The sequence below is a fragment of the Coprobacter fastidiosus genome, assembly GCF_982245605.1.
This window is the reverse complement of sequence record NZ_CEVCIF010000026.1, coordinates 1-50,589: the sequence shown is the minus strand read 5'-3', so window position 1 is coordinate 50,589 and position 50,589 is coordinate 1. Positions and strand designations below refer to the sequence as shown.

At 39.6% G+C, this 50,589-nt stretch carries 35 protein-coding genes; 5 read left to right on the top strand and 30 right to left on the bottom strand.

Annotated elements, in window-relative coordinates:
• Positions 1-116: 116 nt before the first annotated feature.
• The 3 genes from AC0UMU_RS08230 to AC0UMU_RS08220 are packed head-to-tail and all read right to left on the bottom strand — an operon-like array spanning position 117 to position 5,393.
• Positions 117-617, bottom strand: coding sequence for a flavin reductase family protein (locus AC0UMU_RS08230; RefSeq protein WP_022390173.1), 501 nt, complete (start codon positions 615-617; stop codon positions 117-119).
• An 18-nt stretch (positions 618-635) separates the two neighbouring features.
• Positions 636-2,390 (bottom strand): coiled-coil domain-containing protein, encoded by a 1,755-nt coding sequence (locus tag AC0UMU_RS08225; protein WP_288640164.1) that lies wholly within the window; start codon positions 2,388-2,390, stop codon positions 636-638.
• A gap of 21 nt (positions 2,391-2,411) precedes the next feature.
• On the bottom strand, positions 2,412-5,393 hold the full coding sequence (locus AC0UMU_RS08220) for a PEP/pyruvate-binding domain-containing protein (protein WP_416241635.1): 2,982 nt from the start codon (positions 5,391-5,393) through the stop codon (positions 2,412-2,414).
• A 174-nt stretch (positions 5,394-5,567) separates the two neighbouring features.
• Between AC0UMU_RS08220 and gdhA the strand changes: the two genes are divergently transcribed.
• Positions 5,568-6,902, top strand: a complete 1,335-nt coding sequence (gdhA, locus tag AC0UMU_RS08215; protein ID WP_009318757.1) for an NADP-specific glutamate dehydrogenase — start codon at positions 5,568-5,570, stop codon at positions 6,900-6,902.
• A gap of 260 nt (positions 6,903-7,162) precedes the next feature.
• Positions 7,163-8,416, top strand: a complete 1,254-nt coding sequence (locus AC0UMU_RS08210; RefSeq protein ID WP_278715961.1) for a metal-dependent hydrolase family protein — start codon at positions 7,163-7,165, stop codon at positions 8,414-8,416.
• Between the two features lie 81 nt (positions 8,417-8,497).
• Here the strand turns inward: AC0UMU_RS08210 and AC0UMU_RS08205 are convergent, their stop codons facing one another.
• Positions 8,498-8,893, bottom strand: coding sequence for a hypothetical protein (locus tag AC0UMU_RS08205; RefSeq protein ID WP_022601668.1), 396 nt, complete (start codon positions 8,891-8,893; stop codon positions 8,498-8,500).
• A 146-nt stretch (positions 8,894-9,039) separates the two neighbouring features.
• On the opposite strand from AC0UMU_RS08205, the gene AC0UMU_RS08200 reads away from it, so the two are divergent.
• Positions 9,040-9,327: a helix-turn-helix domain-containing protein gene (locus tag AC0UMU_RS08200; RefSeq protein WP_009318754.1), complete on the top strand. Its 288-nt coding sequence runs from the start codon at positions 9,040-9,042 to the stop codon at positions 9,325-9,327.
• A gap of 30 nt (positions 9,328-9,357) precedes the next feature.
• Here AC0UMU_RS08200 and AC0UMU_RS08195 read toward each other — a convergent pair whose 3' ends face one another.
• The 14 genes from AC0UMU_RS08195 to AC0UMU_RS08130 all read right to left on the bottom strand — a co-directional run bounded on the left by AC0UMU_RS08195 (position 9,358) and on the right by AC0UMU_RS08130 (position 29,263).
• Positions 9,358-10,350, bottom strand: coding sequence for a hypothetical protein (locus AC0UMU_RS08195; RefSeq protein WP_278715957.1), 993 nt, complete (start codon positions 10,348-10,350; stop codon positions 9,358-9,360).
• Between the two features lie 22 nt (positions 10,351-10,372).
• Positions 10,373-11,683 carry an MBOAT family O-acyltransferase gene (locus AC0UMU_RS08190; protein WP_278715955.1) on the bottom strand — a complete coding sequence of 437 codons (1,311 nt, stop codon included), beginning with the start codon at positions 11,681-11,683 and terminating at the stop codon, positions 10,373-10,375.
• A 396-nt stretch (positions 11,684-12,079) separates the two neighbouring features.
• Positions 12,080-12,319: an acyl carrier protein gene (locus tag AC0UMU_RS08185; protein WP_022601674.1), complete on the bottom strand. Its 240-nt coding sequence runs from the start codon at positions 12,317-12,319 to the stop codon at positions 12,080-12,082.
• An 8-nt stretch (positions 12,320-12,327) separates the two neighbouring features.
• Positions 12,328-14,064: an HAD-IIIC family phosphatase gene (locus AC0UMU_RS08180; RefSeq protein ID WP_278715953.1), complete on the bottom strand. Its 1,737-nt coding sequence runs from the start codon at positions 14,062-14,064 to the stop codon at positions 12,328-12,330.
• A 352-nt stretch (positions 14,065-14,416) separates the two neighbouring features.
• Positions 14,417-15,589 (bottom strand): clostripain-related cysteine peptidase, encoded by a 1,173-nt coding sequence (locus AC0UMU_RS08175; protein WP_423767138.1) that lies wholly within the window; start codon positions 15,587-15,589, stop codon positions 14,417-14,419.
• A 125-nt stretch (positions 15,590-15,714) separates the two neighbouring features.
• Positions 15,715-18,189 carry a DUF4906 domain-containing protein gene (locus AC0UMU_RS08170; RefSeq protein ID WP_270738766.1) on the bottom strand — a complete coding sequence of 825 codons (2,475 nt, stop codon included), beginning with the start codon at positions 18,187-18,189 and terminating at the stop codon, positions 15,715-15,717.
• A 24-nt stretch (positions 18,190-18,213) separates the two neighbouring features.
• On the bottom strand, positions 18,214-19,398 hold the full coding sequence (locus AC0UMU_RS08165) for a fimbrillin family protein (RefSeq protein ID WP_270738767.1): 1,185 nt from the start codon (positions 19,396-19,398) through the stop codon (positions 18,214-18,216).
• 22 nt (positions 19,399-19,420) lie between these two features.
• On the bottom strand, positions 19,421-20,446 hold the full coding sequence (locus AC0UMU_RS08160; protein ID WP_122304493.1) for a fimbrillin family protein: 1,026 nt from the start codon (positions 20,444-20,446) through the stop codon (positions 19,421-19,423).
• A 118-nt stretch (positions 20,447-20,564) separates the two neighbouring features.
• Positions 20,565-21,545, bottom strand: coding sequence for a fimbrillin family protein (locus tag AC0UMU_RS08155; RefSeq protein WP_270738770.1), 981 nt, complete (start codon positions 21,543-21,545; stop codon positions 20,565-20,567).
• Positions 21,546-21,592: 47 nt separating this feature from the next.
• Positions 21,593-22,618 (bottom strand): DUF5119 domain-containing protein, encoded by a 1,026-nt coding sequence (locus AC0UMU_RS08150; RefSeq protein WP_009318746.1) that lies wholly within the window; start codon positions 22,616-22,618, stop codon positions 21,593-21,595.
• Positions 22,615-23,787 carry a DUF3575 domain-containing protein gene (locus AC0UMU_RS08145; protein WP_009318745.1) on the bottom strand — a complete coding sequence of 391 codons (1,173 nt, stop codon included), beginning with the start codon at positions 23,785-23,787 and terminating at the stop codon, positions 22,615-22,617. Before AC0UMU_RS08145 ends, AC0UMU_RS08150 begins: the two co-directional genes overlap by 4 nt.
• Before the next feature lie 450 nt (positions 23,788-24,237).
• On the bottom strand, positions 24,238-25,467 hold the full coding sequence (locus tag AC0UMU_RS08140; protein ID WP_009318744.1) for an AraC family transcriptional regulator: 1,230 nt from the start codon (positions 25,465-25,467) through the stop codon (positions 24,238-24,240).
• A 352-nt stretch (positions 25,468-25,819) separates the two neighbouring features.
• Positions 25,820-27,064, bottom strand: coding sequence for an SGNH/GDSL hydrolase family protein (locus tag AC0UMU_RS08135; protein ID WP_288640156.1), 1,245 nt, complete (start codon positions 27,062-27,064; stop codon positions 25,820-25,822).
• A gap of 3 nt (positions 27,065-27,067) precedes the next feature.
• The gene (locus tag AC0UMU_RS08130) at positions 27,068-29,263 is read right to left on the bottom strand and encodes a B12-binding domain-containing radical SAM protein (protein WP_288640155.1); all 2,196 of its coding nucleotides are present in this window, start codon (positions 29,261-29,263) and stop codon (positions 27,068-27,070) included.
• A 676-nt stretch (positions 29,264-29,939) separates the two neighbouring features.
• On the opposite strand from AC0UMU_RS08130, the gene AC0UMU_RS08125 reads away from it, so the two are divergent.
• Together AC0UMU_RS08125 and AC0UMU_RS08120 are read left to right on the top strand one after the other, a co-directional pair.
• Complete coding sequence (locus tag AC0UMU_RS08125; protein WP_278715945.1) at positions 29,940-32,678, top strand: alpha-L-rhamnosidase-related protein; 2,739 nt, start codon at positions 29,940-29,942, stop codon at positions 32,676-32,678.
• 22 nt (positions 32,679-32,700) lie between these two features.
• Positions 32,701-34,551 (top strand): glycoside hydrolase family 13 protein, encoded by a 1,851-nt coding sequence (locus AC0UMU_RS08120; protein WP_278715943.1) that lies wholly within the window; start codon positions 32,701-32,703, stop codon positions 34,549-34,551.
• Between the two features lie 240 nt (positions 34,552-34,791).
• Here AC0UMU_RS08120 and AC0UMU_RS08115 read toward each other — a convergent pair whose 3' ends face one another.
• The 12 genes from AC0UMU_RS08115 to AC0UMU_RS08060 form a co-directional block, all read right to left on the bottom strand.
• Positions 34,792-35,205, bottom strand: coding sequence for a hypothetical protein (locus tag AC0UMU_RS08115; RefSeq protein ID WP_009318739.1), 414 nt, complete (start codon positions 35,203-35,205; stop codon positions 34,792-34,794).
• Positions 35,206-35,222: 17 nt separating this feature from the next.
• A complete protein-coding gene (locus AC0UMU_RS08110) occupies positions 35,223-35,684 on the bottom strand; it encodes a DUF3592 domain-containing protein (RefSeq protein WP_288640152.1) in 462 nt (153 codons plus the stop codon).
• Positions 35,677-36,156, bottom strand: a complete 480-nt coding sequence (locus AC0UMU_RS08105; protein ID WP_278715725.1) for a hypothetical protein — start codon at positions 36,154-36,156, stop codon at positions 35,677-35,679. The genes AC0UMU_RS08110 and AC0UMU_RS08105 overlap by 8 nt, the downstream gene beginning before the upstream one ends.
• Positions 36,153-36,668 (bottom strand): hypothetical protein, encoded by a 516-nt coding sequence (locus tag AC0UMU_RS08100; protein ID WP_278715724.1) that lies wholly within the window; start codon positions 36,666-36,668, stop codon positions 36,153-36,155. The genes AC0UMU_RS08105 and AC0UMU_RS08100 overlap by 4 nt, the downstream gene beginning before the upstream one ends.
• 217 nt (positions 36,669-36,885) lie before the next feature.
• Positions 36,886-37,338: a hypothetical protein gene (locus AC0UMU_RS08095; RefSeq protein WP_278715722.1), complete on the bottom strand. Its 453-nt coding sequence runs from the start codon at positions 37,336-37,338 to the stop codon at positions 36,886-36,888.
• Positions 37,339-37,345: 7 nt separating this feature from the next.
• Positions 37,346-37,861 carry a hypothetical protein gene (locus tag AC0UMU_RS08090; RefSeq protein WP_278715719.1) on the bottom strand — a complete coding sequence of 172 codons (516 nt, stop codon included), beginning with the start codon at positions 37,859-37,861 and terminating at the stop codon, positions 37,346-37,348.
• A 128-nt stretch (positions 37,862-37,989) separates the two neighbouring features.
• Positions 37,990-44,043 carry an RHS repeat-associated core domain-containing protein gene (locus AC0UMU_RS08085; RefSeq protein WP_288640150.1) on the bottom strand — a complete coding sequence of 2,018 codons (6,054 nt, stop codon included), beginning with the start codon at positions 44,041-44,043 and terminating at the stop codon, positions 37,990-37,992.
• A gap of 11 nt (positions 44,044-44,054) precedes the next feature.
• Positions 44,055-44,483 (bottom strand): T9SS type A sorting domain-containing protein, encoded by a 429-nt coding sequence (locus AC0UMU_RS08080; protein ID WP_278715713.1) that lies wholly within the window; start codon positions 44,481-44,483, stop codon positions 44,055-44,057.
• Positions 44,484-44,891: 408 nt separating this feature from the next.
• Positions 44,892-46,925 carry a transketolase family protein gene (locus AC0UMU_RS08075; RefSeq protein ID WP_009318735.1) on the bottom strand — a complete coding sequence of 678 codons (2,034 nt, stop codon included), beginning with the start codon at positions 46,923-46,925 and terminating at the stop codon, positions 44,892-44,894.
• A 270-nt stretch (positions 46,926-47,195) separates the two neighbouring features.
• Positions 47,196-47,786, bottom strand: coding sequence for a hypothetical protein (locus tag AC0UMU_RS08070; RefSeq protein ID WP_278715710.1), 591 nt, complete (start codon positions 47,784-47,786; stop codon positions 47,196-47,198).
• Complete coding sequence (locus tag AC0UMU_RS08065) at positions 47,773-48,267, bottom strand: RNA polymerase sigma factor (protein ID WP_009318733.1); 495 nt, start codon at positions 48,265-48,267, stop codon at positions 47,773-47,775. The genes AC0UMU_RS08070 and AC0UMU_RS08065 overlap by 14 nt, the downstream gene beginning before the upstream one ends.
• 312 nt (positions 48,268-48,579) lie before the next feature.
• On the bottom strand, positions 48,580-50,433 hold the full coding sequence (locus AC0UMU_RS08060) for a hypothetical protein (RefSeq protein ID WP_278715708.1): 1,854 nt from the start codon (positions 50,431-50,433) through the stop codon (positions 48,580-48,582).
• Positions 50,434-50,589: the final 156 nt, after the last annotated feature.

The window sequence follows — 50,589 nt, the reverse complement described above, 5'->3', positions numbered from 1 at the left end:
ACATTTTGTGTATGAATTAGTTGGCTAATTTTATGCTATTTACTGAATCTCCCTATGGTTATTGAAGAAAAAAACGAAGACCCTTCAGCAACTGCACAACAATTAACGAATTAAGATCATTCTTCCCAGACCTCTTCTATTTCTCCAATAAATATTTTATGCAGGTCTCGGGAAGGATACCAAGTTTCCAAAATAGATTTATCAATAAAAGAATTTTCTCGTAATTGATCACAATATAACTTCCGACATTTAAAAATTAATCGTGCTTCTTTAAAAGCAACGCATCCCCGGGAAGGCTCAAAAGGCGTTATACCTGCCGCTTTCGCTTTATCTATTTCCTTTCCCGATTTCGTACCGCACAATTTAAGGGCACTCCGATACTGCTCATTAAAGAAAGAGAGAGTAAAACATTCTTCTTCTTCGACAAATTCAAGCGTATATCTCTGAGGGCGTATAACAACACAAGCAACCGGCTTACCCCATAAGAAACCGATTGTCCCCCAACTGGCCGTCATCATATTATAATGATCTATATTTCCAGCCGTAATCAACATCCATTGTTTTCCGATAAGATCTATAACATTATCTTTCAATACAGAAATATCAATCTTGCGCATATTTTTATTATATTTAAATTACCATAAACTCATTTGTGACGGATCCGGTTTTACCTCCGTCTTTTCTTCCTCTGCCATCAATTCTTTCTCCTGCAGTTTCTTTTCCGCTTTTTTACGAGCTATTTCTTCCGGTGTATCAGGACGTGTAGGAACTAACCAATCAAGTTCTTCAGGTTCATCTAAAAATCGGCTATCCCGACTGTTTTTCTTCAGTTCATCTTTCAAAACATCTATTTCAGCCATCAATGCCCGGATATTTTTTCTGTCGATCTGCTGATCGTTTTCAAATTGCCGAAGCGTCTCTTCAGATATTAACAATTTCTGTTGCAATTCCGTTCGTTCCGACTTCTCTTTTTCTACTTCTGCAAACAAATCCTGCCGTTGCGCTTTCACCGCGGCCAACATATCATTAGCAACCAACAATTGGTGTTTAATATCTATCATATCCCGAAGATTTGCCTCTGTTTCCTCAGTCTGCTTTCGCTGAGCGTCCAATTCAGCAGACTTTTTTTCCAATAATGCCGATACATCTTTTTTTTCTTTTTCCAAAAGATCAATCCGACTTTCCAATAATTTCACAGAAGACTGCAATTCTCCACTCCTACGCTCTTCATTTCCGATATTCTGTTTTAAAGAACGCACTTGATCTTCCGATTCTGAAAGAGCCGCTTCCAAACGAGCTTTTGCATCAAGAGTTTCTGTCAACATCTTATCGGCATTTTTCTGTTTTTCCAACTCTTCAGTTAATATACGCAGTTCATTTCGAGCAGATTCTATTTCATTCTCTTTAGAAACCGACAAGTCGAAAAGTTGTTGTTTCTCCAGCAACAGAGAATCAACTTTACGTTTCAACATTTCTTCTCGCTCTACAGCCTGCCTTACTGCATCATCTTTGGCGTGCAATACTTTCGTCAGAGATTCATGCAATTCCTTATTTTCAGCTATCATCTGATCGAGCTCATCCTGCAATCCGGCATTTTCAGTCTGCAAAGTAACAAAGGCATTATCGGCATCTTGTTGTTTCGCAATAACAGAATCCAGATGTTTCTGCAAATTCTCCGCCTTTTCTGTAGCTTTCTGCAATTTATCAGGAAGAGACAAATCTACTTGTTGCACTTTCGCCAACTCCTGCTCAAGACGAGATTTTTCTTCCTGCAAAGCAGCCAACTCATCCGCCTTATTTTTTTCCTGCACAGCCGCAACTTTAAGCTTATTGTTCAGTGCACTTTTTTCCATATCGCTTTGCTCTTTGTCAGCCTCAAAAGTCACAATGCGCATTTCCAATTCATGAACCCGCTCGCCTAATGCCCTTTTTTGCCGTTCGGCGCTTAAATACTGACTTTGAAACTCCTCTTGTTTCGAAGAAAGCTCATGTATATAGTCATTCAACTCTTTTACCTGCTCTTTCAACCGGATTTCATCTTGTTTCCACTGTGAAGAGCCTTCTGTTTGTATCTTCTCATATATAAACCGTATATAATCGGTAAACGGAGATAACAAATGATTATATATATTCCGTTTCTCAGCTTCTTTATCTATCGACTGACGAACCAACTCGGGAATAGACTCGTTGATAAGATCAGCCATTTTATCCAATAACGGTTGTGGTATCTGTTCTTCGGTAAGAGCCCGGACATATTCTTTTGCCAAAGCCGGGTCAATAGAGCAATCCTGCCGGGCACTCTCTTTCTCTTGAAGCACTTCATCTTCTTCATTTGTAACCGGAGAAGTTTGCCACAGCAATTGCATCGATTTCATAAATTTTGATTTCATTCCCGTTTTATATAAATTATTTTACTTTTCTTTTACATTTCCGGCATCCGGTTTTATAACAATGCCTATGCTCTTTTTCCCGTTTATCTTTACTATCACCGGACGTTCGAACCGTACGACCCGAAGAAAATCGGTTTCCTGTTCCGCATTCAGGCGGTTTAAATACTCTTCATCGAACAAACATCCTTTTGAAGAAGGGTTGATGGTAAAATATCCCACCCCGAAAGAGGTTAGATTCTGAAAAAAATGAGTCCCTTGACTCGGCTCTATATGATAACCGGCCAACGCCGTCTCGACAATCAACTTCGAATTAGAAATATGAGGCCATTTAACAGGTATTCCGAGAGCCGTATCACTCGATCCCCAACGTCCCGGTCCTACCAATATATAATTTTCACCCCGTTCGGTAAACATACGGTTGATCTTCTCTATTTCTCTTGCTATCAAAGAATTGTTCGAAGACCTGAAATTATCGCTTTTTACATATACCACATGACATATATTATCCATAATGCCATGTCCCAATGCCGAGTCGGTCTTTAAAAGCAGGTCCTCATCCCTCACCTCTCCGATTTCGTCATCTCGCATTTCTTTCGTATCTACGATAGGGCGTATCTGCAACCAATACAGCATCCCCTGTTTGTGTTCCTGATTAGGTAAATTCGCTGCAAATTCTATCTCTACAGGACGTCCCATCTCCTGAGACCCGAACTCCAGCATCATTTTTAATAATTCAGCTAAAGGGAATACCCCATGTTGCAAGATATTTGCAAAGGTAACGACTTTTCTTCCTCCTTCATAATATCCGTCACGGATTATCTGATCATACGGATCAAAAGTCGAAACCATCCCTCGTAACGAATTATCTTTTTCTGCATCTCGGATAGATAATTTCAACAAATTAAAACTATCATCGATCGAAAAAGTTTTTCCCATGCTTTTCAAATCAAGAGCATAAAAACGCGTTTGAGTATCGCTAAGCGCCAAATCGAGCGTACTGGTCTGCAATACATTACATGGATGTTTAGGCGAAAAACGTAAACTCCGTCCTCCATCGACAATATATTTCCCTAATCCCACGGCAACATCAACGACTCCGTCTTCCGCTTTCTCATCATTGATCGGATAATAATTCAAAGATCTTCCTACTCCGGCAAAAGATGGATAATAACGATCTCCATATTGTGAGCCCACCACTTCCTGTAAAATAATCGCCATCTTTTCCTGATCGATTACATTAGATGTTGCGGTCATATATGCTTTGCTGTCGGCATAAAAAACAGAAGCATATACCCCTTTAATAGCGTCGCTCAACAGCCGGAGCATTTCATCTTTATCTTCAAGAAACGGAATCATATAAGTCGAATATATTCCTGCGAAAGGCTGGTAATGAGAATCTTCGAGCAGACTGGATGAACGAACAGCAATCGGACGCCCTACTACCTCGAAGAATGCCATAAAATCATCGACCAATTTATCCGGTAATTTAGCTTTCAAAAAATATTCCAAAATATCCTCATCCGGCAGATCGGATAATGCAATCTGATAAAGATTGTTCGTCTCCATAAACTCATCGAAAATATCGGTGCAAAGAACCACCGTTTTAGGAATCGAGACACTCACGCCCTCATAATTCTCAAGTATCGGATGCCGCTTGATCATAGAATCGATAAACGCAAGTCCACGTCCCTTTCCCCCTAAAGATCCCTGTCCTATACGGGCAAAATTAGAATATTTATCAAATCTCTCCCGCTGAAAGATAGCAACGACTCCCCGATTTTTCATTTTACGATACTGTACGATAGCATCAAAAATAAGCTGTCGCATTTCTTGCGATTCGCTAATGTCGGTAAATTGTTTCTGGCGAAGCAATTCGGCTATCGGAAACATCGCCCGGGAATAAAGCCAGCGAGAAATATGATTACGAGAACCATGATAATATAGCGACTCATCGGGAATAGACATTATCGTATTTTGCAAATCCTTCAGATTACGTACCGTTGCAATAACCTCACCCGTATGAGGATTAATAAACTCGAAATCCCCGAAACCAAAATTTCGGAGAATAGTTTTACGCAAATCGACAGGCAACTTTTTAGAGTTCTTATCCAAAAAACAAGCATTCAGAAACATCGCGTCTTTTTGATTCTCCACCTCTGAAGACTCGATTATAATCGGCAGAAATTCATCTTTCTCTCGTATATAAGAACAAAATTTCAAACCGGCTTTCTTATCTTTTTCTCCAGCCCTTTTGAAAGACACGTCAGTAACAATTCCCAACATGTTATTAGGATATTTGTTATAAATCGCTACCGCCTCTTCATAGGTACGGGCAAGTTTTATTTTAGGACGTCCACGCATTCTAAGCATCTGCTCATGCTGATTCAGAGCCTCGGTCGAGAATATTTGCGACTGTTTCAATACAAATTTATAAAGGTGCGGCAAAATAGAAGAATAGAAACGAATCGAATCTTCTACCAACAAAATTACTTGTACCCCTACGGAGTTTATATCCTCCTCAGCATTCATTTTATCTTCTATCAGTTTGATGATAGCCAGCAAAAGGTCGGCATTACCAAGCCAACTGAACACATAATCGACACCACTGAGATCCTCGTTACTGATCCGCCGCGATACTTCTTGAGAGAACGGGGTCAACACTACGATAGGGATATCGGGATAAATGCTTTTTATCTCTTTCGCTTTCTCGAACGTATCACTATTTTCAATTCCCGGCATAGCAATTATCAGGTCATAACGTTTTCCGGATAGTTCCCGAAAAGCTTCGTCAAAACTATTTGCCTGAGTAACTCGAGGAGGCGAACTCAAGTTCAAAGACGTATATTCGAAAAAAATCTGTTCGTCCACGCGCCCGTCCTCTTCAAGAATAAAAGCGTCATAACGACTGGCAATAAGCAACACATTAAAGATTCGTTTTTGCATTAAGTTAGCAAAAGAGGTGTCTTTCAAATATAATTGCTTTATATTTTGAGTTTCCATAATCAATTTCGGTATATTCAGATTACAAAATGCTAAAATTTATTTTAGCTCTTTGATGTTCAAATTTAGCAAAAATAATTTTTTTATCCGCATAAATGATTAAATTTGCAATAAGGGCTAAAGGTACTATCCAAAGCTCTTAAAAATAAATAAGTAACCTTATAAAAACACATCGCTATGAACATAAAAGACATCATGGCATCGCTCGAGGCTAAACACCCGGGCGAACCGGAGTATCTTCAAGCTGTCCACGAGGTACTTCTATCGATCGAGGAAACCTATAATGAACACCCCGAATTTGAAAAAGCTAAAATCATAGAACGACTTGTCGAACCTGACCGGATATTTACATTTAAAGTACCTTGGGTAGACGACAAAGGCAATGTCCAAGTAAATCTCGGATACCGCATACAGTTTAATAATGCGATAGGCCCGTATAAAGGCGGCATAAGATTCCACGCTTCCGTAAACCTGTCTATTCTGAAATTTTTAGGATTCGAACAGACATTTAAGAATGCATTGACAACCCTGCCTATGGGCGGAGCTAAAGGCGGATCGGACTTCAGTCCGCGAGGAAAGTCCGATGGTGAAATAATGCGTTTCTGCCAAGCCTTCATGCTCGAATTATGGCGGCATATAGGTCCTGACACTGATGTCCCTGCCGGCGATATAGGCGTAGGCGGTCGTGAAGTGGGTTATATGTACGGAATGTATAAAAAACTGAAACGAGAAAATACAGGCACATTTACAGGTAAAGGACTGGAATTCGGAGGTTCTTTAATCCGCCCCGAAGCCACAGGATTCGGAGGATTATACTTCGTAAAACAGATGTTATCGACCAAAGGGATAGAAATCAAAGGAAAAACAATTGCCGTAAGCGGTTTTGGAAATGTAGCATGGGGAGCAGTAACCAAAGCGACCGAATTAGGAGCTAAAGTCGTTACCTTGTCAGGACCTGACGGTTACATTTATGATCCAGACGGAGTCTCCGGCGAAAAAATCGATTACATGCTCGAACTCCGCAGCTCGGGCAATGATATCGTTGCCCCGTATGCCGAGAAATTCGGAGTAGAGTTTTTCCCGGGAAAACGACCTTGGGAGCAAAAAGTCGACATAGCCCTTCCTTGCGCTACACAAAACGAACTGGACGAAGACGACGCCAAGCAACTAATCGCTAACGGAGTCATCTGTGTAGGAGAAATTTCGAATATGGGTTGTCGCCCCGAAGCAATAGATTTGTTTATCAAACACCGTATCATGTATGGTCCGGGAAAAGCGGTAAATGCAGGAGGAGTTGCGACATCCGGACTCGAAATGACTCAAAATGCCATGCATATCAGTTGGTCTGCCGAAGAGGTTGATGCCAAACTGCATCAGATCATGAGCGATATTCATCACCAATGTGTAAAATACGGTACTGAAAAAGACGGATATATCAATTATATGAAAGGGGCTAATATAGCCGGATTTATGAAAGTTGCAAAAGCCATGATGGCTCAAGGTATTATCTAAATTCAGACATAAAGACATATTTCTTGAAAATCGGATCTGAAGAGACTCCTAAAAGTCGTTTTTACGTGACTTTTAGGAGTCTCTTTACATTTGAATGATTGCCGGCTCACTCATTTTTTCAATCACCCCTCCCCTTCTCTCTTCGGATATAAAAATTCAAACGACAGTCAGACTGAACAAAGATCGTTATCCAATTATCCGTAAAAAGACAAACTTTTTTCACGTAATTCCGTTTTATCGACAAAATAGCATCTTTCGATATGGAACAAACTATTTTAATAAAAAACGTCCGGATATTCAACGGAACAGACGAAAAAACGGTTATGGGAGATATTCTGATCCTGAACAACCGAATAAATAAAATAGCTGAACCCGGAACGATATCGGCAGAAGGAACGATAATCGACGGAAAAGGTAAATTTCTGATGCCCGGACTCATCGATGCACACTGGCACTCCTACATGTGTTGCAACACAATGATAGACTTGCTTACTGCAGAAACGTACTACACACAATTAAAAGCCGGTGTCGAAGCAGGGAAAACCCTAATGCGCGGTTTCACTACGATACGGGATGCCGGAGGTCCGGTGTTCGGACTAAAACGCGCCATCGATGAAGGAATTATTCCGGGTCCTAGAATTTATCCGAGCGGATCTCTCATTTCTCAAACCGGAGGACATGGTGATTTCAGGGCTGTATATGACGATCCCCGACCTTTCGGCTATTGTTGTCTGACTCACACCGAAAAAATAGGTGCGGCTATTATCGCAGACGGAGTGGATGCCGTTACCGTCGCAGCACGGAATAATCTGAGGTTGGGTGCTAGCCAAATAAAATTGATGACCGGAGGCGGAGTCGCCTCACTTTATGATCGCCTGCAAGATTCCCAATATTTTGAAGAAGAGATTCATGCCGCTGTAAAAGCGGCTGAAAATGCAGGTACTTATGTAATGGTACATGTCTATGTACCGCAAGCAATCACCCGAGCAATACAAGCCGGTGTAAAAAGCATAGAACACGGACACTTGATCGATGAAGCGACAATGGAATTGATCGCTCGAAAAGAAGTATGGCTCTGTATGCAACCTTTTACCCTCGATGACAATCAATATCCCACTCAAGAACAACAGGAAAAACATAAGATGATTGTTCAAAATACAGATAATGCTTACAGATTGGCAAAGAAATATCAGGTAAAACTCGGATGGGGAACAGACCTGTTATTCAATCCTGCCAATACGAAAAACCAAAATAAAGATATAGGGAAACTTAAAAACTGGTTCAATAATTTCGAAATACTGAGAATGGTCACCTATGATAATGCCCGGCTATTGTCTCTTTCGGGATCGAGGAACCCCTATCCCGGAGATTTAGGAGTAATCAAGGAAGGTGCTTTTGCCGACATGTTACTTATAAACGGAAATGTTCTGGAAAATATTCAATTACTGGAAAACCCCGATGACAATATTCTATTGATTATAAAAGACGGGCAAATCTATAAAAACAAATTATAGCAATAAATTATGAGCATATCCATTTATATAAAAAAGGTGCTCTTCAATAAAAGCACCTTCTAATACTTACAACCACAAAAATTATTTTTGAATCAAACCTTTCAGTAATGAAATAAGATCATCGATCTGCTTATCTTTACTTTTTAAACTGTCTGCCTGCTTTTCAATAACATCCCAAACTTTAGCCGGAATAGAAACGATTCCCGAAGACTTAAATACACTACCATAATTACCGATAGATTCGGTCGCTACGGTTTTCCCTTCTGTGGGAACAAGCATCTCCCCCTCTCCTGTCAACAACCAACTTTTGTTCAGATCAGGAAATTGCAGAGATATGCTTTTCAATTTTGCCGGCTGTATAGAAACCCGCATATTGTTTACATACCCATATGATAAGCCACACCGATTCTCAAAACTTCTTATCGAAATTTTTTTATATTCTATAAATGCTTTGAGCCTCTCTTTTACTGAATCCATATCAGGTATTTTTAATTATATAACGAACAAAATTCATTATTTGTTTGGATTTTAACGAACATTGTTATATATTTGCATCGTAATAATATATATTACGAAACAAAAATATAAATATTACAGTGAATAAACAACTTTGATACAGAAAAATGACATTTAAAGATTTTCCTGTCGGCAATGCATCCTTTGTCGAATATTACAAATCTCTTCCCGACCGTCGGGTAGTAAAAGCACCCAAAAGTGCTTTTGTGGAATATATCGCACATAAAACATTGAAATCGGAAAAAACTGTACGAATGTGGATTGCCGGAGTACAAACTCCGGATGCTCTGACTCAAAAAGTCATAGCTGAGGAATTGGGAGTTCCTCAAGATCAGTTATTCCCTGAAAAAAAGTCTGCAAATACAAATAAAACGACCGTTAATCAAAAAATATAAAATTTTCCCCTCAATTTTCTTTTAAAACAGCTAAAAATCAGCGTTCACCGCTGTCGAGATTATAGTCGAAATTTTTTCAGCTCCCTTTTTATTAGGATGTAACGGGTCATAAAAATCATCTGAAGTAAGAGATTTCCGACAATCTATAAATTTCAATTGCGGCAGTTCTTCCCGCAATTTTCCGATAATCTTTTCTTGTTTTTCAGATGACAGACCTTTCACATCCGGAGCATGAGAAATAATTGCTATATACAACTTCACATTCTTTCGTTCTAAATAATCATTTGCTTTAATAAGCAAATCTTTACATTCTTCCGAAATAGAAAAATCATCAGCCCAAGAATAATCTTCCTTCTCCAACATCTGTATTATGGTCTGATAATTCGGAGCTTTATCTATATCGGACGGGAATAAATAAGGGAACTTCAAATCATCGAGAATACCGCTGTCAGGAGCATCCTCATCCAAATGAAGACGTAAAAAACGTATCAACCCCGAACTCACGGTTTGGCGGGACTTGAAATTATAATAAACATCCGGCCTATCTAACTTTTCCCAAAACGTCTTTGGGAGCAATTGCTTTATATCTTCATTCATCGGATATTTCCCCATTTTCAAAGCGATAATCGCGGGTTCATTAAAGACAAGCGGTTGCGTAAACTCCTCTAATTTAAAACATTGTATTACCGCTTTTGTATCATCAGGTAGCATCGGATAGAACAATAAGCTCTCCCCGATCGATTGCCCTACCGATGAGAAGTTATATGTTTCAGGATTTCCGGACAAATGTTCTTGTATCATATTGGCATCTACTCCGCTCATAGCTTTACTATTTCCGAAAACAACGATCTCCGGAGTTACAGTACGAGTTTTCAGAGCATCCAATATAATCCCTATCCGGGAGTAATCATTCGGAAACAATTTATATACATAGGGAGCTGTTACATTAAGTATTATCAACAACACGATAAATACTCCTCCGAATAGCGCCACATTTTCAATTTGCTTTTTTGTAAGTTTCATAATCTCATCACACAAAAATAATTTAGAACTGAAAATATATAAACGAAGAAGTATCTGTTCCGAAGAAATAAATCACCAACAAAAAAAACGAATAAGCTCCTAACCTCTTTACTCGGCTCAAATTATCAATAGACAATCCATACTCCTTGCTTCTTTGTTTCCATTCTATAACAAGCAACATAATAATAAACAGCAACGAGAATAAAAGCGTTCCGTTCGTGTCGCCCTGAACTTTCGGCAAAGACAATATGCCCGTACCAAAACAAGATAACAAGTAGTCAAAAGCTTGCGTCACATCATGCGCCTTAAAAATGACCAATCCTATTGTGACCAGCATAAATGTAAACAACATTTTCAAAACCATGCGAAATGTCGGCAATCCCCAATAAGTGGTTTTCATCTTGTTCTTTTTAAAAAAAGCCCCTGTAAGAATTAACGGAACAAACAACAAACCATGATACAAACCGAATGCGGCAAATGTCCAATTATCTCCATGCCACATACCTACTGCCACAAGATTGATGATAATAGCAACGATCATACCCCAATTGCCCCAATCACGAAACCGTACATTCAATGGCATAAATATATAATCGGTCAACCACGAAGTCAAAGACATGTGCCAACGACGCCAATAATCGGCAATATTCAACGCAAAAAACGGATAATTGAAATTGGGAGTAACCTTAACTCCTAAAATTTTGCCGACTCCGATTGCCATATCGGAATAACCTGAAAAGTCCGTATACATCTGAAATGAATATAAGACGGCAGCCAATATCAACGTACTGCTCGGAAATGCAGTATAACTACTCCAAACTTGATCTACGACAACCGCAATATTATCAGCCAATACCATCTTTTTAAACATTCCCCACAATATTTGACGCAAGCCGTCCGATGCCATATCATAATCAAAATGACGAGTTTGAGACAACTGCGGAATAAACAAATTAGGACGGTCTATCGGTCCTGAAAGAATACACGGGAAAAAAGAGACATAAGCTGCAAAAGAGATAAAATCCCGGTCTGCTTCTATATGACCACGATGTATCTCTATAATATAACTAATTAATTTAAAAGTGAAAAAACTTATGCCCAAAGGCATTATAATATTGAAAGTATGCCAATTAGTCTGTAAACCGAATGATTCAAACAATTCAGAAAAAGAAGTAATAAAAAAATTGAAATACTTAAAATACAATAAAATACCGACTCCCGACCACACACCTAAAGCTGTCAGAATCGATGCTTTTTTAGTATCTCCGCTTTTTTGTATTGCTAAACCCAAATAATAAAAAATGATCGTAACCGCAATAAGCAAAGGCAACATTTTCAGACTTGCATACCCATAAAAGAAATAACTTCCGACAAGTAATAAAAGATTCTGATATCTTGTATTTAAGCGGGGAATATAATATATAACGAAGAAAATTATAAAAAACAGCAAAAATTCAAATGAATTGATAATCATAACTTTATATACCGGTTTATTTTACAAATATTCCCTTCTCTTTCGATATTCTCTCCTGAACACTTCGACAAAATCGTTCAGAACCTGTTTTAATTTTGCACAGTCCTTTTTCGAGAGTTGCGTTTGAGAGTGTTTCTCTGTTTCCGATAAAGGAGCATAACAAGCTATATGACATGCAAAAACAAGAAACAGACCGGAAAAACGCAAAAATGACCTGATATAATTTTCTTACCGAAAAATTCAGACAGGTCACCGCTACAATTTAGCATGAATTGTTTCAACCATTTCTCCGACATTTTTCCAAGATAAAATTTCTTTTGAAGTAAATTTTATCTTAAACGATTTTTCGATTGCCACAACGAGCTGAATATGAGTTAAGGAGTCCCATTCTTCTATATCATTTGCCGTTGTCTGAGATGTCAATGAAATGTTTTCTTCATCCAATACATCCCTAAAAATATTTTGAACTTTACTTAAAATATCTTCTTGAGTCATATCATAAATTATTTAGACAATATATAACAAGTTTTATCTATATAAGAATCTACATCAAGCATATAAAGGTTTTTCTCCATTTCCGGTAACTTTACAAACCCTAATTGTGCATAATGATCCTCCACCATCTTATTTTTAACGGTCGGGATATACTCTCCGATAATCTTCTTAAACCCGTTTTCTCTGGCATATCTCACTAAGACATTCAGAGTAAACCGTTCCATTCCTCGTTTCAATACCCTGCAACTCATAAACCACGTATCGATAAAAAGAGTCTTAGCACGGTTGTCTTTCTCAAGTATAACCACACAAATAAGTCCGTTATCCCCGAACTTATCTGCAAGCGTAAATGTAAAAGGAGCATAACGTTCCGGGTCTTTACCCATGCGCTCGATATCTCCTTCAGTATAACGTACCGTACGCAAATTAAATTGATTAGAACGTTGCGAAAGCTGTGCGACACGGGGAATATTAAAAGGCGTAAACGCTTGTATATCGGAAACCATTTCCAGACTTGCAAGAAATTCATCTTCATTTGCAAAACTCATTCTCTCCGATACTCGCCGGGCTTCTACTTGATACTGTCGGGTACGTTCCGAATCTGCAGCAGAATATGAAACTGTTTCAAAAAGATTCAGTCCATACAAATATTCAAGATATTCACCGGGATCTTCCGGCAATTCAGGAACGACTATATCCGGAATATTCGCACGCACCATATTGCGTTCAAAAGGATTATCATCCAAAAATACCATAGAATCAAATCCTATATTCAGAATTTGCTGTATTCGACGTATATTATCCGCTTTATTTTCCCAATTAGCGACAAACACCGCGATATCATCCAATTTCAATATCATATCGGGATGTTTGACAAACGGCTCTTTCGCTACAGACTCGGTATTCTTACTGCATACTGCAAGAATTACCCCTCTCTCTTTCAGTTTTTTAATCCATAATTGGAACTCTGAAAAAGCTTTGCCGATACCCAAACCATGACCGATCTGAATATTTTCTATACCGTCATCTCCGATAACCCCTCCCCAAAGCGTATTATCGAGATCCAATACAAGACATTTCTTTATCTTTCCTTTCAGCACACAAATAATATCGAGTATTCGGGATGCAACCCAAGGTAAAGCTTCGATAGACAATACCATTTCGGTACTGACATAAATCGACGGCTGAAATACGGCATCCCGCCCCAGTTTATTCTGTATCGTCGCTAGATCGCAGATATAAAGATTAGGACATTCCCGAGCTACCTCCATCAATTTGTAATTAAGTTTACGCAATTGATAAAGGAAAGAAAATTCTACCTGATTGGCAAAATTACCGAAAACGGCATCGTCTATTTCCGGATAATTACAATAAATAATTTTCGCATCGGTAGTCTCACAAATTGTCCTCACAAAATCCAAACGTTCATCAGCCAACCGTAACCGGTCTGCATCCCCACATTTCCCATACCGAGTAAGTAATTTATGCGTTGACTGGAAAACAACGATATAATCTGCATCAAACCGATATAGATCAGATGCTTTATCCAGAAACTGTCGTTCTACCTGATTATATTCTGCTTCAAAAAGCTCTATATCAAAACCTCGCTCCACGCCAGTACCGTAAATTGCCATAGCGAGAAACTGCGTGGCTGTATCACCGACAACTGCAACTTTAATATGCGGTAAATTTTTGATCTCAGCCCGTCTGGAATATATCTTTTTTAAAGCGTTGAAAGAATTCATATCGTCATTTTTGTTTCACAAAGACAGACTGCATCCCAGCAAAATAATCGAATATATTTTTATTTTACATTCGGTTTGCACGGTCTTTCTTTCACAAAGATATATCTTTTAAAGGAAATCATAAAATGTAGGTCGGCTTTTTCCTTCCACAAATAAATCGAAGTCATATTCAAAGCCAGTTTTAATTCTCCGATAAGAAAATGTTATCAGATCATTTTTACGTCTTCTTCCGGTCTTTTTCCCCATTTTCATTTGTCTGGTAGCCCGCCACCATCTCCGTAAAAACCACAAAATACCCTTGAAAGAAACTTTCAAGTTCGACCCGAACAAAATTTAGGCAGGCTCTTAGCAATTAATGCGTAGCCTTATACCACTCCGTATCGGTTTTTGACACGGTAAGGGAATGTTTACTCGGATCTGATGTCGTTATTCCAGAGAAAGTATAAATCGGAACTCTACCTTTGGTCACAGAATAAAAATAGTCCGTATGCACTTTATACGGCACAGCCCGAGACAACTGCTGCTCAAACCGTTCCAACAAAACGGGATCTTTACACAACTTTTCTACATAATCTCCGTAATCGTAAAATATTATCGGAGTATATCCGTCCATCCGTTGCAAAGTATTTTCAGAAGACTCATCGAAAATATATTTCGTATTAATTTTTTTCATAATCATCGCAAGATCTTCCAATTCGGCACAAACCGTCACCGCCAACGTTCCATAAGGCATGCCATAAGTCGAATAAAAGTCATAAAAGCCATCACAGATAGCCTGAAAATCGGGATCATCCAACAAATATTCACCGATCACGGCATAAGGCATCCCGTATGCCATGATCTCACTGGCAGAAGCAATCAAATAATCGGTAACATTTCTCAACTCATAAGCGACCTCGATCGAAGACATATAACAATCGTCAAACAAAATATATTCCATTTTTATACCCGCATCCGCAATACCTTTAGCAAGAGTACTTATATCTGTCTGATATTCGCTTGTCAAACCTCCGAAATAACGGGTCAACGGTTTTCCCTCATAGTCCCAATGCATTTTTACAGAGGAGGCAGACATTGTCTTCATTCGATCTACCGGAAGCCATCCCATACCATGACACCCGATCGTCATGGCATATACAGATGCAGGAGCAAATGTCTTCATATCATTCAATATAGAGGTAATGCCCTCTGCTGTCGTAAATGACGGATTCGTATAATTTTTCAACGTCTTGCGTTCACATTTACCATTTCTATAAACAATTTCGAACATAGAAGCCTCCGTGCTGCTGGAAGACATAAATACGACAACTTTTTCATTTTTTAATCCCCGCTTTTTGATGCACTCTTCCATATCCGAAATATTCGTATAAAAATTCGTTGTCAGATTAGAAGACCAAGGCAAATACATAAATAGCGTTTTCCGACTTGTCGTCACTATATCAGGCTCATCTTCTTCACAAGAAAAAAGAAAAAAAGATAAAATAACCCAACAAAAAATCTTCGCCTTACCGTATCGCATATTCATGTATTATTTTTTAGAATTTCAAATATAAGCATTACAAAGAAATTTGATCATAATATTAAAATTAAAAAATAAGGATACCGCATAAATACGTAGTATCCTTATCTTACATTAAAAATTTACTTCCGTTAATCGTCCATAGGCTCAGTATCTACCCTGAAAGCCCGAATACGTAATGATGTCGTACGTAAAGCATAACCACCGTTACCTAACTCATAAGCATAATGATCTGCTCCTTCTCCATCACCACCTCCACTATTTGCATAACTGCCATCTGGCAATACTTTCGTAGCTCGGGCACGGACACTACTTTGCCCACTTGAACCGTTCTCTCTTTCCCCCGCTGAAGCACTCCAATAATAATTGTCCTGAAACTCTCCAAAAACAGTATAATACTGAGTTAAAGCATCTTCCATCTGACGAATACCGGGCAAGAACCATTTGCTTTTATTCTCTCGTTCATAATAATTTGTTGTAAAAATACCCCATGTACCATAATCAGTCGATATAGAACCATCGACATTGCGTTTATTTCTATTGTAACAATATTGAAATGCCGATTTCGGAATATCCTGCAAAGTCATTCTGCCTTGAGCTAACAAATATACAACAAAAGGCGTATATGGATGCCCATCATTAAAAACTTGCCCCGGTTCTTCATAACCACTCAACAAATTATAACGTTCCTTATATAATCTCGGAATAGTATAATTATCAAGATTCGAGTTTTTATCCGCCCAAGGCAATCCTGTATAAACTTGATCGGTAGAATATTCATCCAACGGGTCATAATGATCCAAGTATTCTTCATATTGCTCCATATATAAAGTACCACCGTCACGCATATTTACCGACAATAAATGAACTTGTTCCAACACTACCGTACGGCGTTTTATTTCCTTTCCGTTCTCCTTATAAATTAAAGTAACTGTCGTACGTCGATTTTCTGTTGTCGACAGATTCTCATCGATATAGAAATAAATTCTATCCCGAGAATTATCGACCGTAACTCTCTTACCCGTCTCACTCAACGTTCTCGTAACCAATCCTTTTGTAAAGAACGCTCGTTTACCGTTACCGGCTGTCCACGCCGTTCCGACAGCCAAATGAGTTCCCGTATTAGACCCCTCATCATAAGCAGTAAAACCCGATTCCGTTACAGTCCCCTTCTCCATATCGGAAGCCTTGATTTTCTCCATCCGAATCCAGTCAGGAACAGTTACCGGAGTTTCACTACCGTCCGGCACTTCTCCCAAAATCACCTCCATAGTCGGATTTTTTGTAGCTTTATCGGCAAACATATAGACATCCATCGGCGTTACACAAAAATGGGCATCATGATTACGTTCACGCAACATCGCAATATAAAATTCATTGTCATCTTCTTCAATATTCACCCGGGCGTCAAGGGTATATTCACCTGTCTCTATATTTTGAGAAGTCAATCCCTTAATCGTAATATTATTTTTATATTGATGATTACGTTTTACCTGAAAATTATCAGTGTGATTCGCTCCCAAATAAAGCGTATAGCGTACCTCATAAATTGCTCCGTTATAGGTAGTATAAAAACCGTGTAACTCCACTGCCGCAGCATTTTTATTAGCGAGATAAGGTTTATAACGTTGTTTCTGGTAATCCTTAATACTATCGGGATAAAGCCCTTTTTCTCCTGCCAAAGAAGGATCTGCCCATTTCTCTCCCTCATCTACTTTCCATTCTGCATTCTGCATATTCTCATACATATAGAAAGTAAAGGCTATCTGCCCGTTCTTATTAAAAATCGTACGTTGCATCGATGTCGTTATACTCTTTGTCCAACCATCTTCCCAATCGACCCCTGTTTCGGTATTTACCGCAGGAGTAGAAAAAGGTACTTTCGTAGAAATATTTTTGGCTGTCCATTCTACAAGAGTAAGAGCAGGCAGATTATTTTCCTCAACCTCACTATCGAGTTGAATATCGACATCTATACGTGCCATCAAAGCCGTCAGATCGATACGCCGTTCATCATCCGACGAAGTTTCTGTTTTAGTAAGATCGATCACTTTAGAACCCACCATCGGCATTCCTCCAGAAGGCAAACCGAGCGAAACACTTTCCGGAGCATAAACAAGATTTTTTAAATCCGACAGTTTCGTAATGCCATCAGGCCGTCCGTCTCCATCCCCGTCTCTTCCGAAAATAACAGGATCAACATTCGCAACAGCATACACAGTAGCTTTACTGGCGAGATCTTTATTCGCAAACGCCTGATTATCTATCTTAAGAAGAGTCACTCCTTGTCCGGGAGCATAATAGCCTCCCTCATCAGGAGCATCTCGATATCCCGAAAGATACCCACCCTTCAGATATTCTCCGTCAGAACCAAAAAAGAATATATAAAGCTGATTTATTTTTTTCTCGTTCTCATCTTTTATGTCGCTCGCTCGAGTCGTTACTTTCAGCATATCCATCGGATCACCAAAAAAACTAAGCGTGGTTATATTTCCCGTCGATACGACCGACGAGTCGAATAATTCTTCTTCTCTACAAGCTGAAAAAACTATTATAAGGAACAGAAAAGCTATACTTAAAATTTTATTGATCTTTACCTTTATCATCTTTGCCTCGCTTTTACAATCGTTTCACTCAAATACCACATCATCATTCGTTTCATCACCATCATCAGCTTCTCCATCTTCCCATTGTCCCTGATTATCAACGACAAACTCCAACACGAAAGCATCACCCACAAAATTGAGTTGAGCCGTATATTTAATGCCGGGGCGAGGAGAGAATGTTCCGGGACGCTGTGTCTCATAAAAAGTCGTTCTCCCGTTGAAAGTATAATCGATCCTGACTTTTACATCTTCTCCGAAACTGGTATTTGTCCCCGATATCAACAACAAATGCTCTCCCCCCAACAAACCAGAAGAGGTAACTGTCTCATTTTTATTCGCATCCGGAGGTGGTAACGGTAAATCACCGTCAAATATCGTATAAGTCCCTACATAACGATCATCTTCAGGGAATGTATAAGATGCCACATCTTTTGTCAGATCTATCTTTATCGTTTTATAGAACGATCCGCTCAAAGTAAGAGAATGCACCGTTAAATCGAATTCACTGAAATTATTCACCTCAAAACCAATACCTGTCAGTATATGGCTGAAATTGAAACGCAAATTACCATCAGATTTTCTACTATTATACAATACAGCGAGCATAGCATCAGGAGTCTCGGAATGGGAAAGCGGATGGGTCAGAGCAGAACCGCTTTGCGGCATAGTAAATGTCAATTTAGGAGCTCCTGCCGTAGTCTCGGTTAAAGGCTGATCGACCGTAAACGCTTCTTCATAAGGATAATAAGCGATAAAAGAATAATGGTATTGATCTGCTCCCGTAATAGCCCCAACCGGATTATTATTTGTATCATAACCGTCGCGATACCAAAATCTCGGATCATTATCCGTACCGCCTTCTCTGTCATAAGTGCATCCGTTAACTCCCACGATCACTTTTTGTTTAAAGAATACATCCGGCGGACATTGGTTTCTTTTTAATGACCAGACACTGGAAGCGGAATGATAATTCGGCTCGGTAGTTCCTACGGTATATGGGACACAATATCCCAATACACCGAATGTTTCACCCGGAGCAAGAGCATTTTTCAATGTACTGCGGGAAACGGTTTCTACCGATAAAGAGGGTGTATCGAACAAAATAAGATCGGACATTTTCGGAACGGAACCGACAAGATTTTCCTCCCTGCAAGCAACACAAGCAACCAAAAACGCACCTCCATATAACAGATGTCTCAAGCTTATCATATCAGACTATCCTTTTATTTTATCACTCGACAATAATAATTCCACCCGTAGCTTCACCCCACGCATTTACAGTAGGCGTATCGAACAATATCCGGTCTTCATCCGAAACAGTAAACGTGTAACGATAATGCTTACCCGCTTCCCATGTCGTCAACGGCAGAGAAACCAACGGAACCGTAGATGTGCAGGGTTCTCTATCCGACGCCGAAGAATAAGTCACTTCAAAATAATATTCGATAGTAAGATCTTGCGGAAACAGTAAAGCATCTATCAAGGTCGTTCCATCTGCATTTACCGAAATCTCCTCGCTTAACACAGCAAAGGGTTCGTTCTTTGTAGTACGGTCGCTCTCATCGGTAGAAATAGTCCATCCTGCAGATATAACTTCTTTATCGATTAAGTCGGCTGCAGAAGCTGAAAAATCGGCCGTCTTATGCATACCGTAAAGCTTAGCGGAATGGATAACCGGATTAAAACCTTCGATACCGTCTGCGGCCGCATTACGTTTTACCACAAACTCCACACGTGCTAATAAATGACCGAACGTGAAAGCCACTTTACCGGTATTACTGCCGGAAATATTCAAGGCAGAAGCTGCCATGAGATCATATCCTTTAGAAGCGTCGAAAGCCGTAACAGAAAGATCTCCGTCTTCATCATAATGGGCAGCAGTCGCTGCATTTGCCATTAGATCGGTTACCGACGGATATAAAGCGTAAAATGAGTATGTCTTGTCTGCTTTCCAATAGCGTAATCCCTCATAGGTCCAAACAGAACCGTCCGGTGTCGATACCGTAGTAGCATTAAAAACTTCATTGGCAGCATCTTCCGGCACATACCACCCCCACACAGAGAAAGAACTGCCCGGAGTAAAACTCTCTATCGCAACCCGAGTCAATGCCGGAGTACGGAAATCAATCGCCATGCCATCGACTCCATCTTCTTCCGCATCATGTACGAGAATGTTTGTACATGATGTCAACAGTAATGCAACCGTTGTCACCGGGAAATAAAAAAACTTTTTCACTATTCTTCCGATTCTTCCCATATATACCTGCTTATTTCTTTGACAAGAACACCAACCGTTGAAGTGCTATCTCGATTTGTGACTATAAGGGGACATTCAACCCCTTATAGCCTATCTATCTTATAACTAAAAGTATATTTTAATTGACACTGACACTCAGATCAGGATTGGTAAATTCTTCCCAATCTGTTACTGTTGTTACATCAAACAATATAGGTTTCAATGTTTCGTCCACTTTATCCGGATTGATCGTAACTGTATAATTATATGCTAATCCGGGTTCCCACTTGTTTGCATCAGCAATAGCCATAGTTCCCGAGAAAGAACCTGTCTTACTATAGTCACCGCCATCAGTTACGGTTACTGTGAAATCAACACGAATCTCATTCGTGCCTTCCTGAGGAATCACATATTTTACTTCTGACTCTGCCTGACCTTCAGCTGTTGCATAATCGTCGATATCGGCAAAAGAATATTCTCCTGTTTTGTCACCTGACCACGTACCGACAACGTTATTTACCATCGTACCGGTTGCGGTCTGAATAGCTTGAGAAATCTTCAATCCCGAAACTTTCATCGTATAGGTTTCGACAGCATCGGTTTTGAATGTAAATTTAACTTTAGAAAGCATATGATTGAAAGAAAGTTGCACCTTTGCAGGATCAGCAGAACCATCCCATGACACATCGCTTGAAGTAGCAGCAATCAAGTCATTTGCTCCGGCAGAATAATCTGAAAACGTCAAAGTCTTAGATGCAGGCTTATACGATATACCTGTAGTCAACTGAGATGTTCCGTCGGCATAAGCTCCGAAATTATAAGTTTTATTTACTTGCCAATAAGCGGTCTCTTCAGGAGTCCAAACAGCACTGCTACCCACAGAAGCACCCGAAACCTTTACATTGTTGAACACATCAACCCATGACGCTCCATTTTGATAACCACCATACACCCAAAACTGCGTAAAATTGGCATTTGTCACATCTGCTCTTGTGGCATTGTTTACAAAAGTATTCGAAAAATTGATCGCACGAGACTGCGGTATATCTACCACTTCATTGTTCGTACAACCGGTTAAGGCTATAACAGCCACTCCAAAAATCCATAAACTTTTTTTCATAACTTCTACAATTAAAAATTAATAAATTACTTGTCACTTTTCTATTTTTAGTTTAACGGAAGTTCTACATCGATATAATCTCCCCAACCGTCCACTGTTACGTCGAAGCTGCCGCTTCCTTCTGTTCCTTCTTCATCCGATATTTCAATATCTTTCACGACAATAACGCCACCGCGAGGCTGCCCTGTAACTTGATCCGTCACATCAAACTCAAAAGTCTTGAATTTTCCGTTCAACATTCGCACCTCCAAATTCAAGGCATAATGCTTTCCCTGTCTACCCATAACATAATGATCTCCAGGATAATCCGGCACTCCGAACGAATAGACAAGAGCTTCTGCACCGAAATCTTCTACCGTGCAATCGAACATTACCGTTACGGCATCCGCACCCGTATGTCCGTCTTCGAGGTAAACGCTTTCTGCCATACCTGCCAATGCCCCCCGCGCTAATGCCACATATTGCGCGCCCTTTTTAAATTCGTAACGTATCAGATAGGTATAAGTCAACGGACGCATAATAACAGGTAACTCTATCGACTCTAACGTACGTTCTGCAAAATGCTCCTTCACATAAGCACCGTAAAGCATATCCGGCGGACTCACCGTACGTTCTCCGGCATGCAACTCTTTAAAACCTCCACGCGTACGAGTACGGGTAGTAGCCGAAGCAGAAGCCGAAGTGGTAAGATCATTGAAAAGAATATATTCGGTATCATTATTATAAAACAGCAATGAATAGACACCCTCTTTCATAGGCAAACGGCCACCCTCTGCCGACAAATTATTTTCGGAAAAACCGCCACCGGCAGAATAGACAAGAGCCCGGATGCCCTCAGCAATGTCCGGACGCAATTCATCATATTCACGTCCCCACAAAACATTCCAATTCTGCTCCCAATCAAAATCATAGACGCGTTCCCACTCCTGTTCCCAATCGGCGGCCACCACCGTTTTTACCGAAGCACTATGTAGCTCATGGTCATAACATAAATCTTTCCGGCATCCGAAAGTCAATAGAAGCAGTATCAGAAACACTCCGTACCTTATCATCGCAGAGAGACAGTGTTTCATCTTCCACCTCCTTTCCTTTCCATCCAACAACCGATATTCCAGACAAAAGCCAACTTCAGTTTTAATGGACCGAAATAATTGGTACGTATCGACTGTTGATACACATAATGTTCGTCAATAGGTAAATAATCTTCAGAATCTGCATGCAGGAAACCCGCACCGATACCGGCCTCTAAAGCAAAATATTTTCCGATAGGAAACATATATCCGTAACTGATACCGGCATACTCGCCTTCACCTTTATAACCTCGATTTCCGTTCTCCAGATCATACCAGCCTCCACCGATGAACAGTCCGAAATAATGTCCTTTACGAGCTCCTTCGGATTTGAACCAATACCGCACTTCAGGACTAATCTGTGCCAACTGGTAGTATTTATGTTTCACATCTTTATGCCACCACGCCATAGTACCTTCCAAGTTGACCGACCAATGTTTGTTGAAACGGTATTCCAATTCTAACGAAGGCATAAGTAATACATCATAAAGGAGATTGGATTTGATAGACAAAGGAATGTTACGATGAGAATATTTCGACTCACGGTTCATTATAGAAACCGACTCTACTTCCGGTATTCCTTCAAGTTCTTTTTTGAAAATCGTGTCGAACTCTATAACCGCTTCAAAAGGAATCGTATCTAATTGTGTCGATATTTTCCTAGTAGAATATACCGTATCAGATCTTTCTTCTACTTCCGGAATAGAATTCTGTGCTACAGAAGGGACATTCAAATACTCAACATCCACTAACGCCACAATATCCCTCATTCCTTTATAGGGTACGGCTTTATTAGATGTACGATAATAAGCCTCTTTCATTCCCAAATGGGTAATAAAATAAGATTTTACCTGATTACTGCGATTTTTAGCCGCCGCCATATTTTCCTTTTCGGTAGGATAAGATTGGCAAAACCCCTGAATGCGAATAACCGCATCACCGCTAACAATCGCTTTACGATGCATCCTGAGCAATTTCATAGCTTGAGAAATTGCTTTTTCATTACCATTATAAGGAGAATAAAACATCAATCGCTTAGGCACAAAGCGAAACAGAATAGCCGTATCCGAACAAAAAGGCTCATTATTTCCTTTCTCCCGATTCTGCCCCTGGCTTACCTGTACAATAATGAACAACGAAATTAATATACAAACGATATTCTTTACACGCATTTTTAGTATGTTGAATATATCTAAAAACTCTCAATACTATTTCGTCAACTTACCCCCCCCCCATGCATTAAATTGTAAAACAACAACTTAATATAACAATTATAAAAAAACAGAACAAAAAAATGTTCGTTTGATTGGACAAAGGAGTTTAATTAAAAATATTATTTTAATAAATAATATAAATGCCTAGAAACCAAATTACTATATAATTATTATTTTATATATGAAAAAAGTTTTATCTTTGTCCAATCAAACGAACATTTTTTTCATCATAGATTTGTTCTCTACATATTGATACGCAATTGTGCAGATATGTTATTTCTCACATCTGGGTAGGAAATTTGTGTGCCAAAATTATGGACAAAGACCTAAAAGAGGATTACCATTTTGTAAAATAAAATTTGCAATACGTAAAAAAGATGCTTTTATAATTGCAATTCGACAGAAAAATTACGGTTTGGCGGATCGTTTACGATAACGGCTCGGAGTCATTCCGTCATGACACTGCACAAAACTACGGTGAAAAACAGCCGGAGAAGAAAAACCGCAACGTTCACCAATCTGTCCCACAGGAATATCAGGATTAGAAACCAACAATATTTCAGCCTCGCGCATACGATAGCTACGTACGACACTGCTAAAGCTATCCCCGAAACCTTCGTTAAATACACGGGAAAGATAAGTACGATTTAACGGCAAAAATTCCGACACATCCATTAATTTAAAATCCTTATTTAAATAAGGCTTTTTATCCGTCATCCAACGAGCTACTTCATCCCGATATGTAGACAATTTTCCAAGAAACGCACTGTCATCTTCGGAAAGATTGAAATTTTCAAAAATATCTCCCGACAGCAATTGCTCCTCTTTACATACAGCTTCTCTACGTGCGGTCATTTCATCCAATGTATGGCTGAAAAAATCTTCTGTATAGGGATTATAATGAAATAGCCCCTTATAAAGGGTATAACAAAAGAAAAGCTGTACCATAAGATTATGCACAACAAAACATCGTGTATTTCCGTCAAACAATAACCAAAAATATGCACAACCTATTAAAAATACTCCAATGATATAATTTCGCAGCCATGAGATCTCCATGTCCTCAGTTGCAGCATAATTAGACTGGCACCACTGTTGATAAACCTCACGATACCGCCAAGTCAAACGCAACAATGACAGAAGATAAAACCCGATAGAAACAAGCAACAATAAACGATACCAAACATTAAACTCTCCAATGTGTTCAAAAAAATCGTCAATATCATGCAACACAAGAATTTTTTGTCCCAACAAAGGTAACACAGCATAATAAAACAGCACGAGCATGATATAAGGAAGTAACAACAATCCTATACGTCTTAAATTAAGCCACCCAGGACGTACTATTTCCAACGGATAAAGCAACAAAACTATCAAGAAAAAATTACCGGCTACAAGCACAAGTACATCTAAAACGCCTGTACTTGTAAAATCAAAATTCAGAATTCCTGTCAACATGCCTATAACACGCGTCATGTAGATAAGCCCCCATGTAAACATTACCAACGATAACAAACGACGCGAACGATTGCCTCCGGAGCGTAGAAAAAGCAAAGTTGCACCACCCACACAAATCACAACAGACATCGTAAGCAATACCTGCAGTATATCGGCATATTCAGGAATCTTCGTATTCATAAATAATATGCAATTAAACCCGCACAAAATTAAAAAATAATGCTAAAATATAAAATCTGTAATTCATTCTATCTCAACAGATAAAACATATAATAAAAACGTTTCCCGAACAATATCATCAAGATTTATCAAATTATCTTCTCAAAATTCACACGATAAGCCATATAAGAGCAGATCTAAATTTTTCAATAAAAAAATAGCATCAGCTCATCTTTGCGTTTTCTTTCAGTTCGTTTTCCTTTTTTTCACTCATTAGATAGCCGCTATCTTCCTCGTAAAAACAGAAAAATCTTTTCGAAAGAAGCTCTCATTTCTCCCAATAAGAAAACATTCTAATAAATGGAAATAACATTCAAATTAATGTCAATGTATATTTCAACCACGCATAAATTTGATATCCCCAAGCATAATGGGCATTGCTATTCGGGTGATAATGAGAAGTATCATAAGCCGGTGTCCTTAATCCGGAGGTCGAGATTTCATAAGGTACTGACTCTGCCGACGGCTGAACATAATAATTAGGAATATAAAAAATCTTTTCGGCAGGATTTTCCAACTGTTGCAAAACAGGATTCCAAGACCAGCATTTATAATGCAGATTATTTTTAAGTAAAGTCATGGCATTGGAAGAAAAATCATAATCCGGATAATATTTCGAAAAAGCCGTACCGAACGCATCGGTCAGTGACAATCCGACAATCATATCGGGAAACTCTTCTTTAATACGGGAAACCAAAGAAGCGATCTGGTCTTTATATTCCTGATTGTAAAGGTCATTTAATCCTAACTGAATAATGACATGTGTGGGAGTACTCACATACGCATCGGTTACAGATTCTGCCGACAAAGGTTCTCCGTCATCGGTATGTGTTCTAAAACGTTTCAAATAGACTGCTAATGAGAATTTATTCTCCCCCGGCCGATCTTCATCATAAAAAGGATTTTCGGACTTTTCTACAACACGAGAATAGAGATAATCCGAAAGTCTCCAACCGCCCCGGCATTCGCCATATCCGGTACAAGTCACAATTCCCTCGTCCGTAAGGACACTAAAGGTATTTTTATTTGTCGTACCGATGGTTATAAAATCCGACACTGTCGGCATTGTACCATCAAAATATCTATCCTGCATAAAAAACTGCCGGGCAATCGACCAAGAAACCGACGCTCTTCCTTCGGGGCAATTCCACTGTCCTCCATATCCGGCACCTACACTATCTCCTATCGGAAGCAAGCGTATCTGCCGACCTTTACCTATCGTTGATTTTGTCGAAACCCGAGTAATCGTAACCGGGACATCGCATTTATTTATCCCGACCGAAATATCAGTCTCTTGGACATCCGAATTTTGAACAGATTGATCGCTCCCGAACGGCAACCTATCGTTACCGGTAGCCTGAAAAAAAAGCGGAGCTCGTTTTTTCAGGTAAAACATGTGATCAAGATACAGTACGGGCAGATCGGGATAAGGTTCTTCGCCCTCATGATAAACTGCATATATTTTCTGGGGATACACAGGAGTATAAATCTCCTCCTCTTTGTCACAAGAAAACAACAAAAGCGACAATAATAGCGATATGAAAACCTTATACTTCATTTATTATAACAGATACAAACCATGTTCCCTTAACGACTGCCAAAGCGGAGTAGTGATAAACTGATCAAAACTTCCGAAATGACAGGCTTTGAATTCAATCTCCAAATCTTTCAAAGTTACCGTTTTCTCATTTTTATCCGATAACCGGATTAACAAATTTTCCAGCCACTTTCCCCAATCGGCTTTTAACTGAAAACGGGCATCTCCATCACGAAAACGGAACAAGAACTCGGCAGTACGGACATTTTTTCCTTTCTTATTCCGGTCATAATAACGCACTTCCGGTAGTAGCGCTAACAAACAATATACTTTCTTATGCCCATCACGCTGCACACAATCTTGTTCATCAACAAGAAAACGAGCGACATAAGTTGGCGGAATTTGTGTCTTGGGAACCGGATCATCAAACCATTTATGCAAAGGCAGCTCAAAACCAGCTCCACGCATATAATTATATAGAGATTTCCGCAATCCCTCTCCGAAAATATCATGATCAGCTCCGGCAGTATCTTCAAAATCAACATCATTTCGTGCAAACCCTCCGAACGGTTTTTCGGTAATTCGCACCGTATATTTCTCGGGATGGCATCCTACCGGACTATGAGCTGTCAAGGCAAACCGATGCCAAAAAGCAGATTGCACCAGTCCGTTCAAAAAAAGTTGCCGTACGACTTCTAACGAATCGATCGTTTCCTGAGCTGTTTCAGAAGGAAACCCATACATCAAATAAGCATGCACCATAATTCCGGCAGCAGTAAAATGATCGGTCACTCGAGAAACCTGCTCCAAAGAGACACCTTTATTGATCAATTTCAACAAACGGTCAGAGGCAACCTCCAAACCTCCTGAGACGGCTATACACCCGGACTGCTTCAACAAACGGCAGAGATCTCGTGTATAACTCTTTTCAAACCGTACGTTTGTCCACCACACGACAGACATACGACGTTTCAATATTTCCAACGCCAACTCTTTCAACAGCATAGGAGGCGCTGCCTCATCTACAAAATGAAAGCCTCTTTCTCCTGTAAGACGTATCATCTCCTCCATTCGATCGGCAATTTCGACTGCCGTCAAAGGCTCGTATCGACCTATATAATCAAGAGACCCATCGCAAAAAGCACATTTCCCCCAGTAACAGCCATGCGCCAGAATCAATTTGTTCCATCGTCCGTTACTCCACAGGGCATGCATCGGATTAGTGACCTCGATAACCGAAAGATATTTATCCAACGGCAGTCCTGCATAATCGGGAACACCCCTTTCCCGCATCGGAACATCCGGAATTTCAGGATTGTTCAAATAACGAACTTCTCCGTCCCGACATAAATAAGTGCGGACATAACTCGCTTCATTCCCGACCAATAGCTGACGTAAAGGCGTTTCACCGTCATCCAACGTAATAAAATCGACATATTCAAATACCCGAACATCGGACAATTGCCGTAATTCGGTAGAGGCAAATCCTCCACCCATCTCCACCCGAATATCAGGATAATTATCTTTTATAAATTTACCGCAACGTAATGCACTGTACAGATTTCCCGGAAAAGGAACGGACAGCATCACCCAATCCGGATTGCAACTTTCTATTTTTTCCCGCAAAACAGAAAACATCAACCGATCTATATAAGTAAGGGGTTTATGCAATTCCTTATACAACTCGTCAAAAGATGAAGCCGAACGGCCCAGTCTCTCGGCATAACGGCTAAAACCGAAATGAGGATCGATAACTCCCGTGATAAAGTCGGCAATATCCTCGAGATAAAGCGTTACAAGATGCCTGGCCTTATCTTGTAATCCCATCGTACCGAATGCCCACTCCATATCTTCTTCCTCAGGTTTTCGATTACCTGCGGGGAGAAAAGATCCTTCGCAAATCGTATGAGCCAAAGTTTGCTCTCTTCCTTGCAAATAAGCTATTGCCCTATCTACTGTCAGAACATATTCTTCCCGGAGGACAAATGTTCTACGAAATTCCGGAGTAATATGCGATGAATAATATAATTCTGCCTCACGAAATATCCGACGAAGCCCATCTTTTGAAAAAATCCGCAAGATTACTTCCAAACCAAGATCCATCTGATCGGATTTTATTCCTAATGTATTAAGATACCCTTTCAAACAAGCGGTTGCCGGATAAGGTGTATTTAACTGCGTAAAAGGCGGCGTAATCAATAATACAATATGATCGGACATAGTATTTCGTTTAACAATGAAACAAAAGTATCAAATTCCTGCCATATTCCCAATATTATCCGTCCCGATAAACGATAAGATATCCGTTCTACCGAGAATTACAAGATATCCCACCAATTAAAAAAGGTATAAAACCATGAATCGAACCGAGCCAAGCATAACCGAATCGAACAAACAAATGTCATGCTTTTTTTCACTTAATTACTGCCAATGCTACCATAGAAATGCTAAAAACACAAACTATTCAATCAACTCTCATTTCACGACCCGGACGCTACGTCTCTGTTGAAATTCACAGAAGCAATAGAAGTAACCGAATAACCCGACCAAAAAAACGACACTCCTTAATCGGATCGTAATCCGGAGACCTCCTGTATCGTTCCAACCCACTTATCCGATGTGATCTACAAACCTCATGACATACACCACCTATTCTTTCGACAATCGACTTTTCCCGTACCGGTAAGAAAATTAACGAATAACATTCAACTATTCACCGGAACAGTTTGTTTAATTAAAAGCTTGTTTAAATTTTGATCGGATCGGCTTTGTGAACGCTTTTTGTTTTTATAAGAATAACCGCAAACAGACCGAAAGAAAATAGAAAGAATGCTCTAATTGAATCTCTATCGGGAAATTTAAACCGGCTCTTAGGCAACGATAAACAGTAAAAGTCATGAAAATATTTTCTGCGATTCTAATTTCAGGAGTCTTTCTTACGACAGCATGCACTCAAAAGGAAAACACCGTGATATACAAAGGAAATACTTACACGGTATATGACAATCGGGTAGAACAGGGTAAATTCAGAGCGGTCGCCATTTCAAAAGACGAAATACGATCTGATTATGAAAGCCCTGCGGACAAAGGTTACTCTCCTACCATACATTTCAAATTCAGTATCAATAGCCGTGATAACGAACTCCCGGCAGGTGAAGAACATATCATCACTTTAAAACCCCAGAACGATACATGTGTTTCTCCTGTAATTCTGTTCGGCGAAAAATACACGGCCATCGATACGAATGCCGAGTCTATTCCGTTGCCTCATCGTACGGTATGGACAGTCAAAGTCGATATGTCTCCCATGTTCGAAGCTTTTAAAAAACAAGGATTTTACAAAACTCCGACAGGAGACATCATTTCGGAATCCGATTTCAAAGGAGTATATATCGCCGGTGGCAGCGAACCGATGACATGGGACTTTGAAAACCTGTATAGTCGGGAGGGCATGGAACTTTCTGATCCGGACAAAAACGGTATATATGAGATTTCCCTTACGATGAACACCAAAAAACCACGCAAAGAAAACTATTCTGTATGGAGCTTATCTGCCGACATCGACGCATTTCCTCAATATGGTTCACAGCAACTCCTGATAGATGCCTTATACCGCATGTCTTTGAACGAACTATTAGACAATATTCGTCCGGACGGAACTCTCCGTGCCGGTGCAGCATGGGATGGAGTGTGGACTCGCGACATCAGTTACTCCATTTATCTGGCACTCGCCTATATTTATCCGGATGCTGCGCAAAAAAGTCTTGTCGCAAAAGTCAACAATAATCGAATCATTCAAGATACGGGAACAGGGGGAGCATGGCCTGTATCGAGCGACCGGATGATCTGGAGCGTAGCGGCATGGGAACTTTATAAATACACCGGAGATAAAGAGTGGCTGCAATATGCTTTTGAAGTAATCCGCAACTCGGCTCAAGATGATCAATTTACATTAAAAGACCCTACGACGGGATTATTCAGGGGAGAGCAAAGTTATCTCGATTGGAGAGAACAATCTTATCCTCGTTGGATGCAGCCGGCAGATATTTATCAGTCGCTTTGTCTGGGAACAAATGCCGTACATTGTCGAACATACGGCATTTTGGCTGAAATGGCCGCCGAATTGGGGAAAGATGCGTCAATATTCCAACAGCAGGCCGATTCTCTGAAAACAGCGATAAACCGTCATTTATGGATAGAGACGAAAGAATATTACGGACAATATTTATACGGAGGTATCTATCCCATATTGTCACCGGGCATCGATAATCTCGGCGAATCGCTAAGTATTTTGTTCGATATAGCCTCCAACGAACAGGCACGCCGCATGATAGCCCGCATACCGGTCGCTGAATACGGTGCAACGAGCATTTACCCGCAAATAGGCGAAATAAAGCCGTATCATAATAATGCCGTGTGGCCGTTCGTACAAGCGTTTTGGAATCTGGCTTCAGCTAAAGCAGAAAACGAAGCTTCGGTAACTCGAGGTTTGGGCGCATTATATCGTGCAGCAGCTTTATTTACCACGAATAAAGAATTATTCGTCGCATCGACAGGTGATTACAGCGGTACGGCAGTAAATTCGGATAAAATGTTATGGAGTCTGTCAGGTAATATCGCCATGATATACCGACTGTTTTTCGGAATGAAATTCGAGACGGACGGAATACGTTTTACTCCTTTTGTTCCCCAAAGTATTGCAGGCAATAAAAGGATATCGAACTTCAACTACCGGAAAGCCGTGCTTCAAATAGACCTTTCGGGTACGGGAAACCGCATAAAAAAATTTACGATCGACAATGAGGAACAGGCAGAGGCTTTTTTCCCTGCAACACTGACAGGAATGCACACGATCAAAATAGAGTTAGAAACGGATTTCCGGACACGGGACAGCATCACGGTGCGTCCTATAACCGACATGCCCGAAACCAGTCGACTGGGTTATCAAAAAGACAACAATACCCTCGAAATATTAAACTATAGCCCCGACAACCGATATATCGTTTATCTTAACGGTAAAGGCGAGCGCATTATCATGCAGCGTTATTACGGTCTTCCGGTGTTGGATCGTTTCACCCGGGTCGCTGCCGTCCCGGTAAACCGGAGCGGAGTTGCAGGTTTTACCGGCAAACCTTTTACGTGGTTACCTCCACACAGCGAAATACGGATAGAAGCAGAGTCGGTAATTTCCAAATCACCAATAAAAGGATCGGAATATTCGGGTAAGGGATTCATCGAAATCAACAAGACGAAAAATCGGAAAATAGATTTAATGATTCCGATAAACATTCCGGGGCAATATGCAATAGACGTACGATACGCAAATGGAAACGGACCTATCAACACACAAAACAAATGTGCAATACGCTCGCTTTTTGCAAACGGACAATTTAAAGGAGCATTGGTAATGCCTCAACGAGGAGAAAACGAATGGGCGAACTGGGGATATTCTAATCCGGTAATCGTTAACCTGAATCGAGGCGGGAATAAAATTTCGATTCGGTTTATCTCTCCACAAGATGAAAACATGAACGGAGAGATAAACAGCGCATTGATCGATTTCATTCGATTAAGACGCATCGGAGACATAAATAAAACTCCGGAAGCACGTCCGATCTGGTTACCTAAGGAATAAAAACACTGATTAAAATTACGATATGAGAAAATTAATTTCCTTTTGTTTATTCTTTTTCTGCATAGCCGGGTTGCAGGCTGCAATCAATATTAAACGTATAGATCCGGCTTTCTGGTGGTGCGGTATGAAAAACAAAGAATTGCAAATCATGGTATACGGCGATAAAATCGGTGACGCGAAAGCATCTCTCAAATATCCGGGTGTCACCTTAGAAAAAACCGTACGCCTCGACAGTCCCAATTACCTGTTTTTATATCTGAATATATCGGATAATGCAAAACCGGGTAAGATGACCATCCGATTCGATCGGGGAAAAGAACACACATCCCGCACTTTCGAATTACTACAACGGAACGGACCCGACCGGGACTATACGGGATTCGGTGCATCGGACGTACTGTATTTGATCATGCCCGACCGATTTGCCGATGGAGACCCGAAAACAAATGTAATACCGTCCATGCGGTTTCCTGCTCCTGTAAATCGCAATGATCCCAATGCCCGTCATGGAGGCGACCTGCAAGGTATAGAGCAACATCTGGATTATATACAAAATCTGGGAGTGACAGCTATCTGGCTGAATCCGGTACTGGAGAACGACATGCCGGGAGGATCTTATCACGGATACGCTACGACGGATTACTACAAAGTAGATCCGCGCTTCGGAACGAATGAATATTACAAAGAGCTGATTGAAAAATGTCACGAACGAAATATGAAAGTGGTAATGGACATGATCTTCAACCACTGCGGGAGTGAACATATATGGTTTCTCGACCGTCCTTCGAAAGATTGGTTCAACTTTCCGGACGGATATGTACAGACTTCTTATCGGTTGACGCCTCATTTCGATCCTTACGTTTCGACTTACGATAAAAATATTATGGATATGGGATGGTTTGTGGAGTCGATGCCCGACCTGAACCAACATAATCCGCACTTGATGAAATACCTTACGCAAAACAGCATCTGGTGGATCGAATACTCCGGTATCGACGGCATAAGAATGGATACTCATCCGTATGTATTTTTCGATTCGATGGCGGAGTGGTGCAAAGAGATTCAGAACGAATATCCCGACTTCAACATCGTAGGAGAATGCTGGTACAATACAGAAGCGGGATCGGCTTACTGGCAGGAAAACAGCATATTGGACAAAACCCGAAATTCGCATCTGAAAACGGTTATGGACTTCCCGCTTCAGGGAATCGTACGGGAGGCTTTTATGTCCCAAACCGACAGTTGGACCGGATTGAACAAAATATACGACCGTCTTGCTCTGGATTTTATGTATAGCGATCCTATGGCTGTACTTACATTCCTCGATAATCATGACACCGACCGATTTTTATCGGAAGAGCCCGATAATCTGGGTTTCTTCAAACAAGCCATTGCATTTTTACTGACGACACGGGGCATCCCGCAAATTTATTATGGAACGGAAATACTGATGCACGGAAACAAAAAGGAAAGCGACGGACTGGTACGGCTCGACTTTCCGGGTGGCTTTCCGGGAGACAAAGTGAATGATTTTATCGCTGCCGACCGGACTCCCTTACAAAATGAAGCTTTCGATTTCATTCAAAAAATCTTGAAATGGCGCAAAGGTAATGAAGTGATCAGTAAAGGCAATATGACACATTTCATGCCGACAAACGGCATTTACCTCTACCAAAGAAAATTTAAAGATAAACGCATCATCGTTATTATGAATGGTAACGATACTGCAAAAAGCATCGATATGAGTCGCTATAAAGAGATACTGAAACCGGGTGAGGGAGGTATAGATATAATCAGCGGAGAACCTTTTATATGCTCCCCTCGAATGGACTTTGCTCCAAGAGCTTTATATATTATAGACATGACTCCATAACGTGTTGCTATTCGATATGAATACCGGATTGTTCTTAGTCCGATATTCATATCGAAATTTCCGAATAGCACCCGTGTACTCATACTTCAAACATCTCTGTGTCTCCTCTCAAAAGGGAAATTAAATACCAAATGCTGCTCTTAGGAAAGGATAAAAAGCTGTGAAACGTGTTACGACCTTGCTCAATATTTACTTTGAATCATTCCGGAGACTTCAAACCTAACATAAAATTGCCGATTCTCAATTTTTATTCTGAGTCCGTCCCGATTTTTGTCTTTTTAATTCATACAAATAAAGTTGGTGGAATTCTTCCGGTGCATACTGTATAATCTCCGTATTTTCCCCCAAATATGTATTCCGTTTCGGAGATTCCTCATTATAATATATCGGGACCGGCATTCCTACCCAAGGACTCCGCTTAAAACCCGGATAAGTGATCGTGTATTCCTTGCCATCGACTTTATAACGACATTCCGCTTCATATTCCGTATCACCGTATATCGTTTCACAGGTATCCACTTTCACAATCAAAGCCCAAGCAAGCGTGTTATTCTTTCTCATCATACTTCGTGTACGTAACGGTTTTGTAAACCACCACCCCCAAATTATAACCAAAATGATGAACAATAAATTAGATAATTTCTTTTTCGACATGATGTATCATTATAAAATTAATCGATCGGAAGTATAAGTTTCCACTCCAATGAATCCTCCCGTACCTGACGTTCATAAAATTTTACCGGATCTTGCAATATAGAGTCCATCCTCGCATCTTCGGCTCTCATATTCATTTTCGGATCATCAGGATTATACCATATTGGTACACGGAGTCCTAAAGGCGGCATTTTATCAAAAGATATTGAATACGGAACATACCGTTTATTCCCGACATAAAATATTACATCTGCCACATAGCTATTATCTTTTTTATAGTATGTAATTTCATAAATAACCGCCTCAGCAACACCTTTATTTTGACGAATAATATCAAACTCTGCTTCTTCCCGTTGAATTCCCCAGTAAATAGAACCAAAAAGAAGTCCGAGTCCCGACATAATTAATATCGCAATCAGAATATCCTTTATTTTAGGATATTTATTTATCGTTTTTTTAATCCACTTCATCTTAGTCATTCCCTTTACGTTTGTTTATAGAACTATTTTCTTTTTCTCGATTCAACTGTCTCCCATAGAAATAATAGGGATCGGAACGTAATTTATCGGAAAACTCACTGTAACAGCTATATCTACTCGATGAATCGGAATCATAATATACAGGTACTTGCAACCCTACCGGAGGAGATACCACAAATTCCGGAAAACGGGCTGTATATTTCTTCCCTTTTACCTGATATTCGCATCGGGCACAATACTCATACGGATTCTCCTGATCACCATAATTTCTTATCGTATCTACAGAAATAATCGTAGCCAATACAAACGTATTACAATCTAACCGCTTTTCATAATCATCCTGTTTTATTATTATGCACAATATCACAACTAAAATTATTAAAGCAAACATTCTTATCAGTCCATAAGCCAACGGTGCACACATCAAACAATAAGAATGCCAATATTCCCAAATAGTTTTAAATATTTTCATTTTGCCACTTGTTCACAAATATCAAATACCCCTTCATATATATCCTTGTCTATCTTCCGTACAGTATCAGATAGTTCCATCTTACCCTCACTCTGTCGATACCAACCATACTCCGGACTACGAAGTATCGTATCCATTACTGCTGTCGTGGCTAATTTATTCGCCTTCGGATTTCTACGATCATAATACACCTGAAAACGAAGACCTATAAACGGAGCAACCCGAAGCGTCTCCAAATTACAGAAATATCTTTTATCATCTACATAAAAAACTCCGATACCCTTATATCCTTCTATCTCATCTTCTTCTGTCGCAATTTCAACCGATTTATAAACTACCGCCACAGCCATACCTCTATACTCCAACGGTGTATCATCATCATAGACATCTTCCCGGATCATCCATCGGATTGCAAAAAAAACTCCGACACAAATACTTAGCAGAACAACTAATATATAACGTTCCGCAATCTTAGCTCGTTTTACATGCTCCAATATTTCCTGATTATCCATTACATTAGAATCTAAATTATTTACAACAAACTCTATTCAGGCGACTTTAAACCTAATATAAGACTGTCCAGAACCAAGACATATCCCCTTTCTTGCATCTCTTTATCATATATAATTCTAGAAATCCTCCTTTAAATTGGACATCATTCTCTTTAAATGATAATCGATACAAACATTTCTCTATTTCCCCAAATACTCTTCTAATAAACAAAAATTTTCATAAATCCATCTTTTCACTCTCTATCTGTTTTTCATAATAAAAAAAAGGATTGTTTTGAAGGCTTTTCTCAAATTCGCTATAAAAGGTGTATTTATTCGGAGAAACGGAATCATAATACACCGGGACTTTAAGGCCAATAGGAGGAGAAACTTCAAAACCAGAAAATTTAGCATCATACCTCTTACCCGATACATAATACACACATTTTGCAGAATATTCATAACTTCGATAAGGGTCACCATATATTCTCGTAGTATCCACCGATACGATTTCTGCCAATGTAAAAGTATTACAGCTGTTCCTTATATAATAGTCATCCGAAAAAGTCCACAAACACAATGCAACTGTAACAATAATCAATACAAACATAAATAATATAGCTCGAGCAAAAGGGGTATATATCACACAATAAGAATACCCATACTTCCATATTGTCTTAAATATATTCATAATCTATTCATTTCGAAAACATCAAAAAAACATTTTCATATATGCCTCTATCTATATGCGAAACGGTATCAATAAATTGCATTATTCCGCTTTTCTGCAACTCCCAACAATAATAAGGGGAACGAACAATAGAGTCTGTTTTCGGAATATCAGCCATTCGGTTAATTTTCGGATTCTCAATATTGTAATATACTGGGAATCGAAGCCCCACAGGTGGAACTACTTGAAGTGTTTCTAAATCGCAGAAATACCGTTTATCACCAACATAAAACACTCCTGCACCTCCAAAGCCGTACACCTCATCCATATCTTTGCCTCCTCTAACTTCAAATGAGGAATAAACAATTGCTACAGCAATGCCTTTTTCCTGTTGTACCAGAGGAATCTCATCTTCAGACTCTTCTAAAACTACAGAGCGGACATAAAAAAAGATAGCCAAACACACTCCTATTAACATCGTCAACACATACCATTGGGCAACTTTTGCTCTCCGAATATGTTCTTTCAATTCTTGTTCTTTCATTACAAAACAATATCAATAAACTATAAATAGAGCTTAATTACATCCTATAAATATAAAATTCACTATTGACAAAAAGCCAAAATAATCAGTTAAACATTCAATTATTTTTCATATTATACAATTAAATTTTAATGATGCGATAATGTCACTGCCATATCATACCAATCTACATTTGGAGATAAATAAGGAATAGGATAAGTAGGAATATTCCTCTCTACCCCCCATCTCTGCCATTTATTTATACCCTGCTCTACACCATAAGCCACACTTGGAGATGCAATACCAATAACTGAAGTAGAAATAATTTCTTTCTTTATACTTCCAAATGGCAATAATTTTTGTAACCCATGACCTACTCCAATAAAAGTATAATCAATTCCTAAACCTATAGCAAACTTTTTACCATCATCAACAAAATCCCAACCTTTATCTGGAGAACAATCTATTGCATTCGTCAAAACAGGAGATGCTAACTGAGCCACCGTATTCACCACTTTCAATGTATGTTTAGCCGAAAGTGTAGCAGTCGAACCGGGTAACGTAGCTGCAACTAAACCACCAGTCACTGCTCCAACAGCAGCAGAAATTACAACATCAAAAAAATCAATTTTTTTTAATAAAATATCCTTTACTGACATTTTCTGATCTTGTGGAAGATATGCATTTTGAATTACATTTTGAGCTACTTGCCCAATATAATTTATTACTGCCCCGAATAACGCTCCAACAATAAACTGAATAAACTCTCCATTCTCATCTTTATAAACCAACGGATTATTCAAGCAATAGGTGTAACGGTTAAAGTTTTGGCTAAAATCCGGCATCTGCACATAGGGATCGGGGCTGAGAAAGCGTCCTATTACCGGATCATACAGCCGGGCATTCATGTGTATCAATCCGTGATACTCAACATGTTTATGTCCGCAATACCCCCGCAACAAAAGCAATTCGGGCGTCTCTTCCGGAGCATACAGTTCCTGCGTATCGGGATCGCGGAAACGTCCCCACGGATCGTAACTCAATTCTTGCAATACATTTCCGGATTTGTCTATAACATGGGTAATGCTACCCATATAATCACGACATATATAGAGGTATTCCCACTCATTTTCTCCCCCTATCGGTGACGTACACCAAGCGGTGGTCGCCGAAAAGACATCTCCGTCGAGATACAACACTCCGCCGAAATGATAACCGTTCAGCTCCTCATATTTATTATCCCATGAAAAATGCTCTCTAAAAATTTCTTTCCCGAGAGAATCTGTTCCTTCGATTTTTTCATAATTAAAGTTTCCGTCATAATCATACTGGAATGAAGTTTCTATATCCCCTTCGAGTATCTTCTGAGGGCGCAACAATTCATTATAGGTAATTTCTTGTGCAGCCTCCGGAACATAATCTCCGTAAGGCGTAATATACTCTATCGCATAAGGACGGTCTTCGGCATATTCGAAAGACCCGACTCCGGAATGGTCGGTGATGTTTCCCTTTCCGTCATAAGTTATCGTCTTGCCGTTAAATCCTGTGAGACGGTTCAAGGCATCATAAGAAAAATCTTCCCGAATATTCCGCGTATTATCTTGCCGCCAGGTCAGATTTCCGGTATGAGAATCGAATCGGGTACTCATATCCTGAATAATCCGATCACCGCAGGTTACGGTACGTTTTAACGGAAATCCGTACCGGTCGTATTCAAAAGTCCGGGTCAGCGGTCCCGTCTCTATCGATACGGGCAATCCCATATCATTTTCGGCAACAAGCTTCCATGCCGGAGCAGAAGCATCGACTTTGATCTCGGTCTTATGCCCATTGGTATACGTGTAATGCACTCTCCCTATCGTACATGGCAAATAACCGTAATAATTTATCCAACTTATCTGCCCCAACTCATTATAAGCATACTTGCGTTCTAAACTAAAATAATCATCGATATACTGTATATCTTCCGATAAGCGGCCATACCGGTCGTACTTATAAAAACGCGAACCGTTATTTTCGACAACTTGCAATAAACGGTTATAATTGTCATAACCGAACTTGACAGTACGCAACTCTTTATTGTCTTTGGAGATATGAATCGAGTCTTTTCGCCCGTAAGAATCATACAAAGTTCGGGTCTCGACCCCATTCGCATCTTTTTTATAAGTCTGATTTCCAAAAGGACCGTATCCCCACTCGATCGTACCGGCACTCGGATCGGTCATTCCGATTTTCTGTCCGTACACATTATAGGTGAATGTGGTAGTTATGTTACCCGGCGCTGTAATCGATTCGGGCTGACCATCGGGACGCAATGTATATTGTATATCTCCCGCCATATCTGAAACCCGAATCACTCTACCGACTGCATCGAACGTCTTTGAAACCGTTATTCCCTTTTTGGTCTCGGTAACGGTATTCTGCCCGTAATCATACACATCGGTACGTCCCGAAGCATAATCGGTACGGACAAGCCGATCATGAAAGTCATACGTCATCTGATTCCACGCCGAGGGACTCTGAGAACGAAAAGGCAACGATTCCTTTTCGAGCAAACCGTGCTGATTATACACTTTATCGGTAAAGAGATAGTGTCCGTCAAAACGTTGCGCTCCTTTGCGGACTTCCCGGCCTAAAGCGTCCTGAAACAGTTTCTCCGTCGGTTTACCCGTATGGGTTGTCGTTATCTCGGTCAATGCCGACTCCGGTCCCGAGGCCCACGCATAAGTAACGACCGTCTCGGTACTGTCGGGATAAACAGTTCTTAAGGTACGTCCCAAACCGTCATATTCATAATATGTATGCAGCCCTTCGGGATTGGTTTCCCGAACCATATTACCGTAAATATCATACTGCCACTGTGTAATCAAATTCATAGGATCGGTCTTTTTAACAGGTCTTCCATAAGCATCGTATTCATAGAAAGTTATTTGATACATAGAGCCATAACTTTGTATGTCGTACGCTATCATATTCTGATCCTCATCATACGTATAATTTTCTTCCGACACAGGAGACGACTCTCCTTTAATTACCGATTTATACATGAGATTTTGATAATCATCATATTCATAACTTTCCGATGTTCGTAAATCCGTTTGACCGGGAGCTGAATATGTTGTAGTACGGGTTTTCAACAATCCGGTATAATATTTACTCTCCGTATCGATATTCTGATAAGTATTTTCGATCGTGGTTTTCAGATCGTCCCCGTAATCGACCACCTCTTTTATCGGATTTTCCTTATCGTCATAGGTATATGTCGTAATATGAGTATTATCGTTTAAAAGATCTTTTTCTGTTTTCCTCAACAATAACGATTTCACGGTCTTATCGTCATGCAACACAAAATCATATTCAAAATCGAATACGGTCTGCTCGGTCTCTTCTTTCAGCAAGATACCGTAACGGGTTGGATCGAAAATCTTTTTACCATACCAAGACCGCAGCCCGTCGATCGTATTGACGGTTTTAAATCCTCTGAAACCCAGCCCCTGCACATGAGATATACCTCCTTCATAACTGAATTGCAACGATTCGAAAAGCGTTCCTCCGCTATAACCGTCTTTTGCCGTGGTTATCCATATCGGCGCAGTAAAATCGATATAAGGGAAAACCGCTCCTTGTCCGATCTTATAATTGTAACCGCTATTCATTTTTTGATAAGAAAAACGAATCTCGTTGCCGGTACTGGTATAAGCGGCAGAAAGTAAACGGGATTGTGACTGATCTATTCCGTAATTGATCTTATACACTTCATTCTTATACAACCCGTACAAAAACAAATGATTAGTAGCCTGCATCACGGTAGCGGGGACTAATATCGCCGGATTGGATAAGGTCGCGGTGACGATATTATTCGGTTCATAAACAATGACGTTATTTCTTACCGGATATATTTTGACCTCTTTATTCTCCTTTTGACACACAATATCGAGAATCCCATCATTGTCCATATCTTGCATAAGCAGATTATCGCTTTTCTCTACGGGGAAACCCGGTATGGATTCCAACTTATACTCCGTACCGGTAGAAAACAACACCTGCCACTGAGTATCCTCGGTCCGCCACGTATAATTTACATGACTGCCATGATCCGGGCAAGTAAAATCGGATGTTAATCCAGCCCCGCATTCCACACAGGCATAACCGGGCTGTATATATTGTTCACAAGTATAACACCATACATCCGGCAAACCGGTCATGGAATTAAATCCTTCATATCCGAAATCATGCCCATGACATACAGGACATTCTCTCGGAGAATAGACAGGAACGTATTCGGTCCGGGTACGAACGAATTCCGGGGAAATGATAAAATCGGTTTTAGCATCACCGTTTACATCGGACAGCAGCATTCGCTTATCCGACAAAAAAGAATTCGATATCCGGTTATCGGAGTATATCTTGTTTAATTGCCAATCTCCATTTACAGGAACAAATGTATAGATATCGAAACCTGCGGGATGAATATGACAAATATCGGCTTTGCCATCTCCGTCGAAATCGACTACCGTCACCATATCAGCGCCCATATTGTAATTAAACACGGGTCTTTGAAACACAGGTGATAATATCTGATCCAAATCGAACAGATAACATACGGATTTATGCTGAGCCATATCTAACGGGGCATTCATCGAAACCGCAAATATCTCATCCTTTCCGTCCCCTGTAAAATCTCCGCTCAAATAGGTTTTAGGACAGAATGAATAGGTATCTTTCTTTTTTATCGCATCTCCTGTAAAATAATAGACATCTTCTTTCAGATCCACTCCGGTATTCATATAGGCCGGAACATAGGCTGCGATGCGAACCACATCCTTTCCCGACATCACTCCACTATTGATACGTACGATCTCGTCACCCGGGACATAGTCGATATTGGCGCAAAAAGCAGAATTGAATCCTGATTCGACTTCAAAATTAAGAGCATAAGCCGAATTCGATCCGATACCCGGATAAAGGTTCAATTTATGACTCGGATCAAGCGCGACATAATAATATTCTTCTTGCGGATTTCGGTATAGTCCGGGATCGGGATACGAGATGATCCCGTCATCATCGCTGCCGTATGACATTTTACCGGAACGTACAACCAAATCTTTCATATCGGTATAATGCGAAAAAATACTCGACGTATATTGTCTAATACCTCCCTGATTACCGGAAGCATAGGCAAAACGCAAGGGGGCAAGACGAGTTTTCGAACCGGCCAAGCAATTAATTTCGCTTAACAAAGAGGGTGTCGTATTTTTGTAGGACATTGAATAAATCCTCACGATATTGGTGTCGAGCTTTATCATGATTCCCTGCAATAAACGAGGTTCTTTCTTTTCAATGCCTGCCGTATAAGATAAAGGAATATCTTGTCGATGCTCTCCATAAATAAAATCTACATGTACAAAATGTCCGGGATTATCGACCGTACCTCTGCCTCCATACGAAACGGAAAGCAAGTAATGATGCCCGTATTTATACTCGTAAGTATAATCGATATGATTGCCGGCAACATCGGTCACTCTCGATAAAGGATACTCCAATCCGTCATTAACAACCGGCTTATAAAGCGATTGCGAACCGTCAGGACGAAATACGGTAAACGACACGATTTTGTCCCCTTGCGTAAGACATTTTACCTTGATATTTCCTTTTTCGGTACGATACCACCCGGACGACTGTTCGACAAGTTGAGATCCGTCAAGTTGAAATGCAGCCGAAGCATCGGTCACGGCAGGGGCGGTCTTATCATTGTAATATCTATTGAAATCGACACTGTTTATGGATGAGAATCCTTGTAATCGCCATCCCCATCCCAAAACTCCGTCACCGCTGAATTGTGTATAACATAATGAAATTTCCGGAGCGCATTCTCCTCGTCCCTTCGGTAATTCGATAGGAACCTCGCAGATCGTCGAGCCTAAAGGACTGACCGAAGTATGAACGGTGATCTCTCCGGGGGTATATAAAGGACTTATGGCTGTCGACACGTTTTTCATTTCCGGCTCTTTGTAAGCCTGAATATCCCGCATCAATTGTTCTAACGTTGAGTCCGGCAAAATCTCCGGATCTTGTACCCAATCGACATGTTTTATCACTGCCGTATCCGAATTTCGAATCGGTTGAGGATATGATCCTCCTAAAGTCTGTGCATAAATTCCGAATGCAAGACACAACAAAAATAAGGTTAACGATGTGCGCATATGACAGCAAGTTATTCTTTTATTATTTTCCAGGTTGCTGATTTTCCACTTAATGTCATTTTCAGGATGTAATTTCCGGCCGGTTGATCGCTAAGGTCAAAAGAGACTTTTGACGAAACGATTTTTCGGGTGGCAATACATTTTCCGTTCATAGTAAAGATTTTCATATCTCCCGATAGATTTTCCGTATTACCGGAAATGGCAATCGTTATTTGCCCCTTGGTCGGATTAGGGTAAAAACGAACGGTCTGCCCGGCAAATTTTTCAGATAAAGGTTTCTCATTTTCCGGATCGGCCAATGCCCGATTTTGAACCCGACTTAATACAATCTCTCTTTTAACTCGATTTCCCGAAGCATCATAAGAATAGCGAATTTTAGTCTGCGCCTGCAAAATCCCGGCAAAACAACAAACGAGACACAAAGAATATAGTTTTTTCATGATCGGATAAGATAATTTGGTTACTGTTTTATATTTCAAATTTAGAAAATACAGTATTAAAAAACAGAGATAATATTTATTACATTTTTATTAAAATAGATGTAAAAAGGGTTATCTCTATAAAATAAATATCCTATTCGGCCTTTATTTACCTATATAAGACCGAACAGGATACTTTTCTCCCTAAGTAAAAAATAAGTAATCAAACTTTGCCAATATTCCCTCGTTTCAATAAAATACATAAAAAATATCCGAGAATACTACCCATCCATTTTCTCAAAAATGATCGACATTTTGTTTCTTAAAAATTCCATCCCACTAAATAAAAACAGAATACCCTCGAAATATGAAGATTCGAGGGTATTCTGTTTTATGTCAATTATCGTATCCCGATAAATGAAAGATAAATTATTTCTTCAGCAAAGCCTTCACCTGTTTCAAAACATTTTCGGTCGTGAATCCGAGTTTCTCATCAAGTACCTGATAAGGAGCAGAATGTCCGAAATGTTCGAGTCCCCAAACGACACCGTTCTTTCCTACCAAACGAGCCAAAGTCGAAGGCAAACCGGCCGTAAGTCCGAATACCGGAAGGTTTGAAGGAATTACAGATTCCTGATATTCTTTCGACTGATTGAAGAAAAGTCCTTCGGACGGAGCAGAAACTACTTGAACTTTTATTCCTGCTTCATTCAACAACGGAGCAGCTTCTGCAAGAGTAGAAACCTCCGATCCGTTAGCGACCAACACGACATCCGGATTTTCATCCTTAATCACGACATAAGCTCCTTTAGCCGCTTGCAAAGCTTCTTCGAAACGATCTCCCGAAGCAGCAGGCAGATCTTTGATATTCTGACGGGAAAGAATCAAAGCAGTAGGAGTTTCGGTATTTTCCATTGCCAATTTCCATGCCACACTAGTTTCCGGACCATCAGCGGGACGCAATACCAACATACTGTTTTTACCATGATGATTTTTAAGCTGTTCCAATAAACGAATCTGAGCTTCCTGTTCTACCGGTTGATGTGTAGGGCCATCTTCTCCTACACGGAAAGCATCATGTGTCCAGATATATTTTACAGGGACTTCCATCAGTGCCGCCATACGTGCTGCGGGTTTCATATAATCGGAAAATACGAAGAATGTTCCGCATGCTCCTATAACACCGCCATGCAGCATCATCCCATTCATAATGGCAGCCATAGTAAGTTCGCTCACTCCAGCCTGTAAAAAAGCTCCGGTAAAGTCCCCACTCTTGAAAGCATGCGTCTTTTTCAAAAATCCGTCAGTCTTATCTGAATTAGCTAAATCGGCAGATGAAACAATCATATTCTCGATCTGCTCCGCAAAAACAGCCAATACGTTTGCCGATGCAGCACGAGTAGCAATTCCCGGTTTCTGGGCAATAGCTTTATAATCGATTTCAGGAGCTTTTCCGGAAAAGAACTGATGTAACTTTACTGCGAGCTCAGGGTTTTCTTTCTCCCAAGCTGCTTGTTTTGCTTTACGATCAGCCGCAACTTTCAACAATTCGGCTTTACGGTCGGCATACAATTTTTCCACTTCTGGAAAGATAGCGAACGGCTCGTCCGGATTTCCCCCCAAATGAGCAATGGTCTTTGCAAAAGAAGCACCGGCAGCACTCAAGGGTTGCCCATGCGTAGAACATTTCCCTTCATAAGATTGTCCTTCTTCGGTCACAACACCCTTACCCATAATCGTTTTACCGATGATCAAAGTCGGACGGCTCTGCTCCTGCCCGGCCTCGATAAGAGCACCTCTGATTGCATCTGCATCATTACCGTTTATTTCAAGGACATTCCATCCCCATGCCCGGTACTTGGCGGCAGTATCTTCCTTAGTTACGGCATCAGTATCGGTAGATAATTGTATGTCATTACTGTCATAGAACATGATCAGATTGTTCAAACCTAAATAACCGGCAATGCGTCCAGCCCCTTGAGAAATCTCTTCCTGAATACCTCCGTCCGAAATAAATGCATACGTTTTATGAGCCATCCAATCACCGAAACGGGCAACTAAAAAACGTTCGGCTATTGCCGCCCCGACTGCCATCGCATGACCTTGTCCCAAAGGACCTGAAGTATTCTCGATACCTCTCATCACATCGACTTCGGGATGTCCCGGTGTAGGACTTCCCCACTGACGGAATTGTTTCAGTTCATCAAGCGTAAATTTTCCGGTTAATGCCAATACTGAATAAAGCATCGGAGACATGTGGCCGGGATCAAGAAAAAAGCGGTCACGATTAATCCATTTAGGATCAGAAGGATCATACACTAAAAATTCGGCAAAAAGGGTGTTCACGAAATCAGCACCCCCCATCGCTCCACCGGGATGACCCGACTTCGCTTTTTCAACCATCGATGCAGCCAAGATACGGATATTATCAGCTGCTTTGTTAAGTACAGTCGTATTTGTCATGGGATAATGTATTTTTTACAAAGATAAGGATTATTCTCTATTTAAAAAAGAGTTCTCCAAAGGTTAAAAACCGAAATGAAAAGCCTATAAAAAAGTATTTGTAATCTGCCAAAAGTACTTACTGTATTTATAACAATTATATAATTTCACATAGTCTATTTACTAAATAGATATAAAAGCAATATCTTATTGTAGATATAGATACTGACTTATGGGTAAAGTATTATATCTGACATTTTTATATCGTAAATAAAGATTAAATTCCATATACTATTCAATCTCTTCCAACAGTTTCCAACCCCGTTCAAGGGAAAGTAAATAAGACTTGTAACGGCACTTTTGATAATATCTCATCAACCACGGAATAGCTAAAAAAAGGACTATAAAAAAAACTAAGATATAACTCATTTCTTTTAATTCATCAAATTGGTTCAAATACATAATAATAAATCTAATCGCCATACCGTAAAAAAACACTAAACAAATAATAAAATCAAAATGCATCTTCCGTTCTAACTGCTTTTTAAGGATTATTCCCGACTCTTTAACAGAACATAAATCTGCAGATTTTATAAACAGTCGATACCCCCAAATAACAGAAAAGAGTATAAATAATAAAAAAATATTTACGACCCACAAAGGGAAAGACGCCCTTCCCATTAAAACTGAATGCCAAATATTACTTGTTACCGATAAAATAAAAAAGAAAACAAATAAACATATCAGACTTTTCTGACGGTGTAAAATACGAGAAATTACAACAGAATGCTTTTTATGTATTATTTCCTTGATATCAATAGATTTACATTCCATTCCAGTATGCATCTCTTTCCAAATTTTTTTCAAATCATTGTCTTCCATTTTGTATTCGTTTAATAAGTTGTTTTTTGATTCTATTAATTTTCACTCCAACATTCGTATCGGAAATTCCTATAATAGCAGAGATTTCTTTGTATTCATAACCTTCGAGATAAAGAATTATAATTGCTTTTTCTACATCTGGCAACTGATTAATGGCTTGATATAATCTTTCTCTTTCGTCTACCACATAATTTTCTTCCAAACAACTATCACATATACTGTCTTCCTGTGCCGACAATCCTTTACAAACAGGCAGTATCGATTCTTTCCGTACAAGATCAATGGCTGCATTTAAAGCAACCCGATACAACCAAGTCGAGAAAGCACACTTTTGTTTGAACTTCGGATATGCTTTCCATAATCGAATCAATATCTCCTGATAATAATCCTCACGGTACGGATGCTGATAAAAATAAATATTGCATATTCTCTGCAAAATTCCTTGATTCTGGTTAATCAGCTTTACGAAGTCCTCTTCCATTTTTTCTATTTTTTAAGATGTTTTGAAAAGTTAGTCGTATTGCAGTCATCAATTCTTACAAAAAAACAGATCGCCTTATAAAAGTGTGGTTATATACTTATAGATAAAATTTAAACAAAACTCTAAGAGCCTATCTGAATTTCACTCGGGTCAGGGTTGAGAATTTCTTGCAAGTATGTTTTTTTATGAGGAGGATAGCGAGTATCTGACGAGAGAAAACGGGGAAAAAGACCGAAAGAAAACGCAAAGATGACCTGATAGTTTTTTTATTGGAAAATTGAGATAAACTCCTAAACAACAGATTCTGATATTTTACCAAAAAACCTGTTTTCCATTTTCAATCGTGAAAATTCTTTCCTCGATCCCCCTCGTGTGGTTTTTAAGCCAATACAATGCACCGGAAGGTACATTATCATAATTAAGGAAATAATCATTACTTATTTTCTTTCCTAACGAAACCCACCCATCTCTACCTCTATATAAAAGCTCATATAAATTACCCGGAACAATATAATTATCATCATTTCTCGGCATAATCTTTATTTTAGAAACGTTCGGCAATTTATCCATATCCAATATAATCGGAGATTCAATAACACTAAATGTCAACGGCTTATTATCGAAAATTTTAACGGCTTCAGATTTATCCGAACCAATCACAGACTCTACCAAACTTGATATCAAATTATTATTTTGATCATAAAAGTATATTTCAGCAATTTGAGGCTTTTCTTTAATCATATCTGACGTTATTTTCCAATAACGATATTTTTTGGACGATGTCAAAACTATCTCTTGTAAAAAATTATTTTCAATACGACCTATTCGAAATGCTTCCGTTTTTCTGAAATCATAAAAATCGGATCTTTCAATCCTCAGATTTTTCAACGCATTATTCAAGCCGTACGCCATCGGATTGACCGGATATTTTCGAGTAAGACGCACTTTTATAGGCTGTTGTCTATCCGGTATCAACTTATGGATAGTTTTCGTCGTTGTAGCAATAAACGGGTAACCTCCGGAAACTTCCTCTTTCCCATTATAAAATACAGGTAAATATACACATTTCATACCCATCTTCTTAAAAGAAACCTCGTCATTATCAACCACCCTGCTCCATGCCACAGGCTCCCATACCCCCATATTAAAAACAGATAAATAAGCATATTCGGGTTTACGATCCGCTTGAAGCATCAAATCGATATCAACGGTCTTGCAATACAATTCCGTCACATCTTTAATGAACGGTGTTTTAAAAAGTGCCGGAACAGAATCTTCCCTACTACTTTCCAGAAACGGATTCCGAGAGTAGGTCTTTCTATAAACTTTTGCATAATGATCAATATAATTTTCAGAAAAAGTTTTCTTCACCAGACACGGATCCTCTATTATGTTCCAAAAATGCTTTCCATTTCTGGATGGCCAGCAGGGTGTAAAATCTATGGCAGCCGGAACACAGGATAGTCGACTCTCACTCAATACCTTGTAGCTGTCCCATATACAATCGGCAACATAATGTTCTCCAACGGGAGACGTCAATTCAAACTCTCTGCCACATTGAGGCAATAATCTCCAAATATAATTATACAAAAATTCATCGACGGTTATATTGTAATCCTCAAATTGCTGCGAGAACGAATCTATCGGAAAATAATAATAATGTTCCATCAGTTTTGTCAAAGGCTCTCCATCCAACCTATACGGCAAAATATACTCGCAAAATGTTTCAAAAGAAATATCTTTACCCCATGGTACTTTTTCCCAAATATGGAACATATTCTCTATATGATTTATCAGAAAATCCGATTTAATGACCTTCACATCCTCTACTTTTTTTACATCGGACAGATCAACATAGTATTGCGGTAAATTATACAATATATTCTTCAGATAGAAAGGTATCGCTTTATTTTTCAAATCAACTTGCAAATAATAGTCTACTATACACGAATCGATGACAGAACAGTGTCCGGGCATATTTTCTATTAAAAAAAGAGCTGCTTTCAACTTCAACGAATCAGAAGTATCTTGAGAAAAATGGCGGATAACTTTTTCTAATTCAATCCGGTTATCTCCGCTCAATCGTAAGGCCTTATCGAGTTCCGAATGACCGTTACACGACGCCAAAACAAGTAAAAAAGATAAGAAAAATATACCCGATCTCATATTTATATCACAACTTTCAATCTGATTTTTAATCCTTATCAAACGTAAACCCGCTTAAGGAACAAGCGGTTGCTCTTTACCATCCCAAATATTCCGGTTCCCGGTGAAATCAAGAATCATATAATCCTGTGGCTGATACTTTATCTCCTTTATTTT

Coding starts and splice junctions, on each gene's coding strand:
- AC0UMU_RS08200 (WP_009318754.1), top strand. CDS start 9,040: ATGACATTTAAAGATTTTCCTGTCGGCAATGCATCCTTTGTCGAATAT.
- AC0UMU_RS08095 (WP_278715722.1), bottom strand. CDS start 37,338: ATGAATATATTTAAGACAATATGGAAGTATGGGTATTCTTATTGTGTG.
- AC0UMU_RS08130 (WP_288640155.1), bottom strand. CDS start 29,263: ATGTCCGATCATATTGTATTATTGATTACGCCGCCTTTTACGCAGTTA.
- AC0UMU_RS08205 (WP_022601668.1), bottom strand. CDS start 8,893: ATGGATTCAGTAAAAGAGAGGCTCAAAGCATTTATAGAATATAAAAAA.
- AC0UMU_RS08190 (WP_278715955.1), bottom strand. CDS start 11,683: ATGTTGCCTTTGCTTATTGCGGTTACGATCATTTTTTATTATTTGGGT.
- AC0UMU_RS08065 (WP_009318733.1), bottom strand. CDS start 48,267: ATGGAAGAGGACTTCGTAAAGCTGATTAACCAGAATCAAGGAATTTTG.
- AC0UMU_RS08230 (WP_022390173.1), bottom strand. CDS start 617: ATGCGCAAGATTGATATTTCTGTATTGAAAGATAATGTTATAGATCTT.
- AC0UMU_RS08155 (WP_270738770.1), bottom strand. CDS start 21,545: ATGAAAAAAAGTTTATGGATTTTTGGAGTGGCTGTTATAGCCTTAACC.
- AC0UMU_RS08100 (WP_278715724.1), bottom strand. CDS start 36,668: ATGGATAATCAGGAAATATTGGAGCATGTAAAACGAGCTAAGATTGCG.
- AC0UMU_RS08160 (WP_122304493.1), bottom strand. CDS start 20,446: ATGGGAAGAATCGGAAGAATAGTGAAAAAGTTTTTTTATTTCCCGGTG.
- AC0UMU_RS08060 (WP_278715708.1), bottom strand. CDS start 50,433: ATGAGATCGGGTATATTTTTCTTATCTTTTTTACTTGTTTTGGCGTCG.
- AC0UMU_RS08180 (WP_278715953.1), bottom strand. CDS start 14,064: ATGAATTCTTTCAACGCTTTAAAAAAGATATATTCCAGACGGGCTGAG.
- AC0UMU_RS08120 (WP_278715943.1), top strand. CDS start 32,701: ATGAGAAAATTAATTTCCTTTTGTTTATTCTTTTTCTGCATAGCCGGG.
- AC0UMU_RS08090 (WP_278715719.1), bottom strand. CDS start 37,861: ATGAAAGAACAAGAATTGAAAGAACATATTCGGAGAGCAAAAGTTGCC.
- AC0UMU_RS08140 (WP_009318744.1), bottom strand. CDS start 25,467: ATGAATACGAAGATTCCTGAATATGCCGATATACTGCAGGTATTGCTT.
- AC0UMU_RS08170 (WP_270738766.1), bottom strand. CDS start 18,189: ATGATAAAGGTAAAGATCAATAAAATTTTAAGTATAGCTTTTCTGTTC.
- AC0UMU_RS08185 (WP_022601674.1), bottom strand. CDS start 12,319: ATGACTCAAGAAGATATTTTAAGTAAAGTTCAAAATATTTTTAGGGAT.
- AC0UMU_RS08110 (WP_288640152.1), bottom strand. CDS start 35,684: ATGACTAAGATGAAGTGGATTAAAAAAACGATAAATAAATATCCTAAA.
- AC0UMU_RS08125 (WP_278715945.1), top strand. CDS start 29,940: ATGAAAATATTTTCTGCGATTCTAATTTCAGGAGTCTTTCTTACGACA.
- AC0UMU_RS08210 (WP_278715961.1), top strand. CDS start 7,163: ATGGAACAAACTATTTTAATAAAAAACGTCCGGATATTCAACGGAACA.
- gdhA (WP_009318757.1), top strand. CDS start 5,568: ATGAACATAAAAGACATCATGGCATCGCTCGAGGCTAAACACCCGGGC.
- AC0UMU_RS08165 (WP_270738767.1), bottom strand. CDS start 19,398: ATGATAAGCTTGAGACATCTGTTATATGGAGGTGCGTTTTTGGTTGCT.
- AC0UMU_RS08195 (WP_278715957.1), bottom strand. CDS start 10,350: ATGAAACTTACAAAAAAGCAAATTGAAAATGTGGCGCTATTCGGAGGA.
- AC0UMU_RS08085 (WP_288640150.1), bottom strand. CDS start 44,043: ATGCGCACATCGTTAACCTTATTTTTGTTGTGTCTTGCATTCGGAATT.
- AC0UMU_RS08150 (WP_009318746.1), bottom strand. CDS start 22,618: ATGAAACACTGTCTCTCTGCGATGATAAGGTACGGAGTGTTTCTGATA.
- AC0UMU_RS08070 (WP_278715710.1), bottom strand. CDS start 47,786: ATGGAAGACAATGATTTGAAAAAAATTTGGAAAGAGATGCATACTGGA.
- AC0UMU_RS08080 (WP_278715713.1), bottom strand. CDS start 44,483: ATGAAAAAACTATATTCTTTGTGTCTCGTTTGTTGTTTTGCCGGGATT.
- AC0UMU_RS08145 (WP_009318745.1), bottom strand. CDS start 23,787: ATGCGTGTAAAGAATATCGTTTGTATATTAATTTCGTTGTTCATTATT.
- AC0UMU_RS08075 (WP_009318735.1), bottom strand. CDS start 46,925: ATGACAAATACGACTGTACTTAACAAAGCAGCTGATAATATCCGTATC.
- AC0UMU_RS08135 (WP_288640156.1), bottom strand. CDS start 27,064: ATGAAGTATAAGGTTTTCATATCGCTATTATTGTCGCTTTTGTTGTTT.
- AC0UMU_RS08105 (WP_278715725.1), bottom strand. CDS start 36,156: ATGAAAATATTTAAAACTATTTGGGAATATTGGCATTCTTATTGTTTG.
- AC0UMU_RS08225 (WP_288640164.1), bottom strand. CDS start 2,390: ATGAAATCAAAATTTATGAAATCGATGCAATTGCTGTGGCAAACTTCT.
- AC0UMU_RS08115 (WP_009318739.1), bottom strand. CDS start 35,205: ATGTCGAAAAAGAAATTATCTAATTTATTGTTCATCATTTTGGTTATA.
- AC0UMU_RS08175 (WP_423767138.1), bottom strand. CDS start 15,589: ATGAATATGCGATACGGTAAGGCGAAGATTTTTTGTTGGGTTATTTTA.